We start from the raw sequence: 56,669 nt of genomic DNA, 5'->3' as shown, positions 1-56,669 counted from the left end.
GGCCTGGAGCCGGTTCTGGACGTCGAGCAGCTTGGCGACGACCTCCTCGGTTGGGGCCTGCTCGATCCCATCCAGGGTGTTCTGGACCGTGGTCCGGGTGGCGGTGTTGGTCGTGCCGGCGTTCGAGAGCCGGGTCGCGGCGATGCTGAGCTGCGTGACGGTGTCCTGGACGCTGGGGTTGGTCTGGTCGGATGCGGACAGGAGCGTCCCGGCCTTGCCGACCACCGCCTTGTAGGTGGCGCTGGTGTTGGCGTCGCTCGCCGTCGGAAGCGCGAACGCCATGGTCGCCAGGCCTGCCAGCACGTTCCGGATCGTCGGGTCGTTGGCGCGCGCGCCCGTGCCGACCTTGCCGGTGCTGCTCACCTGCACCGATTGCGTGTCCAGCGCCGGGGTGGGCTCGGGCGGGGTCTTCGTCGTGTCGTAGGTGTTCTCGCCCTGGTACCAGAGCACCGTGTTGGTCGCCGTGGCGGCCGTGAATCCGGTCGGGTTCTTGGCCGCATCGTAGACGATGCGCTGCTGGGGCATGATGCCGGTGCCGTTCGGGCCGCCCTTCGCCGAGCCGGTGAAGAAGTCGGTCGTCACGGCCGCGGTGGCGTTCACCGCCAGCGTGCTGCTGGCCGCCCCCTTGAGCGCGTTGGTCAGCGTCGCGGACAGGTTCGTCATCGTGTCGGCGGCGGTGGCACCGATCGCGAAGCTGCCGGTGGAGGTCGAATCCGCACTGGCGGCCGCGGTGAGCGTCACGGTCGTCGAGGTGCCGTCCGGCATCTTCAGCGCGAAGCTCACCGTGTCGCCGGCCACCGGCTGCCCCGACAGGCCGACGTTGAGTGAGGCCGGGCCGGTGCCCGTGATCGAGGCGGTGAGCGCTGTCCCGGTGGTCGTCGGGGTGCCGGACAGGGTGAACCCGAACTTGCCCCGGGTCGCGGCGTTCGTCTCGTCGGTGACCTGGACGGAGGTGGCACTCGGCGCCGTCTGCGTCAGCCGGCCGTTGCCGCCGGAGCCCAGTTCCGCCGCGACCCGCTCGTTGACCAGCGACGTGAGGCCGGCGAGCGCGTTGCCCTGCGCGTCGGTGGTGCCATTGAGGATCGTGTCGGCGTCGAGCACCGGCTGGGTCGTGGCGTCGCGGCCGCCGAACAGGTAGCTGCCCGCCGCCGACTGGTTCAGCGTGTCGAGGGCCGTCTGCAGGTTGGCCTGCGCGATCGAGCGGCCCGCTGTGGTATTGGCCGCGATGCTCTGCAGGCCGTTGTTCAGGGCCGTACGGGCATCGGTGCCTAGCTTCGCGACCTGGGTCAGGCTCGTGACCGCGAGCTTGGTCCGGGTCTGGGCGGCGGTGATGCCGGCGCCGTAGCCGTCCAGCGCGCTCAGGGTCGCCTGGGCGGCGAGCGCCGTGGAGCGCCCGGTGCCGAGCCCGCCATAGGTCTGCGAGACCTTGCCGCTGGAGAGCTGGTTCGACAGGTCGTTGAGCTGGTTCTTCAGCGTCAGAAGCTGCGAGGTATTCCGGTTGGCGACGTAGGACCCGGCCGCGAAGGGAGAGATCGTGGTCATGGTCAGATCTGCAGCAGCTGGTTGAGCATGTCGCGGGCGGCGGTCAGCACCCGGGCGTTGGCGCCGTAGGCGGTCTGCAGGGCGATCAGGTTCGACATCTCCTGGTCGATGTTGACACCGGCCCCGGCGGAGAACCGGCCCTGCGCGGTGGACAGCGCGGTCTGCTGGGTGTCGTCCATCGCGGCGGCATTCGCGGACGCGGCCCCCTGGGAGGCGATCACGTCCTGCGCGAAGCCGACGACGCTTGCCCGGTACGGCGCGGAGACCCCGCCGATGCCGCTCGACGACGAGAAGGTCTGCTGCGCCGAGGTCAGGGCCGTGAAGATCGCCTGCGCCCGGCCGCCCGACGCGCTCGGATCGGTGGCGCTCGATGCGGTCAACGCCGCGGTGTTGCCGGACAGCGCCGGGTTGATAGAGATCCGCTGCGCGAAGCCGGTGAGCTGCGCGCCGCTGTCGAACGAGCCGGTGAACAGCCGCGGGGTCGGGGGCGGCGCCGCGGACACGTCGGTGAACAGGGCGAGCTGCGGATAACCCGAGGTTAGATCGTTCGGGGAGGTCGGCAGCGTGATCCCGGCGGTTGCAGCCGAGACCTTGTCGGTACTGCCGGCCGCCGGCCCCACTGTGACCGACGCCCCGGTACCGGTGGCGGTGAGATTGGGGACGTTCTTGATGCCGGCGGCGGTCGCCCGGGTGTTGAGCGCCGCCAGGGCGGTCTGGATGGCGCTCGCGTAGGTCGAGGGACCGCCGGAGATGTCGAAGGTCTGCGCGAGCCCGCTGCCGTCGTCGGTCAGGCTCGGATCGATCCCGGTGGTCGCCTTGTTCGAGGCGATCAGGGTGATGTTGCGGACGGAGCCGTTTGCGGCCGTGACCGGGATCGTGAGCGAGTTGCCGGCCTGGATGCCGGTCAGATCGATGGTGGCCGAGGATCCGGTCACCGTACCGGTCACGGTCTTGTCGGTGAGCGCACTGGCGAGCCCCCCGGCGAGGTCGTCCAGCTGGCGCTGGGCCTGCGGCAGGACCTGGTCGCGCAGCTCGATCCCCGCGGCAAGGCTCCCGGACCGGATGGCGCCGGGTGCCCCGAGGTCGATCTTGCCGCCGCCCGGCAGGGTGGCCGTGATCGTGCCGACCGTGCGCTTCGCCGGGTCCGTCGAGTAGCTCGAAGTGGGATTCAGCGACCCATGTCCGTCGAAGGTCAGAGTCGCAGCGGTGCCGCGGTCGACCAGGGTCACGCCCGACTGGGTCAGCACCGACACCGTGCCGTCGCGCTGCGCGACGGTCTGGACGTCCATGTAGCCCGAGAGCGTGTTGATCACCTGGTCGCGCTGGTCCTGGAGGTCGGCCAGGGACGAGGCGTCGGTGGTGTTCTGGATCTTGGCGTTGAGCCGGGCGACGCTGGACAGGATTGTGCTGGCCGATTGCGTGTCGGTGCCGAGCTGGGCCTCGACGCCCGAGCGCAGGTTCTGCACCGAGGCGGCGGCGCCGTTGATCTGGCTCGCCAGCGCCGACGCGTTGCTGACCACGGTGGTGCGTGCCGCCGCCGAGGTCGGGTTGGCCGACAGCTCCTGCAGCGATTCGGTGAACGTGTTCAGCGTGCCGTCCAGCGCTGCCCCGCTGCCCGGCGCGCCGTAGAGCGCGTCGAGCTGAGACGCGATGCCAGCCTTCGTGCTGGTATAGGCGGCCCCCGAGGTCTCGAGCCGCAGCTGCTTGAGCGCCGCGGCGTCGAAACTGCGGGTGATCGCCCCGACCGCGACGCCGGAATTGTTGGTTCCGGTCGCGACCGTCGAGAGTGTCCGCTTGACGTATCCGGCCGTGCCGGCATTCGCGACGTTCTGCGAGACGACGTTGATCGCCGCCTGCGTGGCCGCAAGTCCGGCGGTCGCGGTGGAAAGCGCGTTCAGCGACATCTCACGGCCTCCGCGGTTGGGATCGCGCCCTCACTCAGCGGATCACGTTGAGCAGGTCAGACATCATCGTCTGGGCCGTCGACATGACCCGCGTGTTCGCAGAGTAGGCCTGCTGGGTTACGATCATCTTAGAGAACTCGCTCGCAATGTCGGTATTGGATTGCTCATTGCTCGCGCCCGTAATCGAGCTGCCGTTCAGCCCCACCAGCGCCGCGCCGGACTCGGCGGTCTGCAGGTAGTTTCCGTTCGAATCGGCCTTCAGCCCGTCGGGGTTGGCGAACTGGGCGATGCCCACGGTGGCGAGCCCGAGCACCGAGCCGTTCGAGAACGTGCCGTTGATCTTGCCGTCCTCGCCGATGGCGACGCTGGTCAGCGTGCCGGCGCTGTTGCCGTTCTGGCTGAGCGTGTTGGTGGTCACCGCACCCGACGTGTCGGCGTACTGCGTCAGGCCGGCGGTGCCGACATTCATGGTCATGCCCGAGAAGGTGTAGTCGCCTACCGTCACGTCGCCGAGCGAGACCGGACCCGTGGTCGGATTGGTCAGCTTGCCGGTGGAATCGAAGGTGAACGCCGTCCCGACATTCTGCCAGGCCGTCGAATTCGCGGATGCCGAGGGATCGGAGGCGTAGAAGAGGTTCCAGACCGCATCCTGCTTCGGTGTCGTCGAGGCATCCTGCACCTTCGCCCAGCGCGTGCTCAGGGTGACTGGCGCGCCGGTCTGCGTGTAGGCGGTGATCGACGGGCCCGCGATGCTGTTGTTGACGAAGGTCCCGGCGGCGGTCGAAGGCACCGTGGGTCCGGGCACCGTGGCTCCGGTCAGGACGACCGCGGATGGCAGCTGATTGTAGACATCCGAGCCCGACGTGGCGGACGCAGTGGTGGCCGGGGTCGCCGGCAGGTTGGCCGCGTAGGTCAGCGACGTCGTCGGCTGGGCCGGGAGCGAGGTGTTACCGATCTTGAGCAGCCCGGTGCTGGTCGCCTGCCCGGTGACCGGATCGAGGTTCGTGCCGGTCAGGTAGCCGCCGGCGCCGTTGACCAGGTAGCCGTCCTTGTCCTGCGCGAAGTCGCCCCGGCGCGTGTAGACGTTCGTGCCGCTGAAGGTGGACGCACCGTTCGAATCACCGGTCTTTCGGACCACCGTGAAGAAGCCGTTGCCGTTGATCGCCATGTTGGTCGGGACGCTCGACGCCACGACGTTGCCGGCGATCGTGTTGGTCAGCTGCGACTGCGCCAGGACCGAGCCGGCCACTTCGCGCTTGGGCGTGGTCTCGGACATCATGTCGACGAAGCTGGTGTCGATCCGCTTGAATCCGGTGGTCTGCGAGTTCGCGATGTTCCCGGAGATGTTGCTGATGGCATAGGATTGCGCCTGCAGTCCGGAGACCGAGGTCTGCAGGGCGGTGAAAAGATCCATGGCATGCGATCCCGAAACGCGCCGCAATGGCCCGCAGGATCAAGCGAGCGCAACCGCCGTGCCACGCCTAAGTCCTTGGCGGGCCTAGCGTTGGCCGCACCCGACTCGGCAGCACTGACCGTCCGGAGGTGCCGACCCGGCAGATTCTGCCGGACCGGGCGGGCCCTGGTCCGTCGGCATCCCCGGCGCGCGTTTACGGGGTGTTATCCGGCTCGCGCCAAGATCGGGCACGGGCTGATCCGGGTGGGGGGCGTCCCGCCCGGACGCGTCGAAGCGGCACGGATTGCGGATCTAGAGGTCATGCGGGCGAAACGGACGAGCCTCGTCCACATCATCTACTTCTCGCGCCTCAACCTCTCGTCGGATGCGGCAAAGCGGTCGGAGCAGATCAACGAGATCGGCCGGGTCGCACAGAAGAAGAACGAGTTCTCGGTGATCACCAGCTTCCTGATCATCGAGGGCAACTTCGCCTGCCAGGTGATCGAGGGCGAGCGATCGTCGGTCCACGAGACCTTCGACCGGGTTAGCGCCGACCAGCGCCACCGCGACGTGCAGATCAACGAGTGGCGGGAGATCGCCAAGCGCGAGTTCGTCCACTCCTTCAAGAGCGCCCAGCGCACCGCGACCAACGACGGCCTGTTCGCCAAGGCCAACCTGCTGCCGATGCTTCAACGTGGTACTCCGAAGGCGACCGCGATCCACGGCCTCTGCGTGGCGCTCCAGAACGACGCGATGTCCCGCCAGGGAATCGATCACCTCTTCATCTGAGCCGAGCGATGTCCGAGAGCGATACGCCCCCGATCCTCATCGTCGACGACCAGGAAAAGCTCCTGCGTCTCGAGGTGATGCTGATGACCCGGATCGGCTTCCCCGATGTCGAGGGAGTCACCACGGCCGCCGAGGCGCTGGAGCGGCTGCGCACGCGCCGCTACGCCCTGGTGATCTCCGACCTGACCATGGAGCCGATGGACGGGCTGAGCCTGCTGCGCGAGATCCGCGGCGACGACGCTCTGATGAACACGCCCTTCATGCTCACCGAATCGTCCTTCGACTTCGAGGACATCAACCTCGCCCACCAGGCGGGCGCGGACGCCTTCATCCTCAAGCCGTTCGACATGGCCGTGCTGAAGAGCAAGCTGAAGCAGGTGCTCAACCGCAAGCCGCGCAAGCGCGACGCCCCGATCGCGGCGGAATCGACGCTGACAGTCGATTTCCCGATGCTGGGGAAGTTCTGAGGGGCAGCATCTCCAACCCGGGTTCCCGCATCCGGAGATGCGAGCGTAACGCGCCTCGACGGAGGCCTCCGGGAACCGCACGGCTGCCGGAAGGCTCCGTCGCGGCGTCCGAACCGCGGCCCCGCATTTCAGGATAAGGGAGAGGGCGGGAAAGCCTGTCGCGCCCGCCCCGCCGACATCTCACGCGGTCCGCTTCTGATAATCCTTCACATCGGTGAAGCGCACCGCCGGGTAGCGCTCCTCCTCGTAGCGGAGCGAGAACGCCGTGGTCGCCATGAAGACCGGGGCGCCGTCGAGGTCCTTGGCCATGGCGGAGCCGTGGCTGTCCACGAACTTGTCCAGCTCGATCTCGGACTCCGACTCGATCCAGCGGCATACCGAGAAGCGCGAGGTCTCGTAATCGATCGGGAGGCCGTACTCGGCTTGGAGACGCTCCTTCAGCACGTCGAGCTGGAGCGCGCCGACCACGCCGACGATCGCCTGGCTGCCGTCCTGCGGGACGAACACCTGGACGACACCCTCCTCGCCCATCTGCTGCAGCGCCTCGCGCAGCTTCTTGGCCTTCATGGCGTCGGTCAGCTTGATCCGGCGCAGGATCTCGGGTGCGAAGCTCGGTACGCCGCGGAACAGCAGGTCCTCGCCTTCGGTGAGCGTGTCGCCGATCCGCAGGGTGCCGTGGTTCGGGATCCCGACCACGTCGCCCGCAAAAGCCTCGTCCGCGATGGCGCGGTCCTGAGCGAAGAAGAATTGCGGCGCCGAGAGCGAGATCGGCTTGCCAGTGCGGACCAGCCGGGCCTTCATGCCCCGGCTGAGCTTGCCCGAGCAGACCCGCATGAACGCGATCCGATCCCGATGGTTCGGATCCATGTTCGCCTGGATCTTGAACACGAAGCCGGTCATGCGCGGCTCGGTCGGCTCGACCAGGCGCTTGTCGGCATCCTGGCCCCGGGGCGGCGGCGCGACCTTGGCGAGACCGTCGATGAGGTCGCGTACGCCGAAGTTGCGCAGCGCCGAGCCGAAGAACACCGGCGTCAGGTGGCCCTCGCGGAACGCGTCGAGGTCGAACGGCTTGAGCCCGCCTTCGGCCAGCTCGACCTCCTCGCGCCACGCATCGGCCGCGCCGTTCTCGGTCAGCAGCGTATCGAACAGCGGGTCCTGCGGGCCGGACACCGCCACCATGCCGGCATCCTCGGCGGCGTCGAGCCGGCGCACGCGGTTGGCGCCGAGTTCGTAGGTCCCGGAGAAGTTGCGGCCCGTGCCGATCGGCCAGGTCACCGGGGCGACGTCGAGCGCCAGCGTCTTCTCGATCTCGTCGAGCAGCTCGAACGGGTCGCGGGCCTCGCGGTCGAGCTTGTTCACGAAGGTGACGATCGGGATGTCGCGCAGGCGGCAGACCTCGAACAGCTTGCGGGTGCGCGCCTCGATGCCTTTGGCCGCATCGATCACCATCACGGCCGAATCGACCGCGGTCAGCGTCCGGTAGGTGTCCTCCGAGAAGTCCTCGTGGCCCGGCGTGTCGAGCAGGTTGAAGACGCAGTCGCCGTACTCGAAGGTCATCACCGAGGTGACCACCGAGATGCCGCGCTCCTTCTCGATCCCCATCCAGTCGGACCGGGTCGAGACCCGGTTGCGCTTGGCCTTGACCTCGCCGGCGAGCTGGATCGCGCCGCCGAACAGCAGCAGCTTCTCGGTCAGCGTGGTCTTGCCCGCATCCGGGTGCGAGATGATCGCGAAGGTGCGCCGCCGCGCAACCGGGTCGGCCGGCCTCGCTTCGGTCTTGGTCTGCATCAGCATGGAGCGAACGCTCTGGGTCGGCACAACGGGAGGGCGTCGCCCGGCGGTGCCGCCTCGGGCGAGGGTCTCGGCATCGTGTAGCGGCAAGCCCCGGTATTGGCAAAGAACCGACCGGGCCGACCGATCTCGGGCTGATCCAGGTCCCGGTTTCAAAAGGTCGTTCGACCTTTTGCGGGTGAAGGGCGGAGCCCTTCGTCTCCATCAGGGCTCCGCCCTGACAACCCGCCAAAGGGCTGAGCCCTTTGGAAACCCAGCCTTAGGCCGCCTCGGCCGCCAGCGCGTGCAAGTCTGCAACCAGGGCGTCCACGCGCGCGGCCTCGGCGTCCCAGGCGAACATGAACCGGGCCCCGCCGCCGATGAAGGTGTAGAACCGCCAGCCCCGCGCCCGCAGCCGCTCCATGGTCGCAGCCGGCATCGCCAGGAAGACGGCGTTGGCCTCTACGGGGAACAGCGCGCGGATCCCCGGCAGGCCGGCGACGGCCTCGGCGAAGCGCCGGGCGCAGGCATTGCCGTGGGCGGCGTTCCGCAGCCAGGCGCCGCTCTCCAGCATGCCGACCCAGGGGGCGGCCAGGAATCGCATCTTCGAGGCGAGCTGCCCGGCCTGCTTGCACCGGTAACCGAAATCCTCCGCGAGCTTCGGATCGAAGAACACCACCGCCTCGCCCGCATGCATGCCGTTCTTGGTGCCGCCGAAGCACAGCACGTCGATCCCGGCCCGCCAGGTCATGTCGGCGGGGCTGCAGCCGAGGCTGGCGCAGGCATTGGCGAAGCGCGAGCCGTCCATGTGCAGCGCGAGGCCGAGTTCCCGGCATGTGGCGGACAGCGACCGCAGTTCGGCCAGGGTATAGACCTGCCCGGTCTCGGTCGGCTGGGTGATCGTGACCACCCGCGGCCGCGGGAAATGGATATCGCTGCGGTTGGTGGCGAGCCCGCGGATCGCCTCCGGGGTGAGCTTGCCGCCTTCGGTGCGGACGGTGAGCAGCTTGGACCCGTTGGAGAAGAATTCCGGCGCGCCGCACTCGTCGGTCTCGACATGGGCCGAGTCGGCGCAGATGACGCTGTGATAGGATTGGCACAGGGCCGCCAGCGCGAGGGCGTTCGCCGCCGTGCCGTTGAAGGCGAAGAACACCTCGCACTCGGTCTCGAACAGGCGGCGGAACGCGTCCGCGGCCCGGGCGGTCCAGGCATCCTCGCCGTAGGCCGGCGCGTGGCCGCGATTGGCCGCCTCCATGGCGGCCCAGGCCTCCGGGCAGATGCCGGAGTAGTTGTCGCTGGCGAATTGCTGCGGGTCGTCGTGTTGCATCCGCACAGCCTAGAGCCGCGTCCGATCGCGTTGCAATCCGGCTTCGTCCCAAATCGAGCCCAAGCAGGGCTGCTGCGCGCCGAACCGGCATCCGGCCCGTGACCGCGGATTTCGAGACGTCCGCTGCGAAGATCGCTGCCGGGAAGATGTTGGAACTGGTTCGCGCTTGGTGTAGAAGGCGCGCCAAGGCGTGGGCTCCACGCCGATTCGGAAACCGACGTTCCCGTCCCTCCCGGGTGCTACCGGGCGAGGGACGTTGCCGGTTTCCAGATCGGCGGCGGGCTGCGCAAGCCCCAAATCCAGGTCCAGAGGATCAAGTCCGTTGCAGGTACTCGTTCGCGATAACAACGTCGATCAGGCGCTCCGCGTCCTCAAGAAGAAGATGCAGCGTGAGGGCATCTTCCGCGAGATGAAGCAGCGCAAGGCGTATGAGAAGCCGTCCGTGCGCAAGGCGCGCGAGAAGGCGGAAGCCGTCCGTCGCGCCCGCAAGCAGGCTCGCAAGACCGCGATCCGCGAGGGCCTGATCGCCGCTCCGAAGCCGAAGCCCCGTTTCCCGGCCGGCAGCCGTCGGCCCGGTTTCCCGTCGCCGAGCGCCGCCCCGTCGCAGCAGGGCGGCAACGCCTCCGGCCAGGTCGCCGTGAACCCGGCGCCCGTCGCCTAAGACGTTCTATCCTGAACGGCAGAAGCCCGGACCGCGCAAGCGGCCGGGCTTTTTGCGTTCGACTGTCGCTCGAGCCATGGTGATCACGGGCGCGGCGAGGATTGCCACAAGGCCACCGCTGGAAGCCTTGGGCTTTCTCAACCCAGCATCGTCGGAACGCCAGCCGCTCGATCGGAGATCCGGTTCGGCACCGGTCGCCAGCCCCCTCCCCCATCTCCGGAGGAGGGCAACACGCAGGCCCCGTTCAGGCCGCCTTGGCGGCCATCGTGGCGTGCTCGGCCTGGACCAGCACGTCGAGCGCCCGCCACGGCTTCTGCATGTAGACCGTCTGATCGGGCAGGCGCACGTCGCGGCTGGCTCCGGAGGTGACGACCACGCGCACGTCCGGCCAGCGCCGCTCCACCGCCTGGGCGAGCGACACGCCATCCATGGCGCCGGGCAGGCGGATATCGGCGAACAGCAGGGCCACGGTGACGTCGGATCGCTCCAGGACCGAGAGCGCAGCTTCGGCGCTCTCGCAGGCGATCACGCCCAGATCGCTTTCCTCCAGGACCGCGGTCGCGAGGTGGCGCACGGCCGCGTCGTCCTCCACCACAAGCGCCACGGGGGCGGAACACTCGGGCTGTGCGCGATCCATATCAGTCTCCTGCGGTTCGGTCGTGTGAACCCCTTTTCGGGTCCCGGCCTCATTGGTGGACCGGTGATTCCCCGATTCGGCCATGCTGACCTGCCAAGAGCCGGCTCACAAGTGTCCGGGTGGTCGGGCAGCCCATGCCTGCTCCGCGATCACGCCGCACCAATTTTGCACCGAACGCTTGAAAATGGCGCAGCTGGGTCCCGTTTAAGAAACTGTTCACCCGTGTGGACCGACTGTTAATCTCACGCTTGAGGCGTTTGCCCCATTCCGGGGGACATCGCCTGGATCGTACGGACCAGGGAAGGATCGACGTCCGACATGTGCCGTTTCCTCGCCTATAGCGGTGAGCCGGTCTTTCTCTCGGACCTGGTCTGCGCGCCGACGCATTCGCTGGTGCACCAGTCCCTGCACGCCGACGAAGGGAAAACCGAGACCAACGGCGATGGTTTCGGCATCGGCTGGTACGGCGAGCGTCCCGAGCCCGGCGTCTATCGCGACATCTCCCCGGCCTGGTCGGACGAGAACCTCACCAACCTGTGCGGTCAGGTCCGGGCGCGAACCTTCTTCGCCCACGTGCGCGCCTCGACCGGCACCGCCACCGCCCGGGCGAATTGCCACCCGTTCGTGCATGGGCGGCACCTGTTCATGCACAACGGCCAGATCGGCGGCTACCACCGCATCAAGCGTCGGCTGGAGGCGCTGATTCCGGACGCCTTCTACGATCACCGGCGCGGCAGCACGGATTCCGAGGCGATCTTCCTGCTGGCCCTGGCCAACGGCCTCGAGCAGGATCCTGTCGGCGCGATGGCCCGCACCCTGGAGACGATCCGCGCCCTGATGAAGGAGGCCAACGTCTCCGAGCCGTTGCGCTTCACCGCCCTGCTGACGGATGGCGAGACGCTCACCGCCTATCGGTGGGCCTGCGACGGTCGGCCGCCGAGCCTGTATTACCGCGACGGGCCGGGCGGGATCGTCGTCGTCTCCGAGCCGATCGACGGCTGCCGTGATGGCTGGCAAGTCGTCCCGAAGGGCGGCACGCTGCGCGCCCGCCACGGCACCGCCACGACCGTGACCGTTCCAGACACCGCCCGCTCCCGGGCCGCCTGACCGGGCTCAGGCCGTCACCGTCGCGGTGCGGCGTCAGCCATGCTCGGAACGGGATTGTCGATCCGCTTCACGTTGCCACATGTCGGCCACGGCCGATCGTGCGGCCGAGCGGGAATTGACGATGTATCCGGATACCGAGCTACACATTGCCGGACGCTGGCGCACGGGCGCCGACCGAGAGACCCTGGGCGTCCTGAATCCGGCCACGGGCGAGACGATCGGCCAATGCGCCGTCGCCACCACGGCGGACCTGGACGAAGCGCTCGCGGCCGCGGCGCGGGCCTTCCCGGCCTGGCGGAAGGTGTCGCCGTTCGAGCGCGGCAAGCTGATGCGCAAGGCCGCCGACCTGCTACGCAGCCGCGCCGACGAGATCGCCCGCATCATGACCTTGGAGCAGGGCAAGCCGCTGGCCGAGGCGCGCGTCGAGACCCTGGCGGCCGCCGACGTGATCGACTGGTTCGCCGAGGAGGGTAAGCGCGCCTACGGACGCGTCATCCCGGCCCGCGCCGACGGCGTGCTGCAGGCGGTGGTGCGCGAGCCGGTTGGCCCGGTCGCCTGCTTTACGCCCTGGAACTTCCCGATCAACCAGGCGGTCCGAAAGATCTCGGCGGCGCTCTGCACCGGCTGTACGGTGATCCTGAAGGGTCCCGAGGACACGCCGGCGAGTTGCGCGGCGCTGGTCCGCGCATTCCTCGACGCCGGCATCCCGGGCGACGCCCTGTCGCTGGTCTACGGCGACCCGGCGACGATCTCGGCCTACCTGATCCCGCACCCGGTGATCCGCAAGATCTCGTTCACCGGCTCGACGGTGGTCGGCAAGAAGCTTGCGGCGCTGGCCGGCGAGCACATGAAGCGCGCCACCATGGAACTCGGCGGCCACGCTCCGGTGATCGTGTTCGGCGACGCCGACGTGGAGAAGGCCGTGTCGGTCCTGGCCCCGTCGAAGTTCCGCAACGCCGGACAGGTCTGCGTGTCGCCGACCCGCTTCCTGGTGCACGATTCGGTGTTCGACCGGTTCGTCGAGGGCTTCACCAGCTACGCCAAGAGCGCGAAGGTCGGCGACGGCCTGGATCCGGACACCAAGATGGGCCCGCTGATCCATGGGCGGCGTCTGGAGGCCATCGAGGCCCTCTCCGCCGACGCCGAAGCGGCCGGAGCGTCGCTGCGGACCGGCGGCAAGCGCATCGGCAACCGTGGCAACTTCTTCGAGCCGACGGTCTTCACCGAGGTGCCGCTGACCGCGCGGATGATGAACGAGGAGCCGTTCGGCCCGGTCGCGATGATCAACCGCTTCTCGGAGGACGAGGAGGCGCTCACCGAGGCCAACCGCCTGCCCTACGGGCTTGCGGCCTACGCCTATACCCGCTCGGCCGAGCGGGCCGCCAAGGTCTCCCACGGGGTGGAGAGCGGGATGATCTCGATCAACCACCACGGTATCGCCCTGCCGGAGACGCCCTTCGGCGGCGTCAAGGAATCCGGCTACGGCAGCGAGGGCGGTTCGGAGGCGCTCGATGCCTACCTGGTGACCAAGTTCGTCACCCAGGCCAACTTCTGACGCCGGCCCGGCGCGTCGCTGCGGGCGGCGTGCCGATGCCGATCAGTAATGCGGCGGCGGCGGCTCGGGCCCGCGCGGTGCGGACCGGGCCGCCGCCTCCTCAACCTGATCGCGCAACGCATCGACCTGGCGGACGAGCCGGTCGATCACCCGCCACTGCTCCGTGACGGTGCGGTTCAGATCCTCGATCGTCGAATCCTGCTCGGTGAGGCGCATCTCCAGGCGGTCGATGCGGGTGGGGTCGTCCATGGCCGGTCTCCAATCCGGCCCGCGATAGCGCATCCGCGGCCGATTTCCGACTGCGCCCGCTCAGGCCGCCTGCATCCGTCCGGCCACCACGACCCGGTCGCGCCCGCCGCGCTTGGCGACGTAGAGGGCGGCGTCGGCCCGGCGCATCAGCGCCTCGAAACTGATCCCGTCCCGGGCCTGCGCGATCCCGATGCTGACGCTCACTCGCAGGTCCGGCAATTCCGGCACCGACAGCCCCGCGAAGGTCCTGCGCAACTCCTCCGCGCGGGCCAGGGCCTCGGCAGGCGAGACGTCGGGCAGCAGGCAGGCGAACTCCTCGCCGCCGAGCCGGCCGAGCATCGCGTCCCGGGGCAACAGGGACGCGGCCATGGCGCAGAACCCCACCAGCACCGCGTCGCCGACCGCGTGGCCGTGGACGTCGTTGACCGCCTTGAACCGGTCGAGGTCGAACAGCAGCAGCGCCACATCCCGGTGCGTGGCGAGCGTCGCCTCAGCGACCCCCGTGAAGGCCCGGCGATTGGAAATGCCGGTGAGCGGGTCCGTCGCGGCGGCGATGCGCTGCTCGCGCTCGGCTCGTTCCTTCACCAGAGCCATGCAGGTGAAGGCCAGGGCGATCGAGAACAGCAGCGTGACGAAGCACAGGATCGCGACCCAGGGCGAGGTCAACGGGTTCAACCGCGGTGGCGGCGGCGCGAGCAGGGTCGATGGAATCCGCAGCAGGTAGAAGGCGGCGTGCAAGCCCAGCGTGGTCTCGGCCGTCACGCGCGACGCGAGACGCTCCTTGCGCCCCCGCCAGAACTCCACGGCCGCATCGCCCGTGTAGAGCGCCGCCACCGCGGACGCGTACGCGATCCGGGCCTCGATCGATCCATAGAAGGCCGGAAGGAGGCAGAACACGCACCAGATCGCCGCGCCCGCGAGCGCCAGACCGATCCGGATCGGTCGCCCCTCGAACGAGCGGACACCGCTCCAGATCAGCCCGTAGGCCGCCAGCACCACGGCGTTGGACACCGCGATGGACACGAGGTCGGGAATCTGGCCGCGCAGGGCGAGGCCGCCGGAGCCGACCGCGCCGAGAATATGCGCCGCGCCCCATAGCGCCAGGGCGCGCGAACCCGGCGCCTGCCGCCATGACAGAACGAACAGCGTGCCGACCAGCAAGGTCATCACGGAACTGACGATCAGCAGGGTGGCTGGATCGAGATGCACGGCTTTCTATCAGTCTCCGATACTGAAGATAGCATAAGCCGCACGGTATTGACCGGCTCACGAGGCTTGAGCCGGCTTAATTCGCAGCAGCGCGACGAAAATACCGCGCGGTTGTTTACGATTCGGCAAGGTGGATATCGGCGGCGATGACGACCGTCGCGTCCTCGCGCGTCCCAGGGCTCGTTTCAGGCGCCCCGGATTGACGCGGCGACCTATCCGGCCGCCCGTTGCTCGTCGCGCGCCGCGTGGATCACCGGCACCGCCGGGGCGCCTTCCCACTCCGTGTTGGCGGGGATCGACTCGCCCTTCATCACGATGGTGAGCGGGCGCAGCCGTGCGTAGTCGCCGACCTTGGTGTCGTACAGGACCGTCGCGAAGGCGCCGACCGAGACGCCGCGCCCGACCACGACGCGGCCGATCTTCATGATCCGGTCCTCGTACAGATGGGTTTGCAGCGCGGAGACGCGGTTGATCGTGGCGTAGTCGCCGATCGACACGCAGTCGAACTCGGTGATGTCGGTGGTGAGCATGCACACTCCCTTCCCGATCTTCACGCCGAACAACCGCAGGGCCCAGGGCAGGAACGGCGTGCCCTGGAGGTGCTCGAGCAGCACCTTGCCGGCCAACCCCCAATAAGCCACCGCGATCGCCTCGGTGCGCATCGCCCACCAGGACCACATCGGCTGCATGCCGGGCTTGTAGACGCCCATCAGCAGCCACTTCATCGCGATGACCGCGGCGGACTGGATCAGCGCGATGCAGACGCTGGCGGTCACGAAGCTGACGGCCAGACCGGTCCAGTCCTTCTCCAGGATGGCCGGGTAGAAATACCAGTCGATCACGGTGATCGCCAGGGTGATGTAGAGCATCGGCGAGAACGAAGTCGCGAAGGCCTCGAACACGCCGCGCCGGATCTTCGGCCACATCCCGGGTTCGTAGGTCTGCGCGGTCGATCCGAGATCGACCTTCTGGCGGGCCGGCAGCCGGATCGGCGGCGAGCCGAACCAGGTCTCGCCGGGGCTCATCGCATCGTTGGCCGGCGGCTTCGACTTGATGCCGATCAGCACGTCATCCGGGATGACCGCGCCGGGGGGGACCACGGCATCGTTGCCGACGAAGACCCGTGCGCCGGTGCGGGCGGCCTCGAGATGCATCCAGCCGCGCCGGACCTCCTCCTCGCCGTACACGACCTCGTCGGCGATGAAGTTCTTCGCGCCGACCTCGGCGAGGTCGTAGCGGCCGGCGAGGTTGGTCGAGATCTCGGCGCCGTGGCCCATGTTGGCGCCCATCAGCCGGTACCACGCCCGCATGTAGACCGTGGCGAACAGTGACGAGAGCGTCTCGAGCGTGACCTCGACGGCGAGCGCCAGCGACCACTTGCGCAGGTAGAACAGCGAGTGGACCGAGTAGGTGCCCGAGCGGGTCCGCGGCAGCACTATCCAGCGGATGCCGGCGATCAGCAGCACCGTGCCGGCGGTCATCAGCATGGCGGTGGGCCAGGTGAGGATCGGCAGGTACCAGTGATAGTCGACATCGGTGATGTCGGAGAGCGAATCCGAGATCTGGTCGAAGATGAAGAAGGCCGGGAAGATCGGCAGCAGGCCGACCGCCGGAATCGCGCCGAGCAGAACGATATAAGCCGCCGCGAAGGCGGCGCGGCGGGCCCAAGAGGCCTCGGAGGCGGCCGGCAGGTTGGCCGTGTTCGCCATCCCGACCTTGCGGCCGGGCGAGCCGTCCCAGATCTCCGCGGGCCCGACCCGGGTGCCGGTCGGGATCGTGGTCAGGTCGGCGATCTCGGCCTGCGCGCCGATCACCGTGTCGTGGCTGAGCACGCAGGAGGTGCCGACCGCCGCGTCGGCGCCGATCTCGACCGTGCCGATCACCAGCTCGTTGCCGACGATCTCGGCATTGGCGATGACCAGGCGGCCGCCCAGCGAGGCGCCGTCGCCGATGGTCAGCAGGTCCGGAGCGCCGATCTCGATGTCGGAGATCAGCGCATCATGGCCGACCTTGGCGCCCATCAGCCGGAGGTAGACCGAGATCGCCGGCGAGCCCTGGAGCCACTTCACGTGGACGAGGGGCGCGAGGCGCTGGGTCAGCCACCAGCGGTAGTAATAGCTCCCCCAGAGCGGGTATCGGCCCGGCTTGGTCCTGCCGAGGATCAGCCACTTGCCCGCCACCGCGACCACCGCGGTCACGCCGTTGATTGCGATGTAGACGAGCAGCAGGACGCCCAGTTCGGCGAAGAAGCTGAGACCGCCGCCGGTGAGCAGCAGGTAGGTCACGAACATGCCGAGCCACTGCGCGGTGGCGAGCGCGATGACGAAGGGCAGCGCGATCAGCTGGCCGAGGCCGCACAGCGCCCGGCGCAGAAGTGGCGGTGGCGCGAAGCTCAGGTCGAGGATCGCAGCCGCCGCGCCCATGCCGCCGGTGCGCGCGATCAGCGCGTCGGCCATCGCCCGCATGGTGCGCAGGGCGTAGACGTCCGGCAGCGTGATGCCGGCGAGCGCGGGCGCCTCGCGGACTGCGGACACGAAGCGGGCGGCGAGCAGGGAATGGCCGCCGAGATCGGCGAAGAAATCGCCCTCGAGCGGGATCGGCTGGTTGCCGAACACCTGCTTGGCCGCGGCGACCAAAGCCGCTTCGGTCTCGTTGGCCGGGGGCTCCTGCTCGCCATCTGCGGATGCGACCGTGAGCGGGGCGATCTTCAGCGCCTTGCGATCGACCTTGCCGGAGGTCAGCCGCGGCAGGGTCTTGGCCAGCTCGAAATGGCCGGGCACCATGTAGGGCGGCATCTGTCCGGCCAGCGTCCGGCGCAGGGCGGCGGTATCCACCGTCCGCCCGCGTTCGGGGATCAGGAAGGCTACGAGCCGGTCGACGCCGTCGTCCTGGCGCAGCACCACGGCGGCCTGGTTGATGTCGGGCACGCTGCGGATCCGCGACTCGATCTCGCCGAGTTCGACCCGGAAGCCGCGGATCTTCACCTGGTCGTCGATGCGGCCGTGGAACAGGATCCGCCCACCGGCATCCAGCGAGACCGCATCGCCCGAGCGGTAGAGGATCGGGTCGGTCCCGTCCGAGGCGAACGGGTTGGCGATGAACTTTTCGGCGGTCAGCTCGGGCCGCGCGAGATAGCCGCGGGCCACCCCGGGCCCGCCGATCAGCAGCTCGCCCTGTTGATCGCGCCCGAGCAGGCTCAGATCCTCGCCCGCGACGTAGACCGAATAGTTCGGGATCGGTCCCCCGATGGTCACCGGCTCGCCGGGCCGCATCTCGGCCGCGGTGGCGACCACGGTCGCCTCGGTCGGCCCGTACGTGTTGAAGAGCTGGCGCGCGCCGGTCGCCCAGCGGCCGACCAGCGGCTCCGGCAGCGCTTCGCCACCGAGCAGCACGAGGCGCACGGTCGGCAGGTCGCCGGAGATCATCGCCAGCAGCGTCGGCACGGTATCGAGCACCGTGATCCGCTCGGCTTCGAGAATGCCGGGCAGGGACTCGACGTCGCCCATCATGGCCGGGCTCGCCACGAACAGCGTCGCGCCCACGAGATACGGGACCCAGATCTCCTCCATCGACAGGTCGAAGGCGACCGAGGCGCCCTGGAACACGATGTCGTCGGCGCGCATGCCGTAGAGCGCGTTCCCCGACCGGAGGAAGTGGCAGATGTTGGCGTGGCTGATGACGATGCCCTTGGGCACGCCGGTCGAGCCCGAGGTGTAGATCAGGTAGGCGGGATCCTCCGGCGTCAGGCCGGCGGCGCGGGCATCCGGTACCGGGGCATCCGCGGGTGTCGCCGCGTCGAGATCCGCCGGGGTCAGGGCGGGCGCGGCGTCGGGCGCCGTCGCGGCGAGGGCAGGTGAGACCAGCAGCGCCTTGGCGGCGGCATCCGTGAGACAGACTCCGACCCGGTCGGCCGGCGCCTCGGCGTCGAAGGGCAGCCAGGCGGCGCCCGACAAGGTGATGCCGATCTGGGCGACCAGCAGGTCCGGGCCCCGGGCCATCCACAGGCCGACGACGTCGCCGGGGCCGATGCCGCGGTGGGCGAGGCCGGCGGCGATCCGGCCGGCGCGAGCGGCGACCTCGGCATAGGTCAGGCTCGGATGGACGCCGCCCGCGATCACGCGGGCGCCGTCGACCAGGCAGGGATGCTCCGGCCAGGCGCGGGCCGAATCCAGGAAGATCTCGGCCAGCACCTCGTCGCGGATCAGGTCGGGGCGGTGCGCGCCGCGCAGCACGGCCGCCCCGCCCGCCGGACGCTCATGCGCCTCGGCCGCCGGTCCGGACCGGGTCTTCTCGGCGACGTCGCTCATCCGCTGCTCCGCTGGCCGACCGAACAGATCGGCGCATACCGTGGCGACTGCCCTATAGCCAGCCGATCATGCCGTTATCGAGGCGGCTTTGAACCCTGGGTGAAGGACGGCTTAAGCCCAGCGCCAGCCCGACGGCTCCAGGACCAGCACCTCGCCCTGGCGGATGCCGAGGCGCGGCGCCGCGTAGATGTCGAGATGGCCCAGCGCCACCAGGGCAGCCCGGGCGACGCCGCCGTGGGCGACGATCACGGCATCCCGCTCGAGCCCGGACAGAACCGGCCCGACCCGCTCCACGAGCGCGGCATAGCTCTCGCCACCCTGGCCGGGCGGACGGTGGTTCCAGCGCTCGCGGTCGCGGGCCGAAGCGCCCCCCGGGTCACGGCGGCGGATCTCGGCCCAGGTCGAGCCCTCCCAGTTGCCGAAGCCGATCTCCCTCAGCCGGGGATCGGTGCGGTACGCCTCCGCCGGCAGGCCCAGCGTCGTGCGCAGGATCTCCATGGTCCGCCGGGTGCGCTTGAGCGGGCTCGCCAGGAACTCCGCCTCCGCCACACCCGCCCCCGCCACCGCGGTCAGCCGCGCGGCCACGGCGACGGCCTGCGCCTCCCCGTGCGGGTTGAGATCGATGTCGCGACTGCCCTGCAGGCGGCCCTCGGCGTTCCAGGCGGTCTGGCCGTGGCGGATGAAATAGATCGTGGCCAACCGTCTCAAAATCCTGTCGCTGTGCAGGCGCCCGGAACGGCCGGGCGTGCCAACCGTTCTGGGCGTTCGTCGGCAAAGCCCCTCGATAAGGTCCTGCCCATGTCTAAGAAGCACGGCAAGCATCTTCCCGGCCAGTCGCAGGACGGGGGCGTGACAGACGCCCCCGATCGGCACCAGGCCGCCCGGGCGCGGGTGCCCTCGACCGCTGTCTGGGCCGGTGCGGCCGATGCGATCGCCGGGGCGGTTCCGGCGGCCCTGGGCGGCCATCGGCCGGCCCCGATCCGGGTCGCACCGGGGATCGTGGCTGTCGAGCCCGGAATGCGGATCGACCTGACGGCCGTCGACGCCGACGCCGATGGCGGCCTCGACAAGGTCTGGGCCAAGGACGCCCTCGGCCGGGAGCGCGAGCGGATCAGCGCCCTGCAGGAGCGGCTGTATGCCGAGCGCGCCCGCAGCCTGCTGCTGGTGTTCCAAGCGATCGATACCGGCGGCAAGGACGGGACGATCCGGTCGGTGCTCAAGGGCGTGAACCCGCAGGGTTGCACGGTGTCGTCGTTCAAGGTGCCGTCGAGCGACGAGCTCGATCACGATTTCCTGTGGCGCTACCACGCCAAGACGCCGGGGCGCGGCATGATCGGCGTGTTCAACCGCAGCCATTACGAGGACGTCCTCGTGGTGCGGGTGAAGGAGCTGGTGCCCGACCCGGTCTGGCAGGGCCGCTACCGCCTGATCAACGATTTCGAGCGGCTGCTCACCGAGTCCGGCACGGTGGTGATCAAGTTCTTCCTGCACATCTCCAAGGACGAGCAGAAGAAGCGCCTGGAAGCCCGGATCGCCGACCCGGAGAAGCACTGGAAATTCGACCCCGCCGACCTCGTCGAGCGGAAAGCCTGGGACGCCTACCAGCAGGCCTTCGCCGACGCGCTCTCGCAATGCGCGACGCCGCACGCGCCGTGGCTTGTGGTGCCGGCCAACCACAAGTGGTTCCGCAACTACGTGATTGCCCGAACGATCGCGGATACGCTGGAGGCGATGGACCCACGATTCCCGAAGGCCGCGAAGGGAATCGCCGATCTGAAGGTCCCGAACTGATCCAAGGGGTGCCGCATGCTGGTGGTTCGGGAGGTCGCGGTCTCGGGCTACCGCTCGCTCCGGCGGATCGACTTCCCGGTGGACGACCTGTCGGTGTTCGTGGGCGGCAACGGCACCGGCAAGACCAACCTGTATCGCGGCCTCGAACTGCTTCAGGACGCGGCCCGGGGGACGCTCACCCGCGCGCTCGCCGTAGAGGGCGGGATGGATTCGGCGCTCTGGGCGGGGCGTCGGCGGCACGGCGAGGCGGCCCGGATCCGCCTGTCAGCCAGCCTGCACGATGACGGAACCGGGCAGGCGTTCACCTATGCGGTCGAACTCGGGCTCGTGCAGCAGGCCGGCGGCACTACCTACGGCGCCGCCTTCCGCAAGGAACCGCAGGTGAAGGCCGAGCGGTTGACCGTCCGGACCGGCCCCCGCACGGCGGTCATCCTCGACCGCGACGGCCGGACCGGCTTCGCCCGCGACGAGGAGGGGCGCAAACGGCCGCTGGCCCTGGATCTGCTGCCCACCGAAACCGCGCTCGGCACCTTCCTGGACGCGACGCGTCACCCGGAGATCGCCTTGGTTCGGCTCGCCATGACGGCTTGGCGCTTCCACCATGATTTTCGGACCGATGCCGGGTCGCCGCTCCGCCGCCCGTGCCTGGCAGTGACGACGCCGACCCTCGCCTCGGACGGGTCCGACCTCGCTGCCGTGTTCGCCACCCTGGCCCATATCCGGCAGGACACGGGCGATCTCGATATGGCGCTAGACGGCGCCTTCCCGGGCGCCCGGCTCGTGGTGCCGGAGCCGGGGCGCGAGGCGAGCTTCGGCGTCACCTTCCCGGACTTCCCGGGCCGCACCTTCGCGGCCTCGGAACTGTCGGACGGGACGCTGCGCTACCTCGCCCTCACCGGAGCGCTGCTGGCCTACCGGCTGCCGCCCTTCATCGCATTGAACGAGCCGGAATCGAGCCTGCATCCGGATCTGATGGAACCGCTCGCCCGGATGATCGCCCGGGCCGCCGAGCGCACCCAGATCTGGTTGGTCACGCATTCCGAGCGGCTGGCGGACGGGATCGCGACCCATGGGGGCGCCAGGCCGCGGGTGGTCATCAAGCGCGACGGCGAGACCTGGATCGGCGGGCTCACCCTTTCAGGTGAATTCGCGGACGCGGTCGACGACGAAGATTAATCCTTGTCGAGGGTCAGGTCCGGCGCATCGGGGCTCTTCATGCCGACGACGTGGTAGCCCGCATCCACGTGCAGGATCTCGCCGGTCATGCCCGCGGCCATGTCGGAGATCAGGTAGGCGGCGGTCTCGCCGACCTCACCGATGGTCACGGTTCGGCGCAGGGGCGCGTTGTACTCGTTCCACTTCAGAATGTAGCGGAAGTCGCCGATTCCCGAGGCCGCCAGGGTCTTGATCGGGCCGGCCGAGATCGCGTTGACGCGGATGTTCTTCGGCCCGAGATCGGCCGCGAGATAGCGCACCGAGGCTTCGAGCGCCGCCTTGGCCACGCCCATGACGTTGTAGTGCGGCATCCACTTCTCGGCGCCGTAATAGGTCAGCGTCACCAGGGAACCGCCCGGGCGCATGATCTTCTCGGCGCGCTGGGCCACCGCCGTGAACGAGTAGCACGAGACCAGGAGCGACTTGGTGAAGTTCTCCTCGGATGTCTCGAGGTAGCGGCCGGTCAGCTCGTCCTTGTCGGAGAAGGCGATGCAGTGGATGACGAAGTCGATGCCCTCGGGGAAGACCCGGGCGGCCTCTGCGAACACGGCATCGATGGTCGCCGCCTCGGTCACGTCGCAATGCCCGATGACGTGGGCGTCGAGTTCCTTGGCCAAGGGCTCGACCCGCTTGCGCAGGGCGTCGCCCTGGTAGGTGAACGCGAGCTCGGCCCCGTGCGCGCGGGCGCTGCGGGCGATGCCCCAGGCGATCGAGCGGTTGTTGGCGACACCGAGCACGAGGCCCCGCTTGCCCGCCAGAATGCCCTGCCCGTGTTCCGCCATGATCGATCCTGGAAACCTCTCGGCCCCTTGCGGCACCGGGGGTCTCCATAACGGAGCCTGCCCGGAGACGGAAGTGCGCACCCGGCCGCCCGGCGACCGGGCGCGGGGCGCCTGTTACGCAGCGTTCTACGCCACCTTGGCGCGTCGGTTCCGGGCGAACTCGATGAGCGCGGGATCCTCGCTCTCCGGCAGGGTGATCGCCGTGGTGGCGAGCAGGTCGCCGCGGGTGCCGTCCTTCTTGGGAAGGCCCTTGCCGCGCAACCGGAACGTGCGGCCCGAACTCGTCATCGGCGGCATCTTCATCTCGACCGCGCCGGTCAGGGTCGGCACCCGGATCGTGCCGCCGAGCACGGCGTCCTCCAGCGGCACCTCGACGCTGACCTTCAGGTCGGCCCCCTCGACGGTGAAGCGGGGATGCGGCCGGACCCGGATGGTCAGCAAGGCGTCGCCGGGCTCGCCGCGGGGGCCGGCGCTCTGGCCGAGGCCACGAAGCCGAATGGTCTGGCCATCCTCGACGCCCCGGGGGATCACCACGTCGACCTCCCGGCCCGTGGGCAGGGCGAGGCGCAGCTTTTCTTCGCTGGCGACCTGCTCAAGGCTCACGGACAGCTCGGCCGCGACATCCTCGCCCTTGGCCGCCTGGCGCTGGCCGGGCCCGGCACCGCCCGCGCGGAACGCCTCACCGAAGATGTGCGAGAAGATGTCCTCGCCCATCCCGCCGCCGCCCATTCCGCCTTGCCGGCTGCGGGCCATGTTCTCGAAATCGAACCCGCTCGGCCGGCCGCCGCCGAAGCCGCCCGAGAACCCTTCGAAGCCGCTGGCGCGCGGCTTGCCGTCGCCGTCGATCTCGCCGCGGTCGAACTGCTTGCGCTTCTCGGAATCGCCCAGGATCTCGTAGGCCGAGTTCGCCTCGGCGAACCGGTCCTTGGCCTTCACGTCGTTCTTGTTGCGGTCGGGGTGGAAGTCCTTGGCGAGCTTGCGATAAGCCTTCTTGATGTCGGCTTCGCTCGCTCCCTTGGCCACGCCCAGCACGTCGTAGGGATTGCGCATCGGTCTCTTGAGGCTGTGCGGTGGGGTATCCACCCGGATGTGGGAAGGCTGTTGCATCCCTGCAACGGTCATGGCGGCGAAAGTCTGCGGGTTCGGGCGCTGCGTCAAGCGGTGGATCTCGCTCCGGCGCGCGCGACCGCATAACCTGGACGCGTGACGCCATCACCGGCTCGCCGGCAGCGGGCCGCGGGAGGAAATCCGATGCAGTATGCCTGCGACCACGTCCATCTGCGCAGCCGCGACGCCGTGAAGGCCGGAGCCTTCTACGTGGAGACCTTCGGGGCCACGGAGGTGGAGCGCGTCGGCGCCGATCCCGTGCAGCGCATGGTGCTCGACCTCGGCGGCCTGACCGTCTTCATCGAGCAGGCACCCTCCGAGACCGCCCCCGCCACGCAGACGCCCTGCCTCGGTATCGAGCATATCGGTCTGCGCGTCGCCGACATCGACGCCGCCATGGCCGAACTCGTAGGCCGCGGCGTCACCGTGCGGATGCCCATCACCGAGCGCGGCCAGGGCGTGCGGATCGCCTTCGTGGAAGGTCCGGATGGGGCGCTGATCGAGATTCTGGAGCGCCGCGCGGCTGCCTGACACCGCGCTCACGGGGCGGCAGCTTCGACGGGTGTCGGGCCGCGCCCGAGCCCCGCGGATGTGTCGGGATAGGCTCAGCGCCGGGGGCTGCCGTGCAGGGCCAGGGCGGGCTCCCGGTCGCCCTCGGCGAGGGACGGCGGCTCGATCCGGTCGAAGCCGTCCGCGCTGTAGACCGCGCCGAGCACCGTCTTGAAATGGCGCTGCACCCGGGCGTGGCACTCGCAGGCCGAGGCCGACATCGCCCGGCGGTCGAGCACCGTGATGCGTCCGCGCCCGACCCGGATCAGGCCCTGGTCCTGAAGCGTCCGCAGGATGCGGGTCAGGTAGGTGCGCTGGACGCCGAGCATCGAGGCCAGCAATTCGTGGGTGATTGGCAGGGTGTCGCCTCCGATCCGGTCCTGTAGCGTCAGGAGCCAACGCAGGCAGCGCTGCTCGATCGGATGGAGGGCGTTGCAGGCGGCGGCCTGCAGCACCTGCGCCAGGAGGCAGTCGCCGTAGCGTGCGAACAGGTTGCGGACCTCGGGGGATCGGCGCTTGGCGTCCTGGAGCCGGTCGGCCTTCAGGCGCAGCATCGGCCCGCCGATCTGCACGATCGCCTCGGTGGATGCCGGCACCCGGCCCGCGCTGACGATGCCGCCGACGGCTCCCTCGCGACCGATGCTCGCGGTCTCGGCGCAGCGCCCGTCCCGGGTGCCGATGATCAGCGCCACGACGGTCTGGTCGCAGGGGAAGGTGATGTGCGCCACCTCCGTGCCAGCCTCGAACACGATCGCCCCCTTGTCGCAGGAGACCCGCTCGAGATGGGGGACGATCAGCGCGCGGTCGGACTCCCGGAGCGCGTCGAGGAGCAGGTTGCCCGTGAGGGAAGCAGCGCGGTCAGCGGGCATGCAGGTCGGGGACCGTGGAACGGGAGGCGTCCGAAAGGAACCTCGTCGGGCGGCCCGCTTGCTAGCGGGCGAATCCGACACGCTTATATCCCGCCCCCTGACCTGGAACCAACCTAAGTCTATCCGGCCCGATCATTTATTTGTCGGTGCAAAGACCCTGTTCCGAAAGCCGCCGGTGCTCGCGCGGGTCGCAATCGGTCGACAGGAACGAGGCCCAGTCGGACGGCGTGCCGTAGAAAGCGTTGCGGTCGACGTCGCCCTGCACCCCGGGGACGCGCCCGGTGGAGGTGAATTGCCACAGCATCCACTTCCGGTTGACGAAGCGCTGCTCCGGCTCGGCCGCGGTGGAGCGCAGCCAGTGCGGGTAGTCGGGCAGTTCGCCTTCCAGCACGTCCTTGTGGAAGGTGATGTCGGTGTAGATGATCGGGCGCTTGCCGGTGTAGCGCTCCATCTCTTCCAGCATCTCCGTGACCATCGCGAGAGCCTGCGCCTTGGGCAGCTTCTTCGGGCAGGTCTGCGAATGGCCGTTCCACTCCACGTCGAGCACCGGCGGCAGGGCCGTCGGGTCGTTCGGCACGTTGCGCTTGAACCACTCCATCTGGTCCCGGGCGGAGCGGCACCAGAACACGAAGTGGTAGGCGCCCCGCGGCACGCCGGCCTTGGCGGCGTTGTCCCAGTTGGTCCGGAAGCGCTCGTCGACGTGGTCGCCGCCCTCTGTCGCCTTGATGAAGGCGAACTGAGTGCCGGCGGCCCGGACCGAGGCCCAGTCGACGTTGCCCTGCCATTTCGAGATGTCGATGCCCTGGATTGGGTGCTGCTTGGCTTTGGCCACGCCCGGATGGGGCTTGGCGTCACCCTTGGTCGGGTAGAAATTCGTGTTCGACGCGCACGCGGCCAAGCCGGCCATCACCGCGACGGCCAGCACCCGGGTAGCGACGCGCCGAACGCTTCTCAACCGGCCGGCACCCCGAATCGCCGAAGCGGACGGACCCTGCGAAAGCTTGATATCTCGCACCATCAGTGTTCAGCCCGCCACCGAAGAAGCGCCAAAGTCAGGCGTAATCGATGGGCCCGGCGCAGTTAACGGAGCTTTGCGAACATTGCGGCGGAATTCCGAGATGCGTGTCGCTGCCGCGACATACGGTATCGATCCCCGGTTGGTTCACAGGCCCGGATCCGGCTAAGTGCCAGTCCCGCAACGCGAGTCCCGTCACGGTCCCGTGAGCAAGCAATTATTCACCATAGGTTACGAAGGGCTCGACCCGGAGCGCCTTACGGATGCGCTGCGCTCGGCGGGCGTTGCCGTGCTGGCCGACGTGCGGGCGGTGGCGAACTCGCGCAAGCGCGGCTTCTCGAAAGGCGCGCTCGGAACGGGGCTCACCGAGGCGGGTCTCGGCTACGCGCATCTGCGCAGCCTCGGTACGCCGAAGGCCGGCCGTGAGGCAGCCCGGGCGGACGACGCGGCGCTGATGCGCAAGATCTACTGTGAAGAGGTGCTCGATACGGCAGCCGGCGGTATCGCCCTCGACGAACTCGCCGCCATGGCGGCCGCCGCCCCGACCTGCCTGCTGTGCTTCGAGCGGGACCCGGCCCGCTGCCACCGCCGGGTCCTGGCCGAACGGCTCGCGGACCGGGGCTTTGCCGTCACCGACCTGTTCGGCTGACTCTCCGCCGGCTCTGGCCGTCGCACAGGAATGAACCGCGCGCGCCTTCCCGGATGCCCGGAACGTGTGTGGACGGCGATCCGGGAACCCGCAGCGAACGCGCCGCGCAGCGGCACGATCGTCTATTGGCTGTCGCAATCAGGCGCGTGACGTCGTTCGGTGCCGGATCCCGGGCGGCATTCCGCGCGCCGGAGAAGAGACCGCGCGAAACCAGCGATGCTCGGTTGAGTCGATCACTATTCAGGTCCGCGCATCATCCGGGCGACGGCGAAGCGCCGGATCGGTTCGATCGCGGCGCTCAGCAGCGTCCGGGGCGTGCGCGGCACCCCGAATTCCCGCGGGACAGGCCGGCGTCGATACGGGTCGGCCACCGGCTCGACCGGCAGGTACAGGGCTTCGAGGAACGACATCTCCAGCAGCATCGCGCCGGTGTCGTCGGTGACCACCAGGGCCGCATCGAGCAGCCGCGTATCGCCGCTGTGCTGACGCATCAGGCCCTGGACGATGGTCCGGGCGGTGGCCCGGGCGGCGTCCAGGTCGGCGACCCACTGCGCCGCGGAGGCGGGCAGGCAGGCGCCGTCCAGGCGGATGCTGAAAGTGGCGCGGACCATCGTGGCGTTCCTTGGAGGATCGGGCGTCGCGCGTCGGGCGGCGATCGTCAGGCGGCTTGCGCGCCGTCCTGCGGCTCGGTCTCGACGAAGTCGGCCTTGGCCTCGGCCGCCGATTTCGGATCGAAGGCGTCCGCCAGCAGGCTGAGGCGCCGGGCCATGTCGCGCACCTCGTTGAGGGCGATCGACTTCTGGCCCTCCTTCACCGCCCGGGTGATGTCGCTGACCTGCGTGGTGGCGACCCGCCTCAGTTCGTCGGCGAGCTGGTGGCTGGTCATCATCGCATCCGTTCCCGAATTGGTTCGTCTGTGCCGGGACCGTGGTGGGAGGGCGCTTACCAACGGGTTTCGCGCAGCGGCGATGCCTGTGGACAACACGGGCTTGCGCGGCTCAGTCCTGCAGGTGGCGCGCGGCGATGATCGAGGCGGCGGTGCGATTCTCCACGCCGAGCTTGGCGTAGATGCCCTCCAGATGCTTGGTCACCGTGCGGTGGCTGAGCCCCAGGATCTCGCCGATGTCGCGGCTCGATTTCCCCCGCGACAGCCACAGCAGCACCTCGGCCTCGCGGCCGGTGACCGGAAGCCGCGCCCGCAGCCGCTCGATGCCGCCCGAGGCCTCCTCGCGCGACAGGCGCAGCAGGATCTCGTCCGGGGTGCGTCCGATGAAGCTGAGCGCGTAGGGGGTGCCGTCGCCGCCGGTCAGCGTCAGGGCGTTGGCGGCTCCCCCGGTGAGGCAGCCGCGCAGCCAGTCCCGGGCGCGAGCGGGCAGCGCGAGGCCCGCGGACGGATCCGAGCCGAGCCCAGCGAGCAACCGCCCGGCCTGCGGGGTCGCCCACAGCACCGCGCCCGCCTCCGAGACCGCGAACAAGGTGCGCCCGGCAGTGTCGAGAGCGGCCCTTGCGCTCTGCGCGGCGCGCGCGCTGGCGAGGTGGACGCGGATCCGGGCCAGGATCTCGTCCGGGGCGATCGGCTTGGTGACGTAGTCGATCCCGCCGGCGCTCAGGCCCTTCACGATGTGCTCGGTCTCGCTCAGCCCGGTCATGAAGATCACCGGCACGCCGGCGATCTGCGGCTTGGCCTTAAGCCTCCGGCAGGTCTCGAACCCGTCCATGCCGGGCATCATCGCGTCGAGCAGGATCACGTCCGGCGTGATCTCGTCCACGAGCGCGAGGGCGAGGTCGCCGCCCACCGCCACCAGCACGGTGGCACCCGAGCGCTCGATCGCCTCGGTGAGGAAAATCAGCGTGTCGGGCGAATCGTCAACCACCAGGACGACATCGCGGCTCGGCTGGTTCGTCGGCGCCTCAGCCATTGCGGGCGAGTCCTTGCAGGACCGAAAGGTAGCGGCGCAGGTCGTAGCCCTCCACGAGACCGCGCATCTGAGCCACGAAGACGGGCGGCACCGTCACGTCGCCCTCCATCTCGGTGAGCTTCGCCTCGATGGCCCGGATATGCCCGATCCGGCCCAGGCGCAGCAGCTCGCCGACATGCTCCGGCCCGGGATGGCCGATCTCCGCGAGCGCCGGAGCCGGCTCGCGCAGAGCGGGCGTCGCGGCGTCGGTCCATTCGAGGTGGAGCAGCTTGCCGATCCGCTCCAGCACGTCGCGCAGGTCGAAAGGCTTGGCGAAGATCGCGTCGTGGGGGGCGTCGTCGCCGCGCACCGGGCTGATCTCGTGGACGTTGGCCGACATCATCGCGATCGGCCCGGTGTGGCCCTCCGCGCGCAGGGTCGCGGCGGCGGCCCAGCCGCTCATGCCCGGCATGGCGATGTCGAGCAGGATCAGGTCGATCCCGCCCTTCGCCACCGCCGCCAGGCATTCCGGCCCCGAGCCCGCCTCGATCACGGAGATTCCGTGCGGCTCGAGGATCGCCCGCATCAGGGCGCGGTGGGCGGTGTCGTCGTCGGCCACCAGGATCGTGCGTCGGGCGCCGGCATAGGCTCGCTCGGGCGCGGAGGCCGGGGGAACCACGACGACCGGCGCGGGCTGGGCCACGGAGGCCAGCATCAGCCGCAGCCGGGCCTGGGTGCCGCCGCCGGGGGCCGCCGCCACGGTGATCTCGCCGCCAAGCAGCTGCGCCAGCAGGTCCGCGATGGTGAGCCCGAGCCCCGTCCCCGGAGTACTGCGGGCGGCCGGCGTCGAGCCCCGCTCGAACGGCTGGAAGATCCGCGCCAGGTCCGCCTCCGGGATGCCCGGCCCGGTATCCCGGATCGTGAACACCGCGATCTGGCTGCGGTAGCTGAGATCCAGCGAGACCGTGCCGGAGGGGGTGAACTTGATCGCGTTCGACAGGAGGTTGAGCAGCACCTGGCGCAGGCGCTTCTCGTCGGTGGCGACCACCGCCGGCAGGATCTCCGGCCGGGAGAACCGGAATTCGAGTCCGGCCTCCCGGGCCTGCAGCCGGACCATGTCGACCAACTGGTCGAGGAACTCGGTGAGCCGGACCTCGTCCCGGTGGATCTCGAGCCGCCCGGCCTCCATCCGCGAGATGTCGAGCAGGCCGTCGATCAGCCCGGACAGGTGCTGGGCGCTGCGCCTTATCACCCGGATGCCGTTGAGGCGCGGGGCCGGGATCGCGGGATCGGATTCGAGGAGCTGGGCGTAGCCGAGCACGGTGGAGAGCGGCGTGCGCAACTCGTGGCTGATCCCGACCACGTAGCGGCTCTTGGCGAGGTTTGCGGCTTCCGCCCGCTCCTTGGCCTCCTGCAGCTTGGCGTCGGTGAGCTTGTGGGCCGCGATCTCGGCCTCGTAGAGCGCGGTCTGGCGCATGGTCTCCGACTGGGCGACCCGCCGGCTCTCCTGGGCGAGCACGAACAGTCACGCGACCACGCCGAGGATCACCACCAGGATGAAGAACACGCTGGTCAGCGCTGTGCGCAGGACCACGCGATGCTCGGGATGCGCGATGGTGGCGCCGGCATGGACGATCCCCAGGATCAGGGCGATCACCGCGCAGAGGGTCAGCATGACCGCGAGGTAGCGGCCGAGCGGCGCGCCGATCCAGGCCGCCGTCCGGCCCGGCAGGATCCGGCCGAGCGCCTGCTGCGCCTGCGCCTCCAGCCGGCCGTGCGGCTTGCACAGGTCGCCGCAGCGAGCGTCGAGGGAGCAGCACAGGGAGCAGATCGGGGCGTCGTAGGCCGGGCAATGGGCCATGTCCTCGCCCTCGAACGGCAATTCGCAGACCCGGCAGGTGACCTCGCCCACCCCCCAATCCCGCTTGGGAGTCCGGGCGAGATACCAGCGGCCGGCCGTGGCCCAGGCGATCACCGGGGCCGCCGCAAAGGCGGTCGCCAGCGTCAGAAGCGGCGCGAAGGGCTGGAGCGCGTGGCCGAGCAGGCCGGCATAGGCGAGGCCGCCGATGGCGAGCGCCAGCACCATGGCGCCGGTCCCGACCGGGTTGATGGCGTAGAGATGGGCGCGCTTGAACTCGATGCCCGGGGGCGAGAGGCCGAGCGGCTTGTTCACCGCGAGGTCGGCCGCGAGCGCCCCCACCCAGGCCGAGACCACGGAGGCGTAGAGCGGCAGCGTGCTCTCGATGGTCTTGTCGATGCCGAGCTCCATCAGGAGCACCGCGATGGCGACGTTGAACACCAGCCAGACGACCCGCCCCGGATGGCTGTGGGTCAGCCGGGAGAAGAAGTTCGACCACGCGATCGAGCCGGCATAGGCGTTGGTTAGGTTGATCTTGAGCTGAGAGACCAGAACGAACAGCCCCGTCAGCAGCAGGGCCGCGCGGCCGCCCTCCCCGGTCACGTAGCCGAACGCCACCGCGTACATCCGGGTCGGCTCGGCGGCGTGCTCGGGCGGGACGCCGTGCCCGAGCGCGAGGACCGCGAGGCCCGCGCCGAGCAGGATCTTGAGCATGCCGGGCACGATCCAGCCGGCACCGCCCGAGAGCACCGCCAGCCACCAGCGCCAGTCGCGTCGGCCCACCGGCTCGGGCACGAAGCGCAGGAAGTCGACCTGCTCGCCGACCTGGGCCAGCAGGGCCAGCAGCACCCCGGTGGCCAGACCGAACCGGCCGACATCGAAGGCAGCCCCGCCACCGTCGAGCCCCGGGAAATCCGTGAGCGCCTGCAGGGGCGCCGCGCCTTGCGCCGCCACGAAGGCCAGCGGCAGCAGGCTCAAGCCGATCCAGAGCGGCTGCGTCCAGATCTGGAACCGGCTGATCAGCCGGATCCCGTAGACCACCAGCGGGATCACCGCGGCGGCGCAGACGAGGTATCCGATGCCGAGCGGCAGCCCGAAGCAGAGCTGCAGCGCCAGCGCCATGATCGCCGCCTCGATGGCGAAGAACAGGAACGTGAAGCTCGCGTAGATCAGCGATGTGACCGTGGAGCCGAGATAGCCGAACCCGGCGCCCCGGGTCAGCAGGTCCATGTCGAGCCCGTAACGGGCCGCATAGACGGTGATCGGCGCCGCGGAGGCGAAGATGATCAGGCCTACGACCAGCACCGCGGCCAGCGTGTTGGGGAACCCCGCCGTCAGAGCCAGGGTCCCGCCGATCGCCTCCAGCGCCAGGAACGAGACCGATCCGAGCGCCGTCTGCGCCACCTGGAAGCCGGACCAGCGCCGGGCCTTCTTGGCGGTGAACCGGAGGGCGTAATCCTCCAGGGTCTCGTCGGCGACGAAGCGGTTGTAGTCCCGGCGGATCGGGATGATGCGCTGCGGCCCGCTCATCGCGGCCCTGTCCGGCACATGGGGCTGCGGCCGCGCACGCGCGCGCGCAAAGAACCCGGCGCCGGGGCGCCGCCCACGCTCTCCGCCTTCGCTCCCAACGATCCCTCAGACTTCTGCGCCGCGATGGTGCGCTCGATGCAAGAGAACGGCCATACGCAAAACATCGTATAGGCCGCACCGTGACCGAAGACCTAGCCTGGACTGGTCGATCCGGGGCGCCACGCGAGGCCCGGACGCGAACCAGGGCAGGCACGATGGCTGACGACACCGAGACCGGCGCGAAGAACGGCTTGCACTCCCCGCTGCGGCGCAGGCTGCTCATGGGACTGGCCGGCGCACCGGCCCTCGCCCTCATGCCGCGCGGCGCCTGGGCCGCGGCCCCGACCGCGGCGGTCAACACCACCGGGCTCGCGGTGACCGACACCGAGGTGACGGTCGGCATCCTGCACTCGGTCACCGGCACGATGGCGATCTCCGAGACGGGCGCCCAGGAGGCCGAGAAACTCGCCATTGCCCAGATCAACGAGGCCGGCGGCGTGCTCGGCCGCAAGATCAAGATTATCCAGGAGGACGGCGCCTCCGACTGGCCGACGTTTGCCGAGAAGGCCAAGAAGCTCCTGGTCAACGACCATTGCGCCGCCGTGATGGGCTGCTGGACCTCGGCCTCGCGCAAGGCGGTCCTGCCGGTGTTCGAGCAGTATAACGGCCTCCTGTATTACCCGACCTTCTACGAGGGCCTGGAGCAGTCCAAGAACGTGTTCTACACCGGCCAGGAGGCCACGCAGCAGATCCTCGCCGGGCTCGATTGGGTCCACAAGGAGAAGGGCGGCGACAGCTTCTACTTCATCGGCTCCGACTACATCTGGCCGCGCACCTCGAACAAGATCGCCCGCAAGCACGTCGAGAACGTGCTCAAGGGCAAGGTGGTCGGCGAGGAGTACTTCCCTCTGGGCCACACCCAGTTCAACTCGGTGATCAACAAGATCAAGCTGACCAAGCCGAAAGTGATCTTCACCGACGTGGTCGGCGGCTCGAACGTGGCGTTCTACAAGCAGCTCAAGGCAGCGGGCATCGACCTGTCCAAGCAGGTGCTGATGACGATCTCGGTCACCGAGGACGAGATCGACGGCATCGGTGGCGAGAACATCGCCGGCGCCTACGCGTGCATGAAGTACTTCCAGTCGATCGAAAACGAGAACAACAAGGCCTTCGTCGCAGCGTTCAAGAAGATGTGGGGCGAGAAGACCGTGATCGGCGACGTCACGCAGGCGGCCTATCTCGGCCCGTTCCTGTGGAAGATGGCCTGCGAGAAGGCCGGCTCCTTCGACGTCGACAAGGTGGTCGCCGCCTCCCCCGGCCTGGAGTTCAAGGGCGCGCCGGAAGGCTACGTCAAGATCGACGAGAACCACCACCTCTGGTCGAAGACCCGGGTCGGCAAGGCCAAGCCCGACGGCCAGTTCGAGATCGTCTACACCAGCCCCGAGCTGATCAAGCCGGATCCGTTCCCGAAGGGCTACCAGTAGTCTCCAACTCTCCCCTCCCCCCTCTGCGGGGGAGGGTGGCCCCCGCAAGGGGGTCGGGAGAGGGGCAGCGCGACGGTGCAGGATTTCACCTCCGCCGCGCCCTCTCCGGATACGTCGCTCCCCTCTCCCGACCCGCTTCGCGGGCCACCCTCCCCCGCAGAGGGGGGAGGGAGAGCGTCGCCGACCATTACCACACCAGCCAGATCGCGGGAGACACGAGAAAATGTTGGGCGAGTATTCCCTCGGGGACCTCGGCGCGATCTTCGCCATGCAGGGCTTCGCCGGCCTGATCCTGTTCTCGGTCTACCTGCTGATGGCGCTGGGTCTGGCGATCATCTTCGGTCAGATGGGCGTGATCAATATGGCCCACGGGGAATTCATGATCCTCGGGGCCTACGTCACCTATCTCTGCTCGGCCTTCTGCCAGAGCTACCTGCCGGCTTTGTTCCCGGTCTACTTCTTCGTCGCGATGGGGCTGGCGTTCCTCGCCTCCGGGGCGCTCGGCATGCTGGTGGAGTGGAGCCTGATCCGGTTCCTCTACAAGCGCCCGCTCGACACGCTGCTCGCCACCTGGGGCCTGTCGCTGATCCTGCAGCAGGCCTACCGGTCGATCTTCGGCGCCCGCGAGGTCGGCGTCGAGCTGCCGTCCTGGCTGATCGGCTCGGTGCAGGTCACCGACACGATCGAGATCCCGGTCAACGGCCTGTTCGTGATGGCGGTGACCATCCTGATCACGGTGAGCGTGGCGCTGCTGATCTACCGCTCGCGCTTCGGCCAGCAGGTCCGGGCCGTGATGGCCAACCGTGCCATGGCGGGCGCCGTGGGCATCGATACCGAGAAGGTCGACCGCTACACGTTCGGCCTCGGCTGCGGCATCGCGGGCGTCGCCGGCTCGGCCTTCACGATGATCGGCTCGACCGGACCGACCTCGGGACAGCTCTACATCGTCGACACCTTCCTGATCGTCGTGTTCGGCGGCGCCGCGAGCCTGCTCGGCACCATCGCGTCGGCCTTCTCGATCTCGCAAACGCAATCGATCCTGGAATTCTTCCTCTCCGGCTCGATGGCCAAGGTGATCACCCTGCTCGCGGTGGTCGGCATCCTGATGTTGCGGCCGCAGGGCCTCTTCACCCTCAAGGTCCGGCGCTGAGGATTGTTCGAGATGACGAATCCGGTCCAGACCCTGACCAAGTCGGTCACCGTCAACGACAACCCGTTCATGAAGCCGGTGGAGTGGCTGAGCTTGGCTCTGCTCGCCGGGGTGATCCTGGTGGTCCTGCCGCTGGCCCTCGACGGGTTCCGCCTCAACCTCGTCGGCAAGTACCTCACCTACGCCTTCGTGGCCCTCGGGCTGGTGATCTGCTGGGGCTATGCCGGTATCTTGTCCTTAGGCCAGGGCGTCTTCTTTGGCTTGGGCGGGTACTGCATGGCGATGTACCTGAAGCTGGAAGCATCAAGCGTCGCGAATACGAAAATCCAATCGACGCCGGGTATCCCGGACTTCATGGACTGGAACCAGATCACCGCCCTCCCCTGGTTCTGGCAGCCGTTCAAAAGCCTGCCGCTGACCGTGATCCTGGTGGTGGCGGTCCCGGTCCTGTTCGCGCTGGTCATCTCCTACGCGATGTTCAAGCGCCGGGTCGGCGGCACCTACTTCGCGATCATCACCCAGGCCATCGCCGCGATCCTGACGATCCTGATCGTCGGCCAGCAGGGCTACACCGGCGGCATCAACGGCATCACCGACCTGCGCACCCTTCATGGCTGGGACATCCGCACCGACCACGCCAAGGTGATCCTGTACTTCGTCAACGGCGGCCTGCTGCTCGCCTGCATCCTGGCGGCGCAGTACGTGAAGAAATCGAAGCTCGGCCGCATCCTGGTCGCCATGCGCGACAAGGAGGACCGGGTCCGGTTCTCCGGATACTCGGTGGCGGGCTTCAAGGTCTTCGCCTTCTGCCTGGCGGCCGGCTTCGCGGCGATCGGCGGGGCGATGTTCACCCTGCAGGTCGGGTTCATGTCGCCGTCCTTCGTCGGCATCGTGCCGTCGATCGAGATGGTGATCTACGCCGCGGTCGGCGGGCGCCTGTCCCTGTTCGGCGCGGTCTGGGGCACGCTGCTGGTGAACTGGGCCAAGACCAGCTTCTCCGAGAGCTTCCCCGACCTCTGGCTGTTCGGTCTCGGCGCCCTGTTCATCGCAGTGGTGCTCGCCTTCCCGAACGGTCTGGCCGGCATCTGGCGCGAGCAGATCGAGCCCCGCCTGACCCGGAGGGTGAAGGGCCTGCGCCCGCCCGAGACCACCATCGTCCCGCCCCACGGCGCTCCGGCCGAGTGAGGATGTCATGAACGCCGCGATCCTCTCCTCCCCCGTGGTCGGCGCCGAGGCGGCGCCGCCCGAATACCTCCTCGCCGTCGAGGCGCTGACCGTCTCGTTCGACGGCTTCAAGGCGGTCAACGACGTGTCGTTCTACGTCGACCCGGACGAGATCCGGGTGATCATCGGCCCGAACGGCGCCGGCAAGACCACGGTGCTCGACCTGATCTGCGGGCGCACCCGGGCCAGCGCCGGATCGATCAAGTACAAGGGTCAGGAGCTGACCAAGCTCACCGAGAGCGCGATCGTACAGGCCGGAGTCGGCCGCAAGTTCCAGACGCCGTCGATCTACGACGACCTGACGGTGTTCGAGAACCTGGAGATCTCGTTTCCCCGCGGGCGCACGGTGTTCGGCGCCCTCACCTTCAAGCGGGACGCCGAGGTCCGCGACCGGATCCACGAGATCGCCGAGACGATCTTCCTGAAGGACCAGCTCAAGGAGCGGGCCGAGTTCCTGAGCCACGGCCAGAAGCAGTGGCTCGAGATCGGCATGCTGCTGATCCAGGACCCGGAACTGCTGATGCTCGACGAGCCGGTGGCCGGGATGAGCGTCGGCGAGCGGATCAAGACCGCCGAGCTGCTCAACCAGATCATCAAGGGCCGCTCGGTCCTGGTGATCGAGCACGACATGAAGTTCGTCGAGGACATCGCCCACCGGGTGACCGTGCTGCACCAGGGCAAGGTGCTGTCCGAAGGCTCGATGGAGCGGGTCAAGAACGACCCGAAGGTCATCGAAGTGTATCTGGGACATTGACGATGGGCTCGCTCCAGACCGCACACCCGCCCCTGGTCAAGGCGCCTCCGCACGTCGCGATTCCCGATGTGGCCCCGGCCCTCGACGTCCACGACCTTCACGCCGCCTACGGCCAGAGCGAGGTCCTGCACGGGCTGAGCTTCTCGGTGGCGCCGGGCGAGATCGTCGCCGTGATGGGCCGCAACGGCATGGGCAAGACCACCCTGATGAAGACCCTGATGGGTCTCGTGCCGGTGAAATCCGGATCGATCCGAGTCGGCGAAACGGATGTCGTCGCACTCAAGAGCCACGCCCGGGTTGCCCAGGGCCTCGCCTACGTGCCGCAGGGCCGGATGATCTTCTCGACCATGACGGTCCAGGAGAACATCGAGACCGGCCTGACGGTGACGGGCACCCGCAAGGTGCCGCAGGATCTCTACGACATGTTCCCGGTGCTGCTCGAAATGAAGGGCCGGCGCGGCGGCAACCTGTCGGGCGGCCAGCAGCAGCAGCTCGCCATCGCCCGCGCGCTCGCCAGCCGGCCGAAGGTTCTGCTCCTGGACGAACCCACGGAGGGCATCCAGCCCTCGATCATCCGCGAGATGGGCCGGACCCTGAAGAAGATCCGCGACGACCGCGGCCTCTCCATCGTGGTCTCCGAGCAGGTGCTGAGCTTCGCCCTCGATGTCGCCGACCGGGTCATCGTCATGGAGAACGGCGCCATCGTGCACGAAGCACCGCGGGCCGGCATCGACGAGGCGCAGGTCGCCCGGTTCCTGTCGGTGTGAGGCACTTTCCCCTCCCCCGGGGGAGGGGTCAGGGGTGGGGGCGATGCCGGATGAAACGCAACGGTACGGCCTGAACCACCCCCACCTCCTTCCCTCCGCGCGGGGGAGAAGAGCGCGTCGAGCGGGGAAGCTCGGCCGCGGCCGGCAAAGCAATTCGGCACTCGAGATCGCAACAGGGAGTCGCAAAAAATGCCCGAGACGCTGATCAAGGTCGATCTCACGCAATCGGCCTATGACAACGACATGGTGCACAATCGGTGGCACCCCGACATCCCGATGGTCGCCACGGTCAAGCCGGGCGACGACTTCATCGTCGAGACCTACGATTGGACCGGCGGCTTCATCAAGAACAACGATTCCGCCGACGACGTGCGCGACATCGACCTGTCGATCGTCCACTTCCTGTCCGGCCCGATCGGCGTCGAGGGCGCCGAGCCGGGCGACCTGCTGGTGGTGGACCTGCTCGACATCGGCGCCAAGCCCGAGAGCCAGTGGGGCTTCAACGGGTTCTTCTCCAAGAAGAACGGCGGCGGCTTCCTGGACGAGCACTTCCCCCAGGCGCAGAAGTCGATCTGGGACTTCGAGGGCCTGTTCACCAAGTCCCGCCACGTGCCGGGCGTTCGCTTCCCCGGGCTGATCCATCCCGGGCTGATCGGCTGCCTACCCGATCCGAAGATGCTGGAGACCTGGAACACCCGGGAGAAGGCGCTCTACGACACCAACCCGGAGCGCGTGCCGGCGCTCGCCACCCTGCCCTTCGGCCCGACCGCCCATATGGGCCGGCTGAAGGGCGAGGCGAAGGACGCGGCCGCCGCCACGGGCGCCCGTACGGTCCCGCCCCGGGAGCACGGTGGCAATTGCGACATCAAGGATCTCTCGCGCGGCTCTAAGATCTACTTCCCGGTCTACGTGCCGGGCGCCGGCCTCTCGATGGGCGACCTGCATTTCAGCCAGGGCGACGGCGAGATCACCTTCTGCGGCGCCATCGAGATGGCCGGCTGGGTGCATCTCAAGGTCGAGCTGATCAAGGACGGCATGGCCAAGTACGGGATCCGGAACCCGATCTTCAAGCCGTCGCCGATCACGCCGAAATACGACGACCACCTGATCTTCGAGGGCATCTCCGTCGACGAGCACGGCGGCCAGCATTATTTGGATGTTCACATCGCCTATCGCCAGGCCTGCCTCAACGCGATCGAGTACCTCAAGAAGTTCGGCTACTCGGGCGCACAGGCCTACTCGATCCTCGGCACGGCACCGGTCCAGGGGCACATCTCCGGGGTCGTCGATATCCCGAACGCCTGCGCGACCCTGTGGATTCCGACCAAGATCTTCGAGTTCGACATCAATCCCGGTGCCGACGGGCCGACGAAGTTCCTCGACGGCTCGATCCAGATGCCGCTCTCGCCGGATCTCTGATCATGCCGGTCTACGAATACGCCTGCGCGGCCTGCGGGCCGTTCACCGCCATGCGGCCGATGGCGGAGTTCAAGGATCCGCACGCCTGCCCGGATTGCGGGGAAGCCTGCGGCCGGGCCTTCCTCACCGCGCCGCGGATCTCCGGCATGGATGCGGGGCTCAAGGCGGCCCACGCCACCAACGAGCGCAGCCGCCACGCGCCGCGGCGCTCGTCGGGCCACGGCGCCGGCTGCGGCTGCTGCACTCCGAAGAAGACGGCCTCGGCCCGCGCCGCGGCCAAGAGTTTTCCGTCCGCGCGCCCCTGGATGATCAGCCACTGAACCACCGACGACCCTCCCCCCCCTGTGCGGGGGAGGGAAACGGCGCACCTCGCCGCAACCATCATCGGAGGAACCCACGCCATGATGCACGGAGACATCTCGTCCAGCCAAGACAGCGTCGGCGTCGCCGTCGTGAACTACAAGATGCCCCGCCTTCATACCCGCGCCGAGGTGCTGGAGAACGCGAAGGCGATCGGCAAGATGATCGTCGGCATGAAGACCGGCCTGCCCGGGCTCGACCTCGTGATCTTCCCCGAATACTCGACCCACGGCATCATGTACGACGCCGCCGAGATGTACGAGACCGCCTCGTCCGTACCGGGGGCCGAGACCGAGGTGTTCGCCGCCGCCTGCCGGGAAGCCAAGGTCTGGGGCGTGTTTTCGCTGACCGGCGAGCGCCACGAGGAACACCCGAACAAGGCCCCCTACAACACCCTGATCCTGATGAACGACCAGGGCGAGATCGTCCAGAAATACCGCAAGATCATGCCGTGGACGCCGATCGAGGGCTGGTATCCCGGCGACCGCACCTACGTCTCGGACGGGCCGAAGGGCCTCAAGATCAGCCTGATCATCTGCGACGACGGCAATTATCCCGAGATCTGGCGCGACTGCGCCATGCGGGGCGCCGAGCTGATCATCCGCTGCCAGGGCTACATGTACCCGGCGAAGGAGCAGCAGATCCTGATGTCGAAGGCGATGGCATTCGCCAACAACACCTACGTTGCGGTAGCCAATGCCGCCGGCTTCAACGGCGTCTACAGCTATTTCGGCCACTCGGCGGTCATCGGCTTCGACGGCCGCACGCTCGGCGAGTGCGGCGAGGAGGAAATGGGCATCCAGTACGCCGCCCTGTCGAAGTTCCTGATCCGGGACTCTCGCGCCCACGGCCAATCCGAGAACCACCTCTTCAAGCTGCTGCACCGCGGCTACACCGGCATGATCAACTCCAAGGAGAACCGGCACGGCCTGTCGGAATGCCCCTACGAATTCTACCGGCGCTGGATCGAGGATCCCGACGGAACCCGCGACGCCGTTCGGGCCATTACCCGACACTCTGTCGGCACCGAGGAATGCCCGATCGCGGGCATCCCGTTCGTCGGCAAGGGCGAGGGCGCACCCGACCCGGCGCGCTGAGACCACAGGAACGGATCACAGGCCCCCATGGATACCACGCCCCTCGGCCCGACCGCGTTCCGCAGCCCCGCGGTGCTGCTGTCGGGCCCGGTCGACTACGACATGTACAAGGATTTCCGCCGTCAGTTCGCCGAGGCCGGCGACCGGCAGATCGTGGTTGTCGAGCTCTCCACCCTCGGCGGTGACCCGGAGGTCGCCCGGATGATGGGCGAGGACATCCGCTACCACACCGAGATGAGCCCGGACCGGCGCTTCGTCTTCCTCGGCAAGGCCGCGATCTACTCGGCCGGCACGACCGTCATGAGCTTCTTCGCCCGGCCCAACCGCTACCTCACCCGGGGCACGCGGCTGATGATTCACGAGCGCAAGATGAACAAGCAGCTCCAGGTCCAGGGCCCGCTCACCACCTGCGTCGCCTCCGTGAAGGCGACGCTCCACGAGATCGAGTGCTCGATCGTGATCCAGAACGAGGGCTTCTCCAATCTCATCCGGGGCTCGGACGTGAGCCTCGACGAGGTGCTGGAGAAGGCGCCGGCCAATTGGTACCTCGAGGCGGACGAGGCGCGGTCGCGGGGGCTGATCGAGGCGGTAATCTGAGGGGCCCGACGCTGTCCTCACGTTGAGGCAGCGACGCTATCTTGGGCCGCGGAGACGGACGATGCGCTCTCTGTGCGCCCGTAACAGCCCGCACCGTCATCGAGAGCAGAGCGAAGCATCCTGTTGACACGCCGGGTTCGAGGACGATGCGCTACCCTAGGTTACTTCGCTGAGGTGGCAATGACGGTGCAGCCTTAAAACCGCGTCTCTTCGGAACTGAACCGGAGAGCAAGGGTCTCAACGAAAAGGCGTGTCCGCAGAGGTGTACCTACGGTTCCGAGCCAGACCGCCTGCATTGGAACGGGCGGCGGGCCGAAGTCAGCCAGCACCACGCATAGGCGGCCCTGATCGAGATCCTCCTGAATCTGCCAGAGAGGAGCCAAGCCGAGGCCTGCCCCTGCGGCCACTGCTGCATTAGCTGATGCGGCGTCGTTGCACCGGAAGACGCCGTTAACCCGAACGCGCTCGACTGCGCCGCTGATCGTCAGAGGCCAGGAATCTCCCTCCGGTCCGAAGGTGCGCACCACACAATCGTGCCCGACAAGATCTTCGGGTGTCTGCGGTTGCCCACGACGGGCTAGATAGGCTGGCGATGCAACGACGACCCGTCGAAGCTGCGCCAAGGGCCGCATCTTCAGGTGCGGCGCCCCGGGATCGCCAATCCGGATTGCTAGATCAAGTCTTTCTTCGACGAGGTCGGCGATCGCGTCCGACAAGACGAGATCGATTTCGACATGCGGATGGCGCGCCAAGAACGAAGCCGCGACCGGGACTACGTGCTTCGGAGCGAATAAGACCGAAGCGCCTACCCGCAACGTGCCAGCGACCCGGGAACTCTCGCGCCCGACCTCCGCACGGGCGAGTTCGATCTCGATCAGCGCAGTCTTCACCCGGGCGTGGAAGGCGACACCGGCGGGTGTCGGCTGGAGCCGGCGCGTCGTACGCCGGATCAGTTCGACCCCGAACTCCCGTTCCAGAGTCGAGAGGGCGCGGCTGATCGATTGCAGCGAGACATCGAGATGGCGGGCAGCCGCGGTCAGGCTGCCGCGATCGACGATCTCGACGAAGGCACGGTAGCGATCAAGGCTCGCCATCATTCTCACGCTACACACAACAAACTCTCGCCGGTCACGACGATTGTGGGCTCATGGGCGGAAAATTAGCGTCCTGAATGTGCCGCCACAACAACCATGGACATCTCTCATGCCCCCATCAGTGTCTGCCAACGAGATTGACTACCCCGAATCTGGAAGGATGTCGCGAGGATTGACCCTCGTCTTCGCAGTCGCTTCCGGCGTGATCGTTTTGAGCCTCTACGCGTCGCAGCCTCTAGCAGGCATTATCGGTCCGTCCCTCGGCCTTGGGGTGAGTGAGACGGGGCTCGTCACGACGATCACGTTGCTCGGCTATGCAGGCGGGCTGTTTCTTCTCGTGCCACTGACAGACTTAGTTGAGAATCGTGCATTGATCACACGGACGCTCGGCGCGGGTGCAATCGCGTTGGCTTGTGCTGCCGTAGCACCGTCGGCATCCCTCTTCCTTGTGGCGTCGTTCCTCATCGGCGTGACTGCCAGCGCGATCCAAATGCTCGTACCCACGGCGGCCGCCATCGCGCCGATATCAGAGCGCGGACGAATCGTCGGAAACGTGATGAGCGGCTTGATGCTCGGGATCCTGCTGTCACGCCCGGCCGCCAGCCTCGTAGCCGAATATGCCGGCTGGCGCTGGTTCTACGGCATCCTGGCCTGGCTTGTCGCTCTACTGACGATCGTCCTCGCCCGGGTCGTGCCCGAGCGGCGTCCGTCACAGCCTACATCCTACCGACGCCTGATCGGCTCGCTACTCGCCCTGCTTAAAAGTGAGTCCGTACTTCGGCGTCGCGCCGCCTCCCAGGGCCTGTGCATGGGCGCATTCGGCGTGTTCTGGACCTCCGTGGCGCTGCGCTTGGCCGAGGCGCCATTTGATCTGAACCAGACCGGCATCGCCGTCTTTGCACTGGCCGGGGCAGCCGGAGCCGTGATTGCCCCTGTCGCCGGCCGTGCCGGCGACAGGGGCCTAACGCGCCCCGCCACAATCCTAGCGCATCTCGCCATTCTCGGCGCCATGGCGCTGGCAGCCTGCGGCGGCTTGGCGGCGCCAGATATCATGCCGGCCCCTCTCGCCCTCGGGGCAATGGTGGTGGCGGCCGTGACGCTCGATCTCGGCGTCATCGGCGATCAGACGCTCGGCCGACGAGCGATCAACATGCTGCAGCCGGACGCCCGCGGGCGTCTAAACGGACTGTTCACCGGCCTATTCTTCATCGGGGCGGCTTTGGGATCCAGTCTTTCCGGACTCGCTTGGATCCAGGCTGGCTGGGTCGGTGTTTGCGCGGTCGGCGCCCTCTTCGGCACTGCCGCCCTCGTTTTATCGCTCACCGATCGGAATGCATCGACATAAAACAGGCTCAGCTCGGCGCCTTTCGATACCGTCGCTCGACCTGTCTCTACCCCTCAGGATAATCCGCCCCCAAGCTCGTCTCGCGCCACGCCTCGATCTCCGCGATCCGCTGCTTCAGCCGGGTCGTGACCGCCTCGTAACCCCAGGCGCCTAGGACGAGGTGGCGCGGCGGGTTGTCGATTTCGGTCACCCGAATCATCGCCTCACCGGCCCGGACCGGATCGCCGGCCTGGGTGCCGCTCTTCTCCGAAGTGGCCTTCAAGCGGGCGCCTGCGGTCTCGGCGTAGTCCGGGATTGTGTTGGGGGTCTGGATCAGGGAGCGCCCGGCCCAGTCGGTGCGGAACGGGCCCGGCTCGATGCAAGTGACCCGGATGCCGAGCGGGCCGGCCTCCGCGCTGAGCGCGTCGGAGAACCCCTCCACGGCGTGCTTGGTGGCGGCGTAATAGCCCGAGGCCGGGAAGCCGACAAAGCCCGCAACCGAAGTCACGTTGAGCACGTGGCCGGAGCGCTGCGCCCGCATCACCGGTAGCACCGCCCGGGTCAGGGCGAACAGGCCGAACACGTTGGCGTCGAACTGGGCTCGGATCTTGTCCTCCTCGCCCTCCTCGACCGAGGATTGGTAGCCGTAGCCGGCGTTGTTGACCAAGACGTCGATCCGCCCGAACGTTTGGGTCGTCTCCGCGACCGCCTGGGTGATCTGCGCCGGATCGGTGACGTCCAGGGAAAGCGCCAGGACCCGGTCCGCCGCGCCCTCCGCGAGGTCGGCGACTTTGGCCCTGTCGCGGGCCGTCACCACCGCCGGCCAGCCCCGTGCGATGACCAGCTTGGCGAGTTCCCGGCCGAAGCCGGTGGAACAGCCGGTGATGAACCAGACCGGTTGGGTGTTCGGCATGCTGGTGTGTCCCGTTCTGATCAGGGCGTCGCCGCCGGCTCGGTCAGGGTGTCGATCGACAGCAGGTAGGCAATCAGTGTGTCCTGCTCCTGCCGCGAGACGCCGGAGCCGACATCGGCCCAATACGCGTGTCCTTCGCCGGTAACGCGTGCGATGCGCGCCGTATCCGAGGATTTGTTCGCGGCTATCACCTGAGCCCGCAAATCACGGTCGATCAGAGCACGAAGACTATTCGAAGGATCGGGAGCGATGCCGCGGTACACCGTGCCCGGAACGCCAAGCTGCGTCGCCGGATCGGGGCCGACGGCGATCCCGGAATCGTGCAGGTAAGGCGCCGTCCAGGCCAGGCCGACGAGGTTGGGAACCTTGTAGCCGCCTTCGGTTCCCCCCTGACCCCAGGCGAGCTGGACTTGGGCGAGCTTTTCGCCGGCGAGCGGCACCGGAACGATCACCGGATCGGCCGGCAGCGGGAACGGCGTGTCGGTGGCGAACAGGCTGGGAGGCGAGAGCCGCGCCTCCATCTTGGCCCCGGCCCTGGCCCGGGTCGGTTCGGTGCCGATCTCCGCAATCGGGATGACGCGGTGGTTGGTCAGCGCCGGGCCCGAATGGCAGGCGCCGCAGCCGGCCTGGTCGAACACGGCGCGCCCGGCCTTTACGGCGGCGGGATCCTGCTGTGCGGCCGGCGGGCGCAGCAGGTTCTGGAACGCCGACATGGCGTTGTTGGCGTGGTTGACCGGCTCACCCGGCACCGAGGTGAACAGGCCGTTGTCCGTGACGTAGTTGGTCGCCGGATAAGTCGGCAGCACCGCGTAGCTGTTGAGCCCGGGCGAGGCCGGCGTCGGGTCGACGCTGCGCAGCACCTCCGAAGGCTTGCGTGATTCGCCGGCCGTGTACCGGAAGGACGCGGTGGCCGCGCCGCGCAGGACGATGCCGAGGTAGGTTTCCGCATCCATGCCGAACAGCCACGGCGCGGCTGCGGCAAGCTGGGTCGTATCGGAGTTGGCCGCGTGAACGTTGTTGTTCAGCGAGGACAGCCCGCCGAAGGGACCGACGGCTTCCCGTCCGCTCCAGCTGTAGGGCTCGCCGTAGGCCGAGAAGCTCGACGGGATCGAGGTCGGGTTGGTCACCCGGTCGGCCGAGGAATCGAAGCTGCCCGGCGGCCAGCTCGCGACCTGAACCTTGGTGGCGGCCTCGACGGCCTCGGCATCCGGCAGGGCCGGGCCGGCTCCGGCCGAGCCCGCCTGCGGGGGATCGGCCTGGTTCACGCTGGCATGCATGAAGTAGGCGGACGAGTTCTTGGCCAGCGCCATCAGCAGCCCGGCATTGAGGTCGGTGTTGGGCGCCCCCTCGACGACCTTGCCGGTGCCGGGATCGACCGCGGCATGGCAGAGCGCGCAGGTGATGCCCATGCGCAGATGGCCCTGGTCCGAGAAGGTCTTGATCCCGATGATGAACGCGCCGCCCTTCGGCACGTCGAGCCCGGTCGGGACCAGCTCGCCCTTGCGGTAGGTGCGGTCGCCGACGCGCATGTCTCGCGCCATGGCGACCTGCAGGTTCGTGGTGCCCTGCCCGCGGAGCTTGGCCACCGCCAGGGCAACCGCGGTGGGCGTCAGGCCGCCGTCAAGCATGCCCATCACGTCGGTGAGGAAGACCTCGTTGCCGAACGTATCCTGGTAGAACGCCTGCCGCCCGCGCTCGACCATGGCGGGATCGATCGCCACGGCGCCGTTGCTGGCCGAGAGTTCCTTCCGGCCGGCCTCGGTGCCGTTGAGGCGGTCCGCCTCCGCACGCGAGACCCGGCGTCCGAGGACGTCGAAGGCGGTCTGGATCGGATAGCGATCGGGGTTGAGCAGGTCGGCCCTGTCGGGCATCGGCGCGTAGCTGAAGCGCCCGAAACTGATCGTGACACCGGCCGCGACAGTCGCGAGCCCGGCGGTGAGGAGGATACGGCGAGGCCAACCCATGAACGGTCTTCGATATCCGTGGCCGATCCGCCCCGCGGGTGTGCGGGATCGGCGGCCGGCGATCAACGGGCGTCCTCAGCCGAGGTTCACCCAGGCGGGCGCGCCCGGGTGTCACGTTCTCGCCAGCGGGGCCGGCGCCAGTTCCCCCCATCGGCCGGATCCGCGGCGTCGCGATCAGCCCCGGTCGACGCTCTCCACAGGCGGCGGCCGGAAGTACGCGCCCGGCGGACGCCCGAAGGAGCGTCGGAATACGGCCCCGAAGGCGCTCGGACTGTCGTAGCCGCAATCCAGCGCGACCGAGAGGATGGCCCGGCCCTCCGCCAGCAGCGGCAGGGCGTCGAGCATCCGGGCTTGCTGGCACCAGTGGTGGATTATTCGGAGCATGCGCTCCGGCGTGGTTCGGATGCGCAGGCGGCGGCCTATCTCGAATGCACCCTCGCGGACGGCAGCCCGGTGTTCGGCGTGGCGATCGACAGCGACGTGGCGACCGCGACCGTGAAAGCCGTGTTGAGTGCGGCGAGTGCGGCCGCATCGCCCGGCCGATAAGGCTGCGCCGTCGCGGCGCGCATCTCAAGCCGGGTTCGAGGCGGGACATACCAGTCCAACCGACTCGCCAGGAGCCCAAAAGCATCACCCCATCAGGGTGGGCAATGCGGTCACACAATTTTTCTGACCCTACGCCAAAGACTTTTTCAGCAGCACGTCCGGGTCATTATGCGTTAGCATGACGTCACGGGCTTGTTTTTACTGCAATGCCGCAAATCTTTGATGCGGCGCAACAGTGCTGACGGTCAGAAATTTGGTCGACAATGCGCTGAACCCTGCGGGCTCTGCGTCGCCGGCCGCTAACAGACTCGGAGACGGACGGCGCACACGCCGTCCGGACATCCGGGCCGGAGGGAGGATCGTGGGCTTCATGAAGAAGAACAAGGTCATCACGGCGGACGAGGCGATCGCGCTGATCCGCGCGAACGACGTCGTGACCACCACGGGCTTCGTCCAGAGCTGCATCCCGGAGGCGCTGCACGCGGCGCTGGAGAAGCGCTTCGTCGAGACCGGCTCGCCGCGCGGCCTGACCCTGATCATGACCGCCGGAGCGGGCGACAGCAAAGGCCTCGGCACCGGACGCCTGCATCATGACGGCCTGCTCGCGCGGGTCATCGCCGCCAATTTCGGCCGGATGCCGAAGGTCGCGCAGGCTGCGCAGAACAACCTGATCCGCGGCTATAACCTGCCCCAGGGGGTAATCTCGCAGCTCTACCGGGCCTGCGCCGCGGGCCAGCCCGGCCTGTTCTCGAAGGTCGGCCTGCAGACCTACGTCGATCCGCGCCACGGCGGCGCGAAGGTCAACACGCTGACCACGGAGGACATCGTCAAGCTGGTCGAGGTCGATGGCGAGGAGTGGCTGTTCTACACCGCCACCAAGATCGACGTGGCCTTCATCCGCGCCACCTCGGCCGATCCGTCGGGCAACCTCTCCTACGAGAAGGAGGCGTTGACGCTGGATTGCCTGGCCCAGGCCATGGCGGCGCGCAACAACGGCGGCATCGTCATCGCCCAGGTCGAGCGGATCGTCGAGGACGGCTACCTGCTACCCAAGGACGTGCGCGTGCCCGGCATCCTGGTCGACTGCGTCGTGGTGGCCGAGCCCGAGATGCACCGCATGAACTACGGCGTCATGCACGACGCCGCGCTCGCCGGCGAGATCCGCGTGCCCGTCACCGGCATCAAGCGGATGCCGCTCAACGAGCGCAAGATCATCGCCCGCCGGGCCGCCTTCGAGCTGCCGCCGAACGGCGTGGTCAATCTCGGGGTCGGCGCGCCGGAGGGCATCTCGTCGGTGGCCAACGAGGAGAAGATCACCCCCTACATCACCCTCACCACCGAGGCCGGGGCGGTCGGCGGCGTGCTGGCCTCAGGCTCCAGCTTCGGGGCTGCCACCAACGCCGACTGCATCATCGACCAGAACCAGATGTTCGACTTCTATGACGGCGGCGGCCTCGACATGACCTGCCTGGGCATGGCCGAGTGCGACGAGGCCGGCAACGTCAACACGTCGAAGTTCGGCGGCAAGCTCAACGGCTGCGGCGGCTTCATCAACATCTCGCAGAACGCCCGCACCGTGGTGTTCGCCGGCACCTTCACGGCGGGCGGGCTGGAGATCGCCGTGGACGACGGCGTCGTGCAGATCGTCAGCGAGGGCCGGGCGCGCAAGTTCGTCACCCGGGTCCAGCAGAACACCTTCTCGGGCCCCTACGCGGTGGAACGCTCGCAGCCGGTCCTCTACGTCACCGAGCGCTGCGTGTTCCAGCTGACCGCCGACGGCCTGGAGCTGATCGAGGTCGCGCCCGGCATCGACATCGAGCGCGACATCCTCGCCCACATGGATTTCAAGCCGGTGGTGCGCAATCCTGTGCTCATGGACCCGCGCATCTTCCGCGACGAACCGATGGAACTGCTCTCCGATCTGCTCAACCTCGATCTGTCCTCGCGCATCAGCTACGACGGCGAGCGCAACATCCTCTTCATCAACCTGGAAGGCTGGTACTGCCGGGTGAAGAGCGACATGGACGAGTTGCGCATGAGCATCGTCGGGGCCTGCCGCAAGGCCGGCCAGCGGGTCAACGCCGTGATCAACCACGACGGTTTCCGGCTCAACGAGAACCTGATCGACGACTATGCCGGGATGATCCAGTATCTCCAGGCGAACTACTACGCGACCACGACGCGCTACGTCACCAGCGCGTTCTTGCGCCTGAAAATGGAGGAGGCGCTGACCCGACGCGGCGTCGCCCCCCACGTGTTCGAGCGCAAGGAAGAGGCCCAGGCCTTCCTGGGCACCACCGACTCGAAGGCGCGCAAGCGGATCTCACCGGCGGTCGCCTCGGCCGCGTAGACGGATTAGTACCCTCGCCCCGCATCGACGCCCTGCGGCGGATGACCGGTGCTGCGGTATTCCCGCAGGTTGGCTGCCACCGTGGTGGCCGCCGAGTCCATGTCGGTGGGGCCGGAGATGTGCGGCAGCACGGTCACGCCCGGATGGGTCCAGAGCGGGGATCCGGCCGGCAGAGGCTCGGTGTCGAACACGTCGAGCACCGCATGCGACAGGTGACCGGAATCGAGGGCGGCGATCAGGTCCTCGGTCACCACGATCGGACCACGGGCGAAGTTGATCAGCGCCGCCCCGGGCTTGAGCGCCGCGAGCCGCGCCGCGTTCACCAGGCCGCGCGTCTCCGGCGTCAGCGGCATCAGGCAGACGAGGATGTCGCAGCCGCCGAGCATCGCACCGAGGCCGTCCCCACCGTGGAACGTGGCGATGCCCGGGACGGTCTTCGGCGTCCGGCTCCAACCGGTGACGGGGAACCCCGCGCCGGTGAGCCGCCCGGCCGCCGCGGTGCCGAGCGCCCCGAGGCCGAGCAGGCCGACCACCGTGTCGGCGGGCTTGCGGTAGGGGTGCGGCCGCCAGACCCGCTCGCGCTGCTGGCGCGCGTAGGTGGGCATGTCGCGCTGGAGATAGTGAGTCCAGGCCAGCACCGCCTCCGCCATGGCCCGGGCCATCTCGCGATCCACCAGCCGGACGATCGGGAGCGGCCGGTCGAAGGCGCCGACGAGCTTCTCCACGCCGGCCCACAGGCTCTGCACCCAGACCAGGCTCGGCAGGGCGGCGACCTCCGCGGGATCGGGGTTGGCCACGATGGCGACCCGCGCGGCCGCACGCTCGGCCTCCGCCATCAGCCGGAACGGAATCAGCCGCTCACCCGGCATCGCGGCCGACAGGATCTGCAGGTACTCCGCCTCCTGGTCGGGCCCCTTGCAGCCGACCAGCGCGACAACCTCCGCCATCCCAGACCTCCGTCGACATTTCGGCTCATGCCCGATCCGGGCGATGCAGCCGCTGTGCCTGCCCGGAGCGCGATCGCCAAGCCCGGCGGCACCCCGCCGTCAGCGGGCCTCGATCAGCGCCGGGTAGACCAGGCGGACGCTGCGGCGGTCCTCGGGGATCGCGGTCGCGATGCGCTTGCGCAGGCTGCCGGTGGTGATCGGCACTGCAACCTCGGTGGGCCGCAACCGCCACCGCTCGGCCGCCGCCATCTCGATCCGCGGTTTCGGCCTGTCGAGATGGCCGTCGGCGCCCTCCGTGGGCACGGTGGCGAGCCCGGCCACCGTCACGGCGGCAAGCAGGCCGTAACGGGACCGGCGCAAGGGCCCGGAACGAGGTGACGGAGCGAACATGACAGGGAACCCGCGTGGACACGTCACCTGTGCCCATCACGCGTGAAGACGGGATCGAACCGAATCGATTCCCAACCTGTTCCCAACACCTGCGTCGAGTCGCGGTAAACACCCGGTCTTGAGGCACGGTAAACGAACCCGTCGGGAGGATGCGCGAGCATGGCGAGCAAGGTTGAGGGGGGTGCCGGGACACCCGAGCGCGCGGAGATCGGACGCGTCATCGACACCGATATCTCCGCGCGCCTGGACCGGCTGCCGTGGGGTCGCTTCCACGTGCTCGTCATCGTGGCGCTCGGCATCACCTGGGTCCTGGACGGGCTCGAGGTGACGCTGGCCGGATCCCTGGTGGGCGCCCTGCGCCAGCCGCCGATGTCGTTCTCGGAGTTCGACGTCGGCCTGGCAGCCTCCTGCTACCTCGTCGGCGCCGTGACCGGTGCGCTCGGCTTCGGCTGGCTGACCGACCGGATCGGCCGCAAGAAGCTGTTTTTCATCACCCTGGCCCTCTACCTGGTCGCCACCGCGGCCACGGGCCTGTCCTGGAACGTCGCCAGCTTCTGCGTCTTCCGCTTCTTCACCGGTGCGGGCATCGGCGGCGAGTACACGGCGATCAATTCGACCATCCAGGAGCTGGTCCCGGCCCGGGTCCGCGGCTGGACCAACCTGGTCATCAACGGCTCGTTCTGGATCGGCGCCGCGCTCGGCTCGTTCATGTCGATCGTGCTGCTGCGGCCCGAGGTGATCGATCCGGCCTGGGGCTGGCGCGTGGCGTTCTTCACCGGCGGCGCCATCGGCCTCGTGATCCTGCTGCTGCGCACCTGGATCCCCGAGAGCCCGCGCTGGCTCGCCACCCACGGCTACGCCGCAGAGGCCGACCGGGTCGTCACCGGTATCGAGAAGCGCTTCACCGACGAGGGCGTCACCCTGCCGCCGGTGGACGAGAGCAAGCGCATGAAGGTCCGGACCCGGGACCACACCCCCCTGTCGGAGGTGTTCCGGGCCCTGTTCGTGACGAACCGGCTGGCCACGATGGTCGGCCTCGCCCTGATGGTCGCGCAGGCGTTCTTCTACAACGCGCTGTTCTTCACTTACGCGCTGGTGCTGGAGCGATTCTACGATGTGCCGGGCAACAGCGTCGGCTGGTACCTGCTGCCGTTCGCGCTCGGCTCGTTCCTCGGCCCGCTGCTCCTCGGGCGGCTGTTCGACACGATCGGCCGGCGCCAGATGATCGCGTTCACCTACGGCATCTCGGCGGTGCTGCTCGTGGCCGTGGGCTTGCTGTTCCGGCTCGACGTGGTCGGTCCGGTGGGGCAGACCGCGGCCTGGATGGTCGTGTTCTTCTTCGCCTCGGCGGCGGCGAGCTCGGCCTACCTGACCGTCTCCGAGACCTTCCCGCTGGAGATCCGGGCACTGGCCATCGCGGCCTTCTACGCGGTCGGCACCGGCATCGGCGGCGTCTCAGGCCCGCTCCTGTTCGGCAGCCTGGTCGAGACCGGCTCCCGCGACTGGGTGCTGTTCGGCTACGGGCTCGGCGCCGCGCTCATGCTGATCGCCGCGATCGTCGGCGGCGTCTGGGGAACGGCTGCGGAGGGCAAGTCCCTGGAGGACGTCTCGAAGCCGCTCGCGGCGGCTTGAGCATCGAAGACCGTCAGGTGGCCTGGAGGGCTGCCTGACGGGGCTTGATCAACCCTCCTTCCACCACACCTGCCCGTGGTAGACGAAACGCCTTCCCTCATTGGCGAGGGCCGCCAGGCCCCGGAAGGCGGGATCCTGGACCGTGATGACGCTGGTCGGGATCTGGCGCATCATCGCGGCGAAGGGCGCCTTGCGCTCGAACGCGTCGCGAAACCCGCTCTCCTCCAGAACCTTGACGATGCGGGGGGCGATGCCGCCGCCGATATAAACGCCGCTGGTGGCCAGGAAGGTCAGGGCGAGGTCGCCGCAGACGCGGCCGAGCAGACGGCCGAACAGCTCCAGCGCCTCGGCGGCGTGCGGGTCCGAGGCGTTCAGCCCGGCCTCGGTCACCGCCGCCGGATCGATCTTGTCGTGCGGCCGGCCGGTGCGGACATGCGCCACCGCCGCGTGCAGCCGCGCCAAGCCCGGGCCTGACAGCACCGCCTCGACGGTCACGCGTCCCTCGACGCGCTCCAACGCGTGCCAGACCTTCTCCTCGAACTCGTCCGCCGGGCCGATATCGGTATGCCCGGCCTCGGTGGAGACGATCGCCAGATGAGCGGCGTAGGGCACTAGGGCCGCCGCCCCGAAGCCGGTGCCGGGTCCGAGCACGACGCGGGCGCCGCCCGGCACGGCCGGACAGGGCCCGACCGGCGTGAGATCGTGCGGCTCGATATCGGCCGCGCCGGCCGCGACCGGCACGTAATCGTTCACCACCACCGCCGAGGAGAGCCCGAAATCCTTCGCTATGCGCTCGCCGCCGATCCGCCAGTGCGCGTTGGTGAGCTGCGGCTCCGGCCCGTCGACCCGTCCGCCCATCGCCAGGATGGTCGAGCGCGGGGGCGGCAGAGCGTCGCCGCTCTTGGCCAGCGCCGCCTTGATGGCGTGGGACGGATCGGGATGCTCGGCGGTGGCTTCGTGGGAGAGGAGCTGGGGCGCGGCACCCTTCTCGGCGATCAGGCCGAAACGGGCGTTGGTGCCCCCGATGTCACCGATGAGAACCGGGAATTCGAACATCGACGCGTAGCCTTTTCCTGGGCGGGCTCACCGCGAGGCAGACAGCGTGCCTGCCGCCGCGCCGCGAATGATAGGGCGGGTTCAGGCCGGCGGCAGGGCCTCGGGATCGATGCGGCCGCCCGCGGCCCAGTCCCGCAGCAGGGCGCGGACGGCGGCCGGGTCGGGCAGGCGCCGGGTGGCCACGGTGTCGCCGTCGCCGACCCGGACCGCGATGCCGCCATCCGCGTTCACGGACGCGAAGGCGATCTCGTCGGTCCGGTCGTCGCCGAAGAACACCGGGCGGCGACCCGCGTAGGGGGATCGCTCCATGAAGGCGCGGATCGCATGGGCCTTGGTGGCGTGGGCCGGCACGATCTCGCCCACCGCCTTGCCGAGCTGGAGCCGGTAGGCGCCCCCGAGCGACGCGGCCGCGTCCTTGACCAGCGCCTCGGCCCGACCGGCATCGTCCGCGCTCGCCAGCCGCCAATGCACCGCCACCGAGGCGCCCTTGTCCTCGATCAGGACGTCGGCGAGCGCCTGGCTCTCCGCACGAAGGCGCTCGACCTGACGGCGCAGCTCCGGATGGTCCTCCGCCTGCCCCCCCGACAACGCTCCGCCTACCCGATGCTCGACGCCGTGAAGCCCGGCCGCATCGAGGCGCGAGGGTGCCAGGAAGCCGTCGATCACCGAGACCGGCCGGCCGGTGACGATCGCGAGCGCCCCGCCGAGCCGGTCGCGCAGCCGCTCCAGGGCCTCGACCAGTCCGGGCTCGACCTGCACCGCGTCCGGCCGCGGGGCGATCTCCGCGAGGGTGCCGTCGAAGTCGAGGAAGAGAGCGATGTCCATCGCGGTCGGTCCCGGGCCGTGAATGTCGGCCCCGGGCTAGCACGAGGCGGCTGTTCGCGGAACGGTGAGAAGCTTCAACCTAGCGTTCAATGTGGATACGATATACGCCAGGGGCGTCATGGCACGCCCGCTCGCACGCCCCGTTCCCGATCCGATCCAGCCCGGCCAGCAGAGCGTCTGGGATTACCCGCGGCCGCCCCGGCTGGAGCGCGTGACGGAGACGCTCCGGGTGGTGCTCGGCGGGATGGAGATCGCGCAGACGGACGCCGGCTACCGGGTGCTGGAGACGTCCCATCCTCCAACCTACTACCTGCCGCCCGGCGACGTGCTGGCCGGCGCTCTCTCGGGGCCGCGCCGCGGCGGCATCTGCGAGTGGAAGGGCCAAGCCGTGCTGTTCGACGTGCATGGCGGCGACCGTCTCGCGCCCAGCGCCGCGTGGTCCTACCCCGATCCGACGGCGGGTTTCGACGCGATCGCCGGCTACGTCGCGTTCTACGCCTTGCCGATGGATGCCTGCTTCGTCGGCGCTGCTCGGGTCACGCCGCAGCCCGGAACCTTCTACGGCGGCTGGATCACCCCCGGCATCGTCGGCCCGTTCAAGGGCGGCCCGGGCACGATGGGCTGGTGATCTCGCTGGAGCCGCGCTTTATCCTCCTGGTCGAGCCGCACCGGCCCGAGGAGACGACATGAGCGCGCTGACCGAGATCGACCCGAAGGGCGCAGGGCTCAGCCCGGTGGGGCTCGCCCGAATCGCGCCGTGGATGGACCGGCTCGTGGCGGAGGGTCGGCTCGCCGGCCTGTCGGTCACCGTGGCACGGCGGGGCCGCATCGCCTTCGCCCGCGCCTGCGGACAAGCCGACCTCGCCCGCGGAACGCCGTTCACCCTCGATACGGTGACGCGGATCTACTCGATGACCAAGCCGCTCACCTCGGTGGCGGTGATGCAGCTCTACGAGCAGGGCCTGTTCCAGCTCGACGATCCGGTCGCCCGGGTGCTGCCGGACTTCGCCGAGATGCGCGTGGCCGTGGGCGGCAACCGGGCGAAGCTGGAGACCGAGCCGGCGCGTCGTCCGATCACCGTGCGCGATCTCCTCACCCACACGGCGGGCCTGACCTACGGCTTCATGGAGGCGACCCTCGTCGACGCGCAGTATCGTGAGCACGGGGTCGATTTCCTGGCGCCGGAAGGCAGCCTCGCCGACATGACCGCCCGGGTCGCCCGGATGCCGCTGCTCGCCCAGCCGGGCAGCGCCTGGAACTACAGCGTCGCCACCGATGTGCTCGGCCAGTACGTCGCCGCCCTCACCGGCCGACCGTTCGCGGACTATCTGCGCGATGAGGTGATCCGCCCGCTCGGCATGGTCGACACGGATTTCCACGTCCGGCCCGAGCTGATGCCGCGCTTCTGCGCGACCTACGCGTATGACCGCGCGCGCCAACTCAGGCTGTTCGACGATTCCGTGGAGACCAGCTTCGCGAGAGTCCCGGCCATCGCGTCCGGCGGCGGCGGACTCGTCTCGACCGCATCGGACTATCAGCGCTTCTGCCGCATGATCCTCAACCGGGGCACCCTCGACGGGAACCGCCTGCTCGGCCGGAAGAGCGTCGCGCTGATGCTTGCGAACCATCTCACGGGGGATCTGGCGGCCATGGGCACGCCGCGCTTCGCCGAGACCTCCTACTCGGGGATCGGGTTCGGCCTGGGCTTCTCCGTGATGCTCGACCCGGCCCGAGCCCAGATCCTCGGCACGCCCGGCGAGGTCGCCTGGGGCGGCCTGGCCTCGACGGCCTTCTGGATCGACCCGGCCGAGGCTCTCTCGGTCGTGCTCATGACGCAGCTCGTACCGTCCTCGGCACTGCCGATCCGGCGAGAGCTGCGGGTCCTGACCTACGCGGCGCTCGACGATTGAGCGCCGCCGGAGCATCGTGCCGTCGGACGGTCGCCCGTCTCTAAACCGCGACGATGCTCCTCCTCGCTCATTGCGGGGCCGGAGCGTCGGCCGCGGCGGGCTTGGCCGACGGCTTAGCGCCTGCCTTGGCGGCGGGCCGAGGCGAGGTCGTGGCGAATTCCGGGTCGCTGCGCGGGCCGTTCGGCGTGTTGGTCGCGCCGGCAAGCTGGCCGGGCAGAAGGTCGACGACCTTGTTCCAGGTCTGCGACTTACACAGGAAGGCGATCAGGCAGCCCCGAACCGTCAACTCGTTCGGCGCGTCGGTCCAGATGGTGACGTCGTAGGACTTGCCGTCCTCGGAATTGTAGATCTTGCCCTCGTAATGGGCGTCGGCGTTCGGCTTCAGGCCCAGGATCAGCTGGTGGCCGAGCGAGGGGCGCGCCTGCTTCTTCGGATCCGGGTTCTTGAAGTCGATCCGGGGCTCGCCCTTGTCGTTGAGCGGGACCTTCAGCCAGACCACGTAACCGCACAGCCGGTCGTTGGCGGTGCCGCACTTTTCGAGGCGGACGCGGGCGCGGCCATCCTCGGTGATGTAGGTGCCGCTGGGGTCAGCCGGTGTCGCGGCATGCGCGGGCGACCCGAGCGCGGCGAGCGCCAGGGCCGCGAGC

The 56,669-nt window shown here is 68.8% G+C and carries 50 protein-coding genes and 1 pseudogene (2 of these 51 only partly in view); 24 read left to right on the top strand and 27 right to left on the bottom strand.

Annotated features, from left to right (window positions below):
• The 3 genes in view from FV242_RS03975 to FV242_RS03965 are tightly spaced (at most 34 nt apart) and all read right to left on the bottom strand, a layout consistent with a single transcriptional unit that may run on beyond the window.
• A protein-coding gene (locus FV242_RS03975; protein ID WP_147938010.1) for a flagellin crosses the window boundary here: on the bottom strand, positions 1-1,542 show its 5' portion. Its footprint begins 57 nt before the window's first position; only the first 1,542 of its 1,599 coding nucleotides appear in the window; its start codon is at positions 1,540-1,542; its stop codon lies off the left edge, out of view.
• 2 nt (positions 1,543-1,544) lie between these two features.
• Positions 1,545-3,446 (bottom strand): flagellar hook-associated protein FlgK, encoded by a 1,902-nt coding sequence (flgK, locus tag FV242_RS03970; RefSeq protein ID WP_147938009.1) that lies wholly within the window; start codon positions 3,444-3,446, stop codon positions 1,545-1,547.
• A 34-nt stretch (positions 3,447-3,480) separates the two neighbouring features.
• Positions 3,481-4,860 (bottom strand): flagellar hook protein FlgE, encoded by a 1,380-nt coding sequence (locus FV242_RS03965; protein ID WP_147938008.1) that lies wholly within the window; start codon positions 4,858-4,860, stop codon positions 3,481-3,483.
• Between the two features lie 300 nt (positions 4,861-5,160).
• Here FV242_RS03965 and FV242_RS03960 point away from each other — a divergent pair, with 300 nt between their 5' ends.
• On the top strand, positions 5,161-5,628 hold the full coding sequence (locus FV242_RS03960) for a BLUF domain-containing protein (protein WP_147906182.1): 468 nt from the start codon (positions 5,161-5,163) through the stop codon (positions 5,626-5,628).
• A gap of 8 nt (positions 5,629-5,636) precedes the next feature.
• Positions 5,637-6,095, top strand: coding sequence for a response regulator (locus tag FV242_RS03955; protein WP_147906183.1), 459 nt, complete (start codon positions 5,637-5,639; stop codon positions 6,093-6,095).
• A 180-nt stretch (positions 6,096-6,275) separates the two neighbouring features.
• On the opposite strand, the gene FV242_RS03950 is transcribed toward FV242_RS03955, so the two are convergent.
• The gene (locus FV242_RS03950; RefSeq protein WP_147906184.1) at positions 6,276-7,889 is read right to left on the bottom strand and encodes a peptide chain release factor 3; all 1,614 of its coding nucleotides are present in this window, start codon (positions 7,887-7,889) and stop codon (positions 6,276-6,278) included.
• 256 nt (positions 7,890-8,145) lie between these two features.
• A complete protein-coding gene (locus FV242_RS03945; RefSeq protein WP_147938007.1) occupies positions 8,146-9,192 on the bottom strand; it encodes a low specificity L-threonine aldolase in 1,047 nt (348 codons plus the stop codon).
• Positions 9,193-9,514: 322 nt separating this feature from the next.
• On the opposite strand from FV242_RS03945, the gene rpsU reads away from it, so the two are divergent.
• Positions 9,515-9,853 carry a 30S ribosomal protein S21 gene (rpsU, locus tag FV242_RS03940; protein ID WP_147938006.1) on the top strand — a complete coding sequence of 113 codons (339 nt, stop codon included), beginning with the start codon at positions 9,515-9,517 and terminating at the stop codon, positions 9,851-9,853.
• A gap of 244 nt (positions 9,854-10,097) precedes the next feature.
• Here the strand turns inward: rpsU and FV242_RS03935 are convergent, their stop codons facing one another.
• The gene (locus FV242_RS03935) at positions 10,098-10,490 is read right to left on the bottom strand and encodes a response regulator (RefSeq protein ID WP_147938005.1); all 393 of its coding nucleotides are present in this window, start codon (positions 10,488-10,490) and stop codon (positions 10,098-10,100) included.
• Between the two features lie 318 nt (positions 10,491-10,808).
• On the opposite strand from FV242_RS03935, the gene FV242_RS03930 reads away from it, so the two are divergent.
• Both FV242_RS03930 and FV242_RS03925 read left to right on the top strand, forming a co-directional pair.
• Positions 10,809-11,597, top strand: coding sequence for a class II glutamine amidotransferase (locus FV242_RS03930; protein ID WP_147938004.1), 789 nt, complete (start codon positions 10,809-10,811; stop codon positions 11,595-11,597).
• 121 nt (positions 11,598-11,718) lie between these two features.
• Complete coding sequence (locus tag FV242_RS03925; RefSeq protein ID WP_147906293.1) at positions 11,719-13,152, top strand: NAD-dependent succinate-semialdehyde dehydrogenase; 1,434 nt, start codon at positions 11,719-11,721, stop codon at positions 13,150-13,152.
• 42 nt (positions 13,153-13,194) lie between these two features.
• Here the strand turns inward: FV242_RS03925 and FV242_RS03920 are convergent, their stop codons facing one another.
• The 4 genes from FV242_RS03920 to FV242_RS03905 all read right to left on the bottom strand — a co-directional run bounded on the left by FV242_RS03920 (position 13,195) and on the right by FV242_RS03905 (position 19,616).
• Entirely contained in the window at positions 13,195-13,401 is a 207-nt protein-coding gene (locus tag FV242_RS03920) for a SlyX family protein (RefSeq protein WP_147897699.1), read from the bottom strand.
• A gap of 60 nt (positions 13,402-13,461) precedes the next feature.
• Positions 13,462-14,610: a diguanylate cyclase gene (locus tag FV242_RS03915; protein ID WP_147938003.1), complete on the bottom strand. Its 1,149-nt coding sequence runs from the start codon at positions 14,608-14,610 to the stop codon at positions 13,462-13,464.
• A 212-nt stretch (positions 14,611-14,822) separates the two neighbouring features.
• On the bottom strand, positions 14,823-18,917 hold the full coding sequence (locus tag FV242_RS03910) for a Pls/PosA family non-ribosomal peptide synthetase (RefSeq protein ID WP_147938002.1): 4,095 nt from the start codon (positions 18,915-18,917) through the stop codon (positions 14,823-14,825).
• Between the two features lie 111 nt (positions 18,918-19,028).
• Entirely contained in the window at positions 19,029-19,616 is a 588-nt protein-coding gene (locus FV242_RS03905) for a histidine phosphatase family protein (RefSeq protein ID WP_147906191.1), read from the bottom strand.
• A gap of 99 nt (positions 19,617-19,715) precedes the next feature.
• Here FV242_RS03905 and FV242_RS03900 point away from each other — a divergent pair, with 99 nt between their 5' ends.
• A complete protein-coding gene (locus FV242_RS03900; RefSeq protein ID WP_147938001.1) occupies positions 19,716-20,708 on the top strand; it encodes a polyphosphate kinase 2 family protein in 993 nt (330 codons plus the stop codon).
• 15 nt (positions 20,709-20,723) lie between these two features.
• Positions 20,724-21,884 (top strand): AAA family ATPase, encoded by a 1,161-nt coding sequence (locus tag FV242_RS03895; RefSeq protein WP_147938000.1) that lies wholly within the window; start codon positions 20,724-20,726, stop codon positions 21,882-21,884.
• Here the strand turns inward: FV242_RS03895 and fabI are convergent.
• Together fabI and FV242_RS03885 are read right to left on the bottom strand one after the other, a co-directional pair.
• Positions 21,881-22,705 (bottom strand): enoyl-ACP reductase FabI, encoded by an 825-nt coding sequence (gene fabI / locus FV242_RS03890; RefSeq protein WP_147937999.1) that lies wholly within the window; start codon positions 22,703-22,705, stop codon positions 21,881-21,883. The genes FV242_RS03895 and fabI overlap by 4 nt on opposite strands.
• Before the next feature lie 126 nt (positions 22,706-22,831).
• A complete protein-coding gene (locus FV242_RS03885) occupies positions 22,832-23,755 on the bottom strand; it encodes a DnaJ C-terminal domain-containing protein (RefSeq protein WP_147937998.1) in 924 nt (307 codons plus the stop codon).
• A 201-nt stretch (positions 23,756-23,956) separates the two neighbouring features.
• On the opposite strand from FV242_RS03885, the gene FV242_RS03880 reads away from it, so the two are divergent.
• The gene (locus tag FV242_RS03880; RefSeq protein WP_147937997.1) at positions 23,957-24,343 is read left to right on the top strand and encodes a VOC family protein; all 387 of its coding nucleotides are present in this window, start codon (positions 23,957-23,959) and stop codon (positions 24,341-24,343) included.
• A gap of 74 nt (positions 24,344-24,417) precedes the next feature.
• Here the strand turns inward: FV242_RS03880 and FV242_RS03875 are convergent, their stop codons facing one another.
• Together FV242_RS03875 and FV242_RS03870 are read right to left on the bottom strand one after the other, a co-directional pair.
• Positions 24,418-25,230: a Crp/Fnr family transcriptional regulator gene (locus FV242_RS03875; RefSeq protein WP_147937996.1), complete on the bottom strand. Its 813-nt coding sequence runs from the start codon at positions 25,228-25,230 to the stop codon at positions 24,418-24,420.
• A gap of 136 nt (positions 25,231-25,366) precedes the next feature.
• A complete protein-coding gene (locus FV242_RS03870) occupies positions 25,367-26,137 on the bottom strand; it encodes a glycoside hydrolase family 25 protein (protein WP_238261092.1) in 771 nt (256 codons plus the stop codon).
• A gap of 313 nt (positions 26,138-26,450) precedes the next feature.
• Here FV242_RS03870 and FV242_RS03865 point away from each other — a divergent pair, with 313 nt between their 5' ends.
• The gene (locus FV242_RS03865; protein WP_147937994.1) at positions 26,451-26,894 is read left to right on the top strand and encodes a DUF488 family protein; all 444 of its coding nucleotides are present in this window, start codon (positions 26,451-26,453) and stop codon (positions 26,892-26,894) included.
• Positions 26,895-27,130: 236 nt separating this feature from the next.
• Here the strand turns inward: FV242_RS03865 and FV242_RS03860 are convergent, their stop codons facing one another.
• The 4 genes and pseudogenes from FV242_RS03860 to FV242_RS03845 form a co-directional block, all read right to left on the bottom strand.
• On the bottom strand, positions 27,131-27,505 hold the full coding sequence (locus FV242_RS03860) for a catalase (protein ID WP_147906199.1): 375 nt from the start codon (positions 27,503-27,505) through the stop codon (positions 27,131-27,133).
• A gap of 47 nt (positions 27,506-27,552) precedes the next feature.
• A complete protein-coding gene (locus FV242_RS03855; protein ID WP_246692591.1) occupies positions 27,553-27,780 on the bottom strand; it encodes a hypothetical protein in 228 nt (75 codons plus the stop codon).
• Between the two features lie 112 nt (positions 27,781-27,892).
• Complete coding sequence (locus tag FV242_RS03850) at positions 27,893-28,813, bottom strand: response regulator transcription factor (RefSeq protein ID WP_147937993.1); 921 nt, start codon at positions 28,811-28,813, stop codon at positions 27,893-27,895.
• Positions 28,806-32,180, bottom strand: a pseudogene (locus FV242_RS03845) (ATP-binding protein). The gene FV242_RS03850 and the pseudogene FV242_RS03845 overlap by 8 nt, the downstream one beginning before the upstream one ends.
• A gap of 254 nt (positions 32,181-32,434) precedes the next feature.
• On the opposite strand from FV242_RS03845, the gene urtA reads away from it, so the two are divergent.
• The 9 genes from urtA (at position 32,435) to FV242_RS03795 (ending at position 41,071) form a co-directional block, all read left to right on the top strand.
• Entirely contained in the window at positions 32,435-33,703 is a 1,269-nt protein-coding gene (urtA, locus tag FV242_RS03840; protein ID WP_147906203.1) for an urea ABC transporter substrate-binding protein, read from the top strand.
• Positions 33,704-33,926: 223 nt separating this feature from the next.
• Positions 33,927-34,853, top strand: coding sequence for an urea ABC transporter permease subunit UrtB (gene urtB / locus FV242_RS03830; RefSeq protein ID WP_147906204.1), 927 nt, complete (start codon positions 33,927-33,929; stop codon positions 34,851-34,853).
• A gap of 12 nt (positions 34,854-34,865) precedes the next feature.
• Positions 34,866-36,038, top strand: coding sequence for an urea ABC transporter permease subunit UrtC (gene urtC, locus FV242_RS03825; protein ID WP_147937991.1), 1,173 nt, complete (start codon positions 34,866-34,868; stop codon positions 36,036-36,038).
• 7 nt (positions 36,039-36,045) lie between these two features.
• Positions 36,046-36,831, top strand: coding sequence for an urea ABC transporter ATP-binding protein UrtD (gene urtD, locus FV242_RS03820; protein WP_147937990.1), 786 nt, complete (start codon positions 36,046-36,048; stop codon positions 36,829-36,831).
• 2 nt (positions 36,832-36,833) lie between these two features.
• Positions 36,834-37,598: an urea ABC transporter ATP-binding subunit UrtE gene (urtE, locus tag FV242_RS03815; RefSeq protein WP_147937989.1), complete on the top strand. Its 765-nt coding sequence runs from the start codon at positions 36,834-36,836 to the stop codon at positions 37,596-37,598.
• A 189-nt stretch (positions 37,599-37,787) separates the two neighbouring features.
• Positions 37,788-39,017 (top strand): formamidase, encoded by a 1,230-nt coding sequence (gene fmdA / locus FV242_RS03810; RefSeq protein ID WP_147906208.1) that lies wholly within the window; start codon positions 37,788-37,790, stop codon positions 39,015-39,017.
• Positions 39,018-39,019: 2 nt separating this feature from the next.
• Positions 39,020-39,337 carry an FmdB family zinc ribbon protein gene (locus FV242_RS03805; protein ID WP_147906209.1) on the top strand — a complete coding sequence of 106 codons (318 nt, stop codon included), beginning with the start codon at positions 39,020-39,022 and terminating at the stop codon, positions 39,335-39,337.
• Positions 39,338-39,418: 81 nt separating this feature from the next.
• Complete coding sequence (locus FV242_RS03800; RefSeq protein WP_147937988.1) at positions 39,419-40,474, top strand: aliphatic amidase; 1,056 nt, start codon at positions 39,419-39,421, stop codon at positions 40,472-40,474.
• Positions 40,475-40,501: 27 nt separating this feature from the next.
• Positions 40,502-41,071: a ClpP family protease gene (locus FV242_RS03795; RefSeq protein WP_147937987.1), complete on the top strand. Its 570-nt coding sequence runs from the start codon at positions 40,502-40,504 to the stop codon at positions 41,069-41,071.
• A gap of 194 nt (positions 41,072-41,265) precedes the next feature.
• On the opposite strand, the gene FV242_RS03790 is transcribed toward FV242_RS03795, so the two are convergent.
• Positions 41,266-42,165, bottom strand: a complete 900-nt coding sequence (locus tag FV242_RS03790) for a LysR family transcriptional regulator (protein ID WP_187278321.1) — start codon at positions 42,163-42,165, stop codon at positions 41,266-41,268.
• Between the two features lie 172 nt (positions 42,166-42,337).
• On the opposite strand from FV242_RS03790, the gene FV242_RS03785 reads away from it, so the two are divergent.
• Complete coding sequence (locus FV242_RS03785) at positions 42,338-43,510, top strand: MFS transporter (RefSeq protein ID WP_246692590.1); 1,173 nt, start codon at positions 42,338-42,340, stop codon at positions 43,508-43,510.
• Positions 43,511-43,556: 46 nt separating this feature from the next.
• On the opposite strand, the gene FV242_RS03780 is transcribed toward FV242_RS03785, so the two are convergent.
• From FV242_RS03780 to FV242_RS35140, 3 genes are all read right to left on the bottom strand, one after another.
• Positions 43,557-44,402 carry an oxidoreductase gene (locus tag FV242_RS03780; protein WP_147937985.1) on the bottom strand — a complete coding sequence of 282 codons (846 nt, stop codon included), beginning with the start codon at positions 44,400-44,402 and terminating at the stop codon, positions 43,557-43,559.
• 20 nt (positions 44,403-44,422) lie between these two features.
• On the bottom strand, positions 44,423-46,366 hold the full coding sequence (locus FV242_RS03775) for a cytochrome C oxidase Cbb3 (protein WP_147937984.1): 1,944 nt from the start codon (positions 46,364-46,366) through the stop codon (positions 44,423-44,425).
• A gap of 174 nt (positions 46,367-46,540) precedes the next feature.
• Positions 46,541-46,750: a helix-turn-helix domain-containing protein gene (locus tag FV242_RS35140; RefSeq protein WP_147937983.1), complete on the bottom strand. Its 210-nt coding sequence runs from the start codon at positions 46,748-46,750 to the stop codon at positions 46,541-46,543.
• Here FV242_RS35140 and FV242_RS35135 point away from each other — a divergent pair.
• Complete coding sequence (locus tag FV242_RS35135) at positions 46,730-46,912, top strand: alpha-isopropylmalate synthase regulatory domain-containing protein (RefSeq protein WP_246692589.1); 183 nt, start codon at positions 46,730-46,732, stop codon at positions 46,910-46,912. The genes FV242_RS35140 and FV242_RS35135 overlap by 21 nt on opposite strands.
• A gap of 370 nt (positions 46,913-47,282) precedes the next feature.
• Positions 47,283-49,262 (top strand): acyl CoA:acetate/3-ketoacid CoA transferase, encoded by a 1,980-nt coding sequence (locus FV242_RS03760; RefSeq protein ID WP_147937982.1) that lies wholly within the window; start codon positions 47,283-47,285, stop codon positions 49,260-49,262.
• A 5-nt stretch (positions 49,263-49,267) separates the two neighbouring features.
• On the opposite strand, the gene FV242_RS03755 is transcribed toward FV242_RS03760, so the two are convergent.
• Positions 49,268-50,209, bottom strand: a complete 942-nt coding sequence (locus FV242_RS03755) for a glyoxylate/hydroxypyruvate reductase A (RefSeq protein ID WP_147937981.1) — start codon at positions 50,207-50,209, stop codon at positions 49,268-49,270.
• Positions 50,210-50,308: 99 nt separating this feature from the next.
• Positions 50,309-50,569 (bottom strand): hypothetical protein, encoded by a 261-nt coding sequence (locus FV242_RS03750; RefSeq protein ID WP_246692588.1) that lies wholly within the window; start codon positions 50,567-50,569, stop codon positions 50,309-50,311.
• A gap of 189 nt (positions 50,570-50,758) precedes the next feature.
• On the opposite strand from FV242_RS03750, the gene FV242_RS03745 reads away from it, so the two are divergent.
• Positions 50,759-52,231 carry an MFS transporter gene (locus FV242_RS03745; protein WP_147906217.1) on the top strand — a complete coding sequence of 491 codons (1,473 nt, stop codon included), beginning with the start codon at positions 50,759-50,761 and terminating at the stop codon, positions 52,229-52,231.
• Positions 52,232-52,279: 48 nt separating this feature from the next.
• Here the strand turns inward: FV242_RS03745 and FV242_RS03740 are convergent, their stop codons facing one another.
• Together FV242_RS03740 and otsB are read right to left on the bottom strand one after the other, a co-directional pair.
• Positions 52,280-53,287, bottom strand: coding sequence for a glucokinase (locus FV242_RS03740; protein ID WP_147937980.1), 1,008 nt, complete (start codon positions 53,285-53,287; stop codon positions 52,280-52,282).
• An 81-nt stretch (positions 53,288-53,368) separates the two neighbouring features.
• Positions 53,369-54,112, bottom strand: coding sequence for a trehalose-phosphatase (gene otsB, locus FV242_RS03735; protein WP_147937979.1), 744 nt, complete (start codon positions 54,110-54,112; stop codon positions 53,369-53,371).
• 118 nt (positions 54,113-54,230) lie between these two features.
• Here otsB and FV242_RS03730 point away from each other — a divergent pair, with 118 nt between their 5' ends.
• Positions 54,231-54,740 carry a DUF427 domain-containing protein gene (locus FV242_RS03730; protein ID WP_147906220.1) on the top strand — a complete coding sequence of 170 codons (510 nt, stop codon included), beginning with the start codon at positions 54,231-54,233 and terminating at the stop codon, positions 54,738-54,740.
• 58 nt (positions 54,741-54,798) lie between these two features.
• On the top strand, positions 54,799-56,022 hold the full coding sequence (locus FV242_RS03725; RefSeq protein ID WP_147937978.1) for a serine hydrolase: 1,224 nt from the start codon (positions 54,799-54,801) through the stop codon (positions 56,020-56,022).
• 67 nt (positions 56,023-56,089) lie between these two features.
• Here the strand turns inward: FV242_RS03725 and FV242_RS03720 are convergent, their stop codons facing one another.
• On the bottom strand, positions 56,090-56,669 hold the 3' portion of the coding sequence (locus FV242_RS03720; RefSeq protein ID WP_147937977.1) for a DUF2147 domain-containing protein. It continues 35 nt past the right edge of the window; 580 of the gene's 615 nt are visible here — the last part of the coding sequence; its start codon lies off the right edge, out of view; its stop codon occupies positions 56,090-56,092.

Source organism: Methylobacterium sp. WL64 (assembly GCF_008039945.1).
Classification (GTDB): domain Bacteria; phylum Pseudomonadota; class Alphaproteobacteria; order Rhizobiales; family Beijerinckiaceae; genus Methylobacterium.
Note: the sequence above shows the minus strand (reverse complement) of the source record. Positions and strands in the feature narration are given on the sequence as shown.

Bases quoted from the DNA above. Each gene is read 5' to 3' on its own strand.
- FV242_RS03965 (WP_147938008.1), bottom strand. From the start codon at position 4,860: ATGGATCTTTTCACCGCCCTGCAGACCTCGGTCTCCGGACTGCAGGCG.
- FV242_RS03805 (WP_147906209.1), top strand. From the start codon at position 39,020: ATGCCGGTCTACGAATACGCCTGCGCGGCCTGCGGGCCGTTCACCGCC.
- FV242_RS03930 (WP_147938004.1), top strand. From the start codon at position 10,809: ATGTGCCGTTTCCTCGCCTATAGCGGTGAGCCGGTCTTTCTCTCGGAC.
- urtA (WP_147906203.1), top strand. From the start codon at position 32,435: ATGGCTGACGACACCGAGACCGGCGCGAAGAACGGCTTGCACTCCCCG.
- FV242_RS03760 (WP_147937982.1), top strand. From the start codon at position 47,283: ATGAAGAAGAACAAGGTCATCACGGCGGACGAGGCGATCGCGCTGATC.
- FV242_RS03860 (WP_147906199.1), bottom strand. From the start codon at position 27,505: ATGGTCCGCGCCACTTTCAGCATCCGCCTGGACGGCGCCTGCCTGCCC.
- fmdA (WP_147906208.1), top strand. From the start codon at position 37,788: ATGCCCGAGACGCTGATCAAGGTCGATCTCACGCAATCGGCCTATGAC.
- FV242_RS03790 (WP_187278321.1), bottom strand. From the start codon at position 42,165: ATGGCGAGCCTTGATCGCTACCGTGCCTTCGTCGAGATCGTCGATCGC.
- FV242_RS03870 (WP_238261092.1), bottom strand. From the start codon at position 26,137: ATGGCCGGCTTGGCCGCGTGCGCGTCGAACACGAATTTCTACCCGACC.
- FV242_RS03780 (WP_147937985.1), bottom strand. From the start codon at position 44,402: ATGCCGAACACCCAACCGGTCTGGTTCATCACCGGCTGTTCCACCGGC.
- FV242_RS03725 (WP_147937978.1), top strand. From the start codon at position 54,799: ATGAGCGCGCTGACCGAGATCGACCCGAAGGGCGCAGGGCTCAGCCCG.
- FV242_RS03925 (WP_147906293.1), top strand. From the start codon at position 11,719: ATGTATCCGGATACCGAGCTACACATTGCCGGACGCTGGCGCACGGGC.
- FV242_RS35140 (WP_147937983.1), bottom strand. From the start codon at position 46,750: ATGCTCCGAATAATCCACCACTGGTGCCAGCAAGCCCGGATGCTCGAC.
- FV242_RS03900 (WP_147938001.1), top strand. From the start codon at position 19,716: ATGTCTAAGAAGCACGGCAAGCATCTTCCCGGCCAGTCGCAGGACGGG.
- FV242_RS03950 (WP_147906184.1), bottom strand. From the start codon at position 7,889: ATGCTGATGCAGACCAAGACCGAAGCGAGGCCGGCCGACCCGGTTGCG.
- flgK (WP_147938009.1), bottom strand. From the start codon at position 3,446: ATGTCGCTGAACGCGCTTTCCACCGCGACCGCCGGACTTGCGGCCACG.
- urtC (WP_147937991.1), top strand. From the start codon at position 34,866: ATGACGAATCCGGTCCAGACCCTGACCAAGTCGGTCACCGTCAACGAC.
- FV242_RS03875 (WP_147937996.1), bottom strand. From the start codon at position 25,230: ATGCCCGCTGACCGCGCTGCTTCCCTCACGGGCAACCTGCTCCTCGAC.
- FV242_RS03775 (WP_147937984.1), bottom strand. From the start codon at position 46,366: ATGGGTTGGCCTCGCCGTATCCTCCTCACCGCCGGGCTCGCGACTGTC.
- FV242_RS03755 (WP_147937981.1), bottom strand. From the start codon at position 50,209: ATGGCGGAGGTTGTCGCGCTGGTCGGCTGCAAGGGGCCCGACCAGGAG.
- FV242_RS03960 (WP_147906182.1), top strand. From the start codon at position 5,161: ATGCGGGCGAAACGGACGAGCCTCGTCCACATCATCTACTTCTCGCGC.
- FV242_RS03945 (WP_147938007.1), bottom strand. From the start codon at position 9,192: ATGCAACACGACGACCCGCAGCAATTCGCCAGCGACAACTACTCCGGC.
- FV242_RS03955 (WP_147906183.1), top strand. From the start codon at position 5,637: ATGTCCGAGAGCGATACGCCCCCGATCCTCATCGTCGACGACCAGGAA.
- FV242_RS03745 (WP_147906217.1), top strand. From the start codon at position 50,759: ATGGCGAGCAAGGTTGAGGGGGGTGCCGGGACACCCGAGCGCGCGGAG.
- urtD (WP_147937990.1), top strand. From the start codon at position 36,046: ATGAACGCCGCGATCCTCTCCTCCCCCGTGGTCGGCGCCGAGGCGGCG.
- FV242_RS03935 (WP_147938005.1), bottom strand. From the start codon at position 10,490: ATGGATCGCGCACAGCCCGAGTGTTCCGCCCCCGTGGCGCTTGTGGTG.
- FV242_RS03910 (WP_147938002.1), bottom strand. From the start codon at position 18,917: ATGAGCGACGTCGCCGAGAAGACCCGGTCCGGACCGGCGGCCGAGGCG.
- FV242_RS03795 (WP_147937987.1), top strand. From the start codon at position 40,502: ATGGATACCACGCCCCTCGGCCCGACCGCGTTCCGCAGCCCCGCGGTG.
- fabI (WP_147937999.1), bottom strand. From the start codon at position 22,705: ATGGCGGAACACGGGCAGGGCATTCTGGCGGGCAAGCGGGGCCTCGTG.
- urtE (WP_147937989.1), top strand. From the start codon at position 36,834: ATGGGCTCGCTCCAGACCGCACACCCGCCCCTGGTCAAGGCGCCTCCG.
- urtB (WP_147906204.1), top strand. From the start codon at position 33,927: ATGTTGGGCGAGTATTCCCTCGGGGACCTCGGCGCGATCTTCGCCATG.
- FV242_RS03885 (WP_147937998.1), bottom strand. From the start codon at position 23,755: ATGCGCAATCCCTACGACGTGCTGGGCGTGGCCAAGGGAGCGAGCGAA.
- FV242_RS03880 (WP_147937997.1), top strand. From the start codon at position 23,957: ATGCAGTATGCCTGCGACCACGTCCATCTGCGCAGCCGCGACGCCGTG.
- FV242_RS03740 (WP_147937980.1), bottom strand. From the start codon at position 53,287: ATGTTCGAATTCCCGGTTCTCATCGGTGACATCGGGGGCACCAACGCC.
- FV242_RS03800 (WP_147937988.1), top strand. From the start codon at position 39,419: ATGATGCACGGAGACATCTCGTCCAGCCAAGACAGCGTCGGCGTCGCC.
- FV242_RS03895 (WP_147938000.1), top strand. From the start codon at position 20,724: ATGCTGGTGGTTCGGGAGGTCGCGGTCTCGGGCTACCGCTCGCTCCGG.
- FV242_RS03920 (WP_147897699.1), bottom strand. From the start codon at position 13,401: ATGGACGACCCCACCCGCATCGACCGCCTGGAGATGCGCCTCACCGAG.
- FV242_RS03855 (WP_246692591.1), bottom strand. From the start codon at position 27,780: ATGACCAGCCACCAGCTCGCCGACGAACTGAGGCGGGTCGCCACCACG.
- otsB (WP_147937979.1), bottom strand. From the start codon at position 54,112: ATGGACATCGCTCTCTTCCTCGACTTCGACGGCACCCTCGCGGAGATC.
- FV242_RS03850 (WP_147937993.1), bottom strand. From the start codon at position 28,813: ATGGCTGAGGCGCCGACGAACCAGCCGAGCCGCGATGTCGTCCTGGTG.
- FV242_RS03730 (WP_147906220.1), top strand. From the start codon at position 54,231: ATGGCACGCCCGCTCGCACGCCCCGTTCCCGATCCGATCCAGCCCGGC.